Below are 57,671 nucleotides of genomic sequence, written 5' to 3'. Positions count from 1 at the left end.
GTGGAAACCACCGAACACACCGCCATAACCTGCCCGGAAAATAACAGCCCTGCCCCATACATCCATGCCTTGCCCCTCACCCGCAGTCTCCTTGCTCAAGCACTCACTGGCACACCAACGGCCCGATCAGGGGCACGTCCTGTTGCTGCTCATCGATAGCGAATGTCGCCTGGCAGGTGCGCCCCTCACTGAGGGTGACCTGCAAAGTATTGTGGGCGCTGAGGTTTTCCAGATAGACCAGCCCATCCCACCCCACCACCGCCTGGGTGTTGCTTTGCTCGTGCACCACCAGGCTGCCCAGCGGTAGCTCCTGATGCTGGCGATCCACCAGGGTGATACTGGCGGCGAGCACCCGGCGCAGCGGAAACTCCAACAGATAGCCGCTGCCCCGGCGTACCGACACGTGCTGCTCCACATTGGGGCTCTGCACGTTCGCCGGCAGGTTCAACGGGTCAATTTCATATTTGCCGCGGTAATACGCGCTGCTCCATGGCACCAGCAAATGACCGTTGCGGTCGGTCTGGCCCACCAGCTGGTTTTCGTAGCGCACTGGAATCCCGGCGAACCCCTGGGTACTCACCACCACAAACGCGTCATTGATACGGTTGGCAGCAAAGGTTTCGCCGCCCATCCACACCAGCGAGCCGCTGGCATCCGCCCAGCGCGTTTGGGCGTCACTGCTGCCGTACACGCCGGCCTGCAACTGCACTGACTGCAAGCGCCAGGTCAGGTCGGCCTGCCGATAGCTTGGCGCATCGCCCTGGGCATAGCCGAGGTTGTAGCCCACGCCGCCTTCGCTGGGCACCGCGCGGCTGTAGTTGATGCGCTGGCGACTGGCGCCGTCCTTGCTGCGCTCGGTGCTCAAGGCCAGGCTGCCGTTGAGGTCGAACGGGATCACCAGTTGCGCCTGCATGGCCCAGTTGCTGTCGCCGATTTCGCGGTTGGCCGACAGGTAGAAGCTGGTGTTGCGCCACAGCGGTTTGCTCCAGCTGAGGTTGAGCAGGCGCGTGCGCGAATCGTCTGCCGCCTGCACGTCGAAATACCCCAGGCCCAGGCTGCCGAAACGTTGAAGGTTGAGGCTCAGCGTCACCTGCTCGCTGCGCTTGCTGAGGCTGGCGTAAGGGGTGTCGACCAGGGTCAGGTCGGCGTAGTCATCGCGCCGTTCAACGCGCTGGTACATCAGGCTGTAGCGCGTGCTGTTGTACTGGTAGCCGAGGCTGAGTTGCTGGCCGCTGCGGCTGTCGAACTGGCTCTGGCTGAGGGCGGTATTGAGCACGCCGAAGTTGCCCAGGCGCAGGTTGGCGCCAAGCCCGCCGAGGGTCAGGTCGCTGGATGCTTCGGCATGGCTTTCCAGGGTCAGGCTGTCGCAATAGCCATAGCGAAAGGTGCCACTGGTTATGCCCGGCCCGTAACCGAAATCGCGCAGGGTGTAGTCACGGCGCAAGGTACCGGCAGCCACGGAAAAATCCGTCAAGCCTTGTTGCAGCAAGGTGCTGGTAACGTAGAACGGCACCGTGGTCGACACCTGGCGCCCGAGGGCGTCGGTGGTCACCACGACAGCCTCCCCGGCGCCGTTGATAAATGGCACGTTGGTCAGGGTATAAGGCCCGGGTTTCAGCTGCGCGGTGTCGGATTTATAGCCGTTGATAAACAGGTCCACCGACGAGGGCACCGCCGCCTCACCGGCGAACTGCGGCAAAGGGTAAGTGACCAGGTCCGGGCGCACGGCAAAGTCCCGGGACACTTGCACCCCGCCCAGACGCACCGAGCTGCTCCAGGGCAGCGAGCCGCTGATCACGTCGCCCGCCTCGTAGGTGAGCAGGCGCTCATCATCGGAAAATCGCCAGGTGGTGTCGTAGCGCCGGTAACCGTTGCCGAGGGTACTGTCGGTGATGCCATCAGCCAGGGCCTGGCGCACCTGCCCGGTGTTGGACAAGGTGCCCCAGGTGTCGAACAGCCGCACTTCGTTCCAGGCGGCGAGGTAGCTGCCGCCGTCATCGGTGTCGTTGAAATACACGTCATAGTTGAGCAAGGCGCCGAAGCTGCTCATGGCCTGGGTGCGCGGATAGGTATTGCGATTGCCGATAAACTGCGCCTGCAACCAGGATGGCGGTACATCCAGCAATAGGCGCTGGCCATTGCTGTCGTAGTCGCTGTGCAGCCCAGGCACCTGGTCCAGGGCCACGCTGCCGACAGGCTCGCCGGGCAATTTCATACCCACGTCCTGCAACGCGCTGGCGGGCACAAACAACTGGCCGGCGCGCTGGTCGACCGCAATGACGCGGCCGGTGTCCATCTGGTTGACCACCAGTTCCAGAAACAGCTGTGCATCGGCGACTGCCTCCATGCTGCCCGGCGGCGGCGGCAAGTCGCCTGCCATCGCAGCGCCCCACAGCCCGCTTGCCACTGCCACCGACGGCCATAAACCCCGAGCCCAACCACGACTCACCATGGCGTTGTGTCCTTCAATGGACATCTCCATCCTGTTAAAACCCGGGCGTATGCCCGTAGCGCTAGCTGACGGTTATCGCTTGGGCGCCAGGCTTTCAAATTGCGGCGCACCGTTGACCCTGACCTGCAACGGCTGGTCGGCCGATACGGCATCCGGCACCGGCCAGCGCATACTCGCGCCCGGCAGCACATAGCCGAGCAAACCTTCTACCAGCGGCCGGGTCTGCCCGCCTTGTTTGAACGACGCATCGGTGAGCCGCGCATGCACGGCGCCCTGGTTGCGCACCTCGATGTAACTGCGCCCGCCTACGTTGACCTTTTGCCAGCTCAAGTCCGGCTTGCCGGCACCCTTGGGGTCGCGTTGACGTGTGGCGTCGTCCTTGCTCCACAACCCGGCGCCGTAGGCAAACAAGGGCACCGAATAGCGCATCTGGAAGCGAATCGCTGCCGCTGTGTTCTTGCCTTCCGGCGGCGCCGGCACCTGCAGCGCCGAGGGGATTTCATCGATGATGATGCGATAGGCCAGCTCCTGTCCCGGCGGTACTTCGCGGGTTCGGGTCAGGCGCACCAGTTGCTTCTGGCCGGGCTCGATTTTGGCCACCGGCGGGCTGCCGATCACGTCGCGCTGGTTTTGGTACTGCTCGTCGAAACCGTTCTGGCTCCAGGCAAATACGCGGATCTGCAGGTTGGCCGTTTCCGTGCCACGGTTCTCCAACCACAGCGCGCTGGCCTGTTGATCGGCCTCCAGCACCGGGTCGATGGGCCAGATCAGCACCGAACTGGCCGCCTGCACCAGCCCTGCGCCACACAAAAGCCCCAAGGCAATACCCGCGGCCCACCACCGCCGGGAAGTTGAATGCATAAATCCACTCCTCAATACCGTTAGCCCTACCACGACAGCTGCACCTGCAGCGTGTCGCTGTACGTCCCCCCAGGCTGATTGCCGGGTAATACCACCCGCCCGTAAATCGGCAGGCTGATGTTGTTGGCATCGCTGTAAGTCACGCTGACGCTCTGGCTGACGCCCAGGCTCTGGCTGAACGCCGCGTCGCGAAACAGTTGATAGGCCACCCGCGCGCTGCCGCTGTTGAGCTGCAAATTGCGCCCGGCGCTGTTGTAAAGGCCGCCATCCACACTCATGGTCAGCGCCACCCCCGGAGTGCATTGCAAGGTCACACCGCCAGTAAGGGCTGCCGTGACCGTACCGGTGGCCAATGCCGAATAGCTGCCATAGGCCAACGCGCCGTAGTTGGAGCCGCCGCCCACGATCAGGCAACCGGGAGTAATGGTCGCGCTGACCTGGAAGCTCTGGCTGGTCGCTGCCGACAACGGCAACGGCAGCGCCAATCCACAGGCCACCCCCAGCCTGAGCCACAAGGTCAGAACGTCAGCTCCACGGCCACGGTATCGGTGTAAGTACCTGCCGGCAGGCCCGCCTTGCCCACCGCGCGACCGTAGAGGTTGACGGTTTGTGCCACGCCGGTACTGGTGGCGAGCGTCACCACGCCATCGATCGCCAACAGCGCGGAACGCCCGCTGTCAGTGTAGAAATCGTAAGGCACGAAGTTACCCGCCCCATCGGCCAGCGCACGGGTGCCCCCCGGCGAGGCGCCATCATGGGCGCCGGCACGCACCGTCACCGTTGGCGTGGTACCGGCTGAACACAGAATCGACAGCGCCCCGCCGGTGCCGGTGCCGCCCAGCAACTGGGCGTCGGCATTGGTAAACAGGCTGTTGGTGGTGCCGAAGTTCAAACTACCGAAATTCAGCCCGGTAGCCGCCCCGGAGCCGTTGACCTGGCAACTGGCGATCAAGGTCAGGCTCGAACTGATCTGCCCGGTAACCGTGGTCGCCGCATTCAGGCTGGAGGCCAGCGCCAGGCCCAAGGCACACACGCCCATTCGCGATACGAGTACATGCATGATATCCATCCTCATGGTTTACCAATCCAGAGTCACCGTCAGGGTGTCTGTGTAGATGCCGGCCGGTAGGGCCCTGGTATTCGCCACCACGGAGCCGAATACCGGGATGGGTACCTGCGCGCCCTGGGTCACGACGAAATTGCGTTGCTGGCCGATGCGGTAGGCACTCTGGCCCAGCGCATCGGCCGATAGCCGATAGGGAATGGTCTGGCGCCCGTTGCTCAAGCGGCGCGTGGTGCCGTCGCCATGGGCGCCACCGTCGATGGTCACGGTAAAACTGCTGACCAACGACGGGTTGCAGGAGACCGACAGCGGCGCTTTATCGCCATCGGAAATGGTCGCGCCCAAGGTGTCGTTCCAGGTCGGTCCCTGGCTGCCGAAATCCAACAGCGCAGTGCCACCGTCCGGCGTCACTGGCGCGCGTTCCACGCCTTTGCTGACTTCGCAACTGGCGGTAATCACCAACCGCGCATGAATCTGCCCGTTGACCACAGCCGCCTGCGCGTCCTCGGCCAGCAACAGCAGGCCGCCCAAGGCCGCGACGGCCAGATAGCGGCTTACCATGTGACCGTGACCTTGAGCAGGTCGGAATAACGCCCCACCGCAGGGATGTCTTTGAGCGGTTCAATGCGGCCATACAACGGCAGATCAACCGAGCCGGTGTCCGGTACGCGGCCGCTGACCGGCACGTCCACCGGCAAGGGGATCAACCGGGCTGCGTCGGCATAAATGCGATAAGGAATGGGCTTGCTTGAGGGCATCGCATTACTGAGGTAACGCACTTCGCCCACGCCACCGTGCAGGCCGCCGTCAACGCGCATTTGGTAAGGCGTGTCGGGGTTGCACTCCAGGCGCGGCTGGCGCTGGCTGATCAGGGCCGCACTCAGGGGGCCGGCCGGGTCATCCAGACGCGGGCCGCTGCCGAAATCCAATACGCCAAGTTGCTCGATGCCCGCATTGCGAGTGGTGCCCACCAACTGGCAACCCCGCTGCACGTCGATACGCACCTCCACCTGGAGTTGCGCAGCAGAAGCCGTGTTGCAGAGCATCGCGCCCATGACAGCCAATACCGCCAATCCCTTCACTGCCCCAATTCCTTATACAGGGGTAACAACCTTGTATGAGGTTAGCCAGTTAACGCGAAAGTGCCAGTTTGCAAGGCTCGGCGCCCTTCACTGTTGGTCAAATGGCATCAAGCGTCCTACAGTAAGCGACCACCGCAATACAGAGTGATTATTCTTGGCCGTGCTTGCCCTGTTCCAGCGCCTGCTGGGTAAAAAAACCGACGTCTGGGGTGCCTCGCCCATTCCTGCCTATTTTCAGAAAAAGGCCGAACAACAGGGCTACACCCTCAGTGACGGCCAAATCCGGGCGATTACCGCCCTGAATCGGCAGGCCCAGCACCTGCTTAATGGCCAGGCCACGCGCAGCCTGTACCTGCACGGCCCGGTAGGTCGCGGCAAGAGCTGGCTGCTGGATGGGTTTTTCCAGGCGCTGCCCATCGCCGAGAAGCAACGCGTGCATTTCCACGACTTCTTTGCCCGGCTGCACCAGGGCATGTTTGTGCACCGCGAGCATGAGGATGCCTTGGGTGTCACTCTGGATCAGTTGCTCGCTGATTGCCGTGTGCTGTGTTTTGACGAGTTCCATGTGCACGATATCGGCGATGCAATGCTCATCAGCCGCTTGTTCAAGGCCCTGTTCCAACGCGGCGTGCTGGTATTGGTAACGTCCAACTACCCGCCCGAAGGGTTGCTGCCCAACCCGCTGTATCACGAACGATTCAAACCGGTGATCGACCTGATCGCCGCACGCATGGACGTGCTGGAAGTCAGCGCGCCCCAGGACTTTCGCAGCCTGCCCCAGGCCCACGCCCAACAACGTTTCACCCGCGGCCACTATGTGTGGCCGGGTACACCGGCGCAGCGGGAAAGCCTGGGTGTGCCTGCCACCAATGGCCCGGCGCAAACCCTGACGGTTGGCAATCGGCAGTTGCTGTGCCGAGACCATCAGGCACGGACCATCCTGTTCACCTTCAATGACCTGTGTGAACAGCTCACCGCCGTGATGGATTACCTGCTGCTGTGCCAGGACTTCGACCACTGGATCATCGACGGCCTGCCGCAGTTGGCCGAATGCCCTATCGCCGTGCAACAGCGTTTTATCAACCTGGTGGACGTGCTCTACGATCAGGACAAACACCTGACCCTCATGGGTCACCAGCCGCTGGATAAAGCCCTGGAAGGCCAGGCCATCGACCTCGCCCGCACCGCCAGCCGCTTGCAGCAGTTGCACATGCTCTGCCCGCAAACCGCACCCGAGCCGCTATCATGAGCGCCTTTTACGCCCCCTTCCGAGTGCCGCGCTGTTCATGAATACCCTCGCCCAACTCAAGGCCGGCCAATTAGCCGGCGCCAAGCGCCTGGACCTGGCCTGCGGGCTGACCGAGTTCCCCCGGGAAATCTTCGACCTGGCCGACTCCCTGGAAATCCTCAATCTCACCGGCAATGCCTTGAGTAGCCTGCCCGAGGACCTGCACCGCCTGACACACCTGCGTGTGCTGTTTTGTTCGGACAACGCGTTTACCGAGCTGCCGACGTGCCTGGGGCAGTGCGCGAAGTTGAGCATGATCGGCTTCAAGGCCAACCAGATCGGCCATGTGCCCGCCGCCGCCCTGCCGCCGCAGTTGCGCTGGCTGATCCTCACCAACAACTGCATCAGCCAATTGCCGGAAGAACTGGGTCAGCGCCCGTTGCTGCAAAAGTTGATGCTGGCCGGTAACCAACTGACGCAATTGCCGCAAAGCCTGGCCCACTGCCAAAACCTGGAACTGATCCGCATCGCCTCCAACCGCTTGACCCACCTGCCGCAGTGGCTGCTGAAGCTGCCAAGCCTGACCTGGCTGGCCTACGCCGGCAACCCGGTGGAAATGGCCGTGACAGTGACGGGCGAAGATGGGACGCCGAACATTCCCTGGTCTGAACTGGAACTGGGAGAAGTATTGGGCGAAGGCGCTTCCGGGATCATTCACAAAGCAATCTGGAAACCCCAGGCGCTGCCGGTCGCGGTCAAGCTATACAAAGGCACCATCACCAGCGACGGGTCACCGCTGCATGAAATGCAAGCCTGCATTGCCGCCGGGCTGCATCCCAACCTGATCAAGGTGCAAGGCCGTGTCATCGGGCACCCGCAACATCAGGCAGCATTGGTCATGAGCCTGATCGACCCGAGCTACCGCAACCTCGCGGCGCTGCCTAGCCTGGCGTCCTGCACCCGGGACATCTACGAAGCCGATACCCGTTTCAGCCTCGACGTGGCGCTGCGCATGGCACGAGGCATCGCTTCGGTGGCGGCGCACTTGCACCGTCAGGGGATTACCCACGGTGACCTGTATGGCCACAACATCCTGTGGAATGCGACGGGTGATTGTTTGCTCGGAGACTTCGGCGCGGCGTCATTCCATGCCACGGCCGACACCTTGGAAACCAGGGCGTTGCAGCGTATTGAAGTGCGCGCGTTCGGGGTGTTGCTGGGGGAGTTGTTGGATCGGGGTGAAGGGGCAGTAAATGAGGATCTGGTTGAACTGCAAAAAAGCTGTTGCCAGCCCGATGTGTTGGCGCGGCCAAGCTTTGAAGAAATCGACGGCGTACTGAGCGCTATCTAACACCGCTGGAACAATGTGGGAGGGGGCAAGCCCCCTCCCACTATGCAGTGATGACTAACCAGCCAGGCCGACAAACATATCCTGCACATCATCATGGTTATCCAGGCCTTCCAGGAACGCCTCGACTTCGGCCATCTGCTCATCGGTCAAACCACTGACCGGGTTCTTCGACAGGTAACCCAGCTTGGCCGACAGCACGGTGAAACCCTGCTCAGGCAAAGCTTTCTGCACGGCATCCAGGTCGGTGGTTTCGGTGATGAACAGGGTGGTGCCCTCTTCTTCACCGTCTTCAAAATCCTGGGCGCCAGCTTCGATGGCGGCCATTTCCGGATCAGCATCAGGGGTGTCCGGCGATGCTTCAATCAGGCCGACGTGGTTGAAATCCCACGCCACCGAACCGGAAGCGCCCAGCTGGCCCTTGCGGAACGCCACGCGGATTTCCGCCACGGTGCGGTTGATGTTGTCGGTTACGCACTCAACGATCAGGGGCACCTGGTGCGGGGCAAACCCTTCGTAGGTCACACGGTGGTACTGCACGGTTTCACCGAGCAGACCGGCGCCCTTCTTGATCGCACGATCCAGGGTTTCCTTGGGCATCGAGGCTTTCTTGGCCTGCTCCACCACCAGGCGCAGGTGCGCGTTGGTCGCGGTATCGGCGCCGTTGCGGGCGGCGATGGTGATCTCTTTCACCAGCTTGCCGAAAATCTTGCCCTTGGCATTGGCTGCCGCTTCTTTATGTTTGACTTTCCACTGTGCGCCCATGACTCACTCTCTACTTTCCATGGCGCCGAAACGTCTACTGGCCGGCGCTTTGGGGGCAGAGTTTATAGCGCAAGAACACGCTAATCCACCAAAAAACCGGCCAGGTGCCTCAGGTGCGCAGGGGTTTGATGGTGGCACTGCGATCCGGTATGAAGTCCCCCACCTGCGCCAGAACAGCCGGCCTGGCGTTCCAGTAGGGCATCAATACCAGTGAAGAAAACAGCGCCGCGCCGGCAAACACGATAAACACCGTTACGGTATCGAAGTAGCCCGGCAGCAAACCGCCCAGGATCGCGCCCACCGAACCGCAACCATTCACAAACCCTGCCGCCGTGGCGCCGGCTTTGGCAGTGCCGAAGTCAATGGCAGCGGTGCTGCTGATCATCGAGTCCGGACCGTACAGAGTCAGGCCCATGACAAACAGCAAGGCCATCACCAGCACCACACTGCCGGTGTGCAGCGCGCCCATGAACAACGCCAGGGCCACGGTCAACGCCAGCAGGCTCAGCACACAGGCCGGCATACGCCGGGCGCCGAACAGTTTGTCGGAAGCCAGGCCGATCAGTACCGGCCCGAGCAAACCGGCCAGCTCAAACGCGGTGGGCACGATGGCCGCGCCGACCTTGCCCACCGACGGCATCTGTTCGTAGACGATTACCGGGCCCCACAGCAAAATCGCGTAGCGCGCCGGCTTGAGCAGGAAATACGCCAGCCCCAGCGTCAACACCGTGCGGTTGCGCAAGATAGCGCGCAACGGTTCAAGCACACTGATGCGCTGTTCGGCGGCTCTGTTCTCGGCACTCATGACCGGCTCGGGCTCCACCGCTGGCAAACCCACATCCTGGGGGGTATTGCGCTGGAACATAAAGAACAGCACGGCCACCACCGCCACCACCGCAGCACTGGAGATAAACGCCGCGTGCCAACTACCGATCAGGGTGTAGGCCCACCAGCCGGCGAACGGTGAAGCCACCAAGCCGCCAAAGGCATAGCACGAGCTCCACAGCCCCAACACCCGCCCACGCTGCTGGGCCGGAAAGAAACTACCGAGGTTCTTGCACAACCCCGACCAGCCGGTGGACTGCGCCAACCCCTGGATCAACATGCAGGTGACAAAGATCGGCAAGGTCGCAAACGTGCCCATCACCAGCGCGGCGGCGGCGGAAACCAGCAAGCCGCCAAGCACCACCACCCGTGGCCCGAAGCGGTCGGCGAGCATGCCCCAGGTGAACTGGCCCACGGCGTACGCGGCGAGATACAAGCCATCGAGGTTGGCCATCATCATTTTATCGAGGGGGAAGCTTGGGTCGTCGCCGATCCCCAGTTTTGCCACCGAGAAGGCTTTGCGGGTGAAATAGAACGCGGCGTACGCCAGCCAGGTGATGGCGAAAATCTGCACGCGCCAACGCTTGATGCTACCCATAGGGATATTCATGGTGGTTCTGACCTCAGGTGTGAGTGTGCCGGCAGAATCGAAAGAAAACGCCTGTTTTTTTTATGGTTGAGCACTGCAATGCCGGGCCTTGGAGGGCGCGGTATTGGTCAGATGAACGCGGTGTGCCTGCGCCCATGGCCGTCGAGGTTGTAGGACTCAACCTACGGCGGCTGAGGTGCATCAAAGCAATGGCTGACTAATAGGTAAAATCGATTTATCGTATTTCAAATATAAGCTCAGCTTGTAAGAGGACGTGCCATGTCGGTTTCCCATGCCCAACTCAAAGCCTTCCATGCGGTGGCCGTGCACGGCAGTTTTACCGGCGCCGCCGAGCGCCTGTTCCTGACCCAGCCCGCGATTTCCGACCAGGTGCGCAAACTCGAAGAGCGCTTCGGCGTGTTGCTGTTTCACCGCAACAAACGTTCGGTACGCCTGACCGACCTGGGCGAACGCCTGCTGGGCATTACTCAGCGCCTGTTTGTGATCGAGGCGCAAGCCGAAGAATTGCTGCAAGACTCCCGCGCCCTGCTCACTGGCACCCTCACCCTGGCGGTGGATGCGCCCGTACATGTACTGCCACAGATTGCCCGCTTCTGCCGGCTGTACCCGGGAATCAGCGTGAAGATCGAAACCGGCAACACCGATGAGTCGTTGTTGCGCCTGTACAACTACCAGGCCGACCTGGCGCTGTTGGGTCGCGATGTCGACGATGCGCGCCTGCTGTCGCTGCCATTGCCCGACGATCAACTGCTGGCGTTTGTCGCCTGCAACCATCCCTGGGCCGGGCGCGAATCCATCTGCCTGGCCGACCTGGATGACACGCCCTTGGTGCTGCGGGAAATCGGCTCAGTGACCCGTCAGACCCTGGAGCAGGAAATGCGCCAGGCCGGCCTGCGCATTCGCCCGGCGATTCAAGTTGAAGGCCGCGAAGCCGCGCGTGAAGCAGTGGTGGTGGGCATTGGCGTGGGCGTGGTGTCGGCGGCAGAGTTCGGCGCCGACGCTCGGGTGTACGCCATGCCGATCCGCGACTGCACTCAGCGCATGAAGGAAACCCTCGTCTGCCTGAAAGAACAGAGCTCACGTCGCGTGGTGGCGAGCTTTTTGGAGATCGTGCGTGACAGCCTTCACGCCAACTCGAAAAAAGCCTGAATCAAGCGCAGCGAACGGCGCCGCTCCATGCAGCCGAGCGTATGCCGGTTCAGCAGGCCATCGCCCAGGATCGGCACAGCGTGTACCCGCGGGTCCGGGCTGACCTCCATCGACGACACCACCCCTACCCCCAGTTCGGCCGCGACGGCTTCGGTCACGGCTTCACGGCTGTCCAGTTCCAGCAGCACCTTGGGCTGCACATTCGCCGCCATGCACGCGTCGTCGAACGTGCGCCGGGTAATGGAACTGGGTTCACGCAGCACCATGATCACCTCATGCAGCTGCGCCAGTTCAATCCCGTCGGGCTGCTTTGCCCACGGATGCGCTTTCGGCACCAGGGCGCAAATCCGTGACTCGTCCAGAGGTTGCAGGTGCAAGCCATTGCGCGGCTCCACCTCGGTGAGCACTGCCACATCGGCATGTTCGGACAGCAGCGCCGCCAGGGTTTCCTGGGCATTGCCCAGGCGCAGGTTCACGGTAATGCCCGGGTAGCGCGAACGCAGGCTGGCGATCATCGGCATCACCAGGTGCGGACCATCCGCCGCCACCTCCAGACGCCCAGTGAGCAACTGACGGTTGGCCTCCAGCATGGTCTGCGCCTCATCCACCAAACCGAAGATCGCCCGGGTGATGGCCGCCAGGCGTGCGCCCTCTTCGGTCAACTCCACCCGGCGGGCGGTACGGCGCAACAGCGCAATCTGGTAATGCTCTTCAAGCGCCTTGATATGCCCGGTTACCGCCGGCTGGCTGATGAACAGCCGCGCCGCAGCACGGGTAAAACTGCCCTCGCGGGCCACGGCATCGAATGCACGCAGTTGAAACAGGTTCATAGCTATCGGCCTCACTGATAGCTCGCATAACAACAAACAATTTGATTGATAACAAGCCAAACTGCAATTTAGGCGCCGTAGCTTCAACCCCGACCCTTGCGAGGATTTGAGATGACCACTGCCGCGCCGATCCTGTTGACCCCTGGCCCCCTGACCACTTCGACCCGCACCCGTCAGGCGATGATGGTGGATTGGGGGTCATGGGATGATCGCTTCAACCAGCTCACCGCCAGCGTCTGCACGCAGCTGCTGGCGATCCTCAATGCTGCCGACAGCCACCATTGCGTGCCGTTGCAGGGCAGCGGCACCTTCGCCGTCGAAGCCGCCATCGGCACGCTGGTCCCGCGCAATGGCAAGGTGTTGGTGCTGATCAACGGCGCCTACGGCAAGCGCCTGGCGAAGATTTGCGAAGTGCTCGGTCGCTCGTTCAGCACCTTTGAAACCGCTGAGGACGAGCCCACCACCGCTGCCGATGTAGATCGCCTACTGCAGGCTGACGCGGCAATCACCCACGTCGCGTTGATCCATTGCGAAACCAGTACCGGCATTCTCAACCCGCTGGCGGAGATCGCCCAGGTCGTCAAACGCCACGACAAGCGCCTGATCATCGATGCCATGAGTTCTTTCGGCGCGCTGCCGATCGATGCTCGCGAAGTGCCGTTCGAGGCGCTGATCGCCGCCTCGGGCAAATGCCTGGAAGGCGTACCGGGCATGGGCTTTGTCTTTGCCGAAAAAGCTGCGCTGGCCGCCTCCCAGGGCAACTGCCATTCCCTGGCAATGGACCTGTTCGACCAGCACACCTATATGGCCAAGACCGGACAATGGCGTTTCACCCCACCGACCCACGTCGTCGCGGCCCTGCATGAAGCGTTGCTGCAATACGCCGAAGAAGGCGGCCTGCCCGCCCGTCATCAACGCTACGCCGACAACTGTCAGGCACTGCTGGACGGCATGGCTGCGCTGGGCCTGCGCAGTTTCCTGCCGGCGGCGATCCAGGCGCCGATCATCGTCACCTTCCACGCACCAAAAGACCCGCGCTACCAGTTCAAGGACTTCTACGAACGGGTCAAGGCCAAGGGTTTCATCCTTTACCCCGGCAAGCTGACCCAGGTGGAAACCTTTCGCGTGGGCTGCATCGGCCATGTCGATGCGGCCGGTATGCAGGCGGCGCTCAAGGCTATCGCCGACGTGCTGCAAGAAATGGAAGTGCTGGACATTTGACTGCCCCCATTACCCACAGGACCTGAACCATGAACTATCAAAACCCCAACACCCTCCAGGCCGTTATCCTCGACTGGGCCGGCACCGTGGTCGACTTCGGCTCCTTTGCCCCCACGCAGATCTTTGTCGAGGCGTTTGCCGAGTTCGACGTGCAAGTCTCTATCGAAGAAGCCCGTGGCCCGATGGGCATGGGCAAGTGGGACCATATCCGCACTCTCTGCGACCAGCCGCAAGTTGCCGAGCGCTACCGCAAGGCCTTCGGCCGCACACCGACCGATGATGACGTGACCGCCATCTACCAGCGTTTCATGCCGCTGCAAATCGAGAAGATCGCCGAACATTCAGCCCTGATCCCCGGCGCCCTCGACACCCTGGCCGGCGTGCGTGCCCAAGGTATCAAGATCGGCTCCTGCTCCGGCTATCCCAAGCAGGTGATGGACAAAGTCGTCGCCCTGGCCGCCACCAACGGCTATGTCGCCGACCACGTGGTCGCGACCGATGAAGTCCCCAACGGCCGCCCTTGGCCGGCCCAGGCCCTGGCCAACGTGATCGCCCTGGGCATTGATGATGTGGCCGCGTGCGTGAAGGTCGACGACACCGTGCCGGGTATTCTCGAAGGCCGTCGTGCCGGGATGTGGACCGTAGCGCTGACCTGTTCGGGCAATGCCCTGGGCCTGACCTACGAGCAATTTCGCGCCCTGGACAGCGCCACACTGGCCAGCGAGCGTCAGCGCATCGAAACGATGTTCCAAGGCTCGCGCCCGCACTACCTGATCGACACTATCAACGACCTGCCGAATGTCATCGCCGACATCAACGCACGCCTGGCACGCGGGGAAATGCCGCAAAGTTACTGACCAGGATCAAGGCAACGGCATTGGCAACGAGCGAAGCGCTCAAAACGGGCATACAGTTAACGTACTCCGTCGCTAAAGAGCGGAGGTATGCCCTGATGAGTGAGGAAAAAAGCAATGCCGTGGAAAAATTCCGATACGCGCTACAGCACCATGTCGATTGCGCTGCACTGGTTGATGGTAGTGCTGCTGGCGGTGGTCTACGCCTGCATTGAGTTACGCGGGCAATTCCCCAAAGGCAGCGGTGCGCGCACGCTGATTGTCGAAATGCACTTTATGTTCGGACTTACCGTGTTTGTGCTGGTGTGGCTGCGCCTGTTCGCACGCAGCCTGGGGGTGGCGCCGAAGATCGTGCCGGCACCGCCGCCATGGCAGAGCCGGCTGGCGAAGCTGATGCATGGGGCGCTGTATGCGTTGATGATCGGGTTGCCGATTGCCGGTTGGTTGATCGTCAGTGCCAAGGGGCATTCGGTGATGTTCTATGGGATGGAGTTACCGCCGCTGATTGCAGAAAACAAGGCGTTGGCCGAGGAGATTGAAGGCTGGCACGTGCTGTTCGCCCAGATCGGTTACTGGCTGATCGGGCTGCATGCGCTGGCGGGGATCTTTCACCATTATGTGATGCGCGATAACACTGCCTTGCGAATGATGCCGGGCGGGCACAATCCCACCCGTTGACACCTACAGGAAACCTCGGCGGCCTTGCAGGCCGCCAGTGTGGATGAAGATCAGCCGGGTGCCGGGGGCAAAGCGTCCGGCCTCGATCTGTTGCTTCAATGCCAGCAGCGCCTTGCCGGTGTAGAGCGGCTCCAGTGGCACACCGCAGGCCCGTTCGGTGCGCTCGATAAAGTCGAGCAGCAGCGGATCGACCTTGGCAAAGCCGCCACGGCAGGCGTCCAGCAACTCATAACCGGTCTGCACAATCGCACTCACATTCTGCGCCACGCCATGATCATCCGGCACAGCCATTGCGCCGTACACCGGATGCGCGCCGGCCTCCGCCAGCACCAACCCGGCCAGGGTAGTACCGGTGCCCGCCGCCAGCCACCATGCGTCGTAATCCGTCCAACCGAGGTGGCTCAACTGCGCCCGCGCCTGCTCCACCAACACCCCACAGCCCAGCGCACCCTCCAGACCACCACCGCCTTCGGGTATCGGATAAAGGTCGGGATACTGCTCGCGCCAGGGCAGCCAGAAACCCGGCTCATGCCGCGCCCGATAACCGCCGTAGCCCAGCCAATGCAGTTGCATGCCGAAGGTCTTGAGGTCGAGCACCGTGGGAGTGTCTTGGGGATGGCCGCGCAACAGGCCGACCGTGGGAAAATCAAAGCGCTTGCCCGCCGCTGCCAGTGCGTGCAGATGGTTGGAGTGAGCCCCGCCAAGGCTGATAACCCCTTGGGCGCCGGTAGCGCGGGCCTGAGCCAAGTGTTCGGTAAGCTTGAACCACTTGTTGCCGCTGATCAGCGGGTCGATGCGGTCCAGGCGCAGCACGGCCAGCTCGATGCCGTTCAGCCAAACAAGCTGCACAGGTTCAAGGGGCGCATAAGGCAGCCAATCGAAAGGGCCCATCGGCAGGTATCTGAATGAGAAAGGGGCGGCAAGTCTAACACCGCCCCTGTTGTCGCCTTACAACTCGGCCGCCAGGCGCGAGCCCTGATTGATGGCGCGCTTGGCGTCCAGCTCGGCCGCCACATCGGCGCCGCCGATCAGGTGCACGTTCTGGCCGGCAGCGACCAGGCCGTCATGCAGTTCGCGCAGCGGGTCCTGGCCGGCGCAGATGACAATGTTGTCCACCGCCAGCACCTGCGGTTCACCCTCGGCGCCGATGCGGATATGCAAGCCTGCGTCATCGATCTTCAAGTACTCGACGCTGTTGAGCATCTGCACCTGTTTGTTCTTCAGGCCGGTACGGTGAATCCAGCCGGTGGTCTTGCCCAGGCCGTCGCCAACCTTGGAAGCCTTGCGTTGCAGCAGGAACACCTCGCGGGCCGGCGCATGGCGCTCGGGCTTGATCCCGGCCACCCCGCCACGTGCTTCCAGTTGGGTATCGATGCCCCACTCTTTCCAGAACGCCTCGCGATCCAGGCTGGTAGACACGCCTTGGTGTACGAGGAATTCCGATACATCGAAACCGATGCCGCCGGCACCGATAACCGCCACACGCTTGCCCACCGGCTTGCGCTCCAGGATCACATCCAGGTAACTCAACACCTTGGCGTTCTCGACGCCCGGGATCGCCGGGGTGCGCGGCGCGATACCGGTGGCCAGGATCACCTCGTCATAACCACCTGCCACCAGCTGCTCGACGCCCACACGAGTGTTGAGGCACAGCTCTACGTGAGTGGTCTGCAATTTGCGTTTGAAGTAACGCAGGGTTTCGAAAAACTCTTCCTTACCCGGCACACGCTTGGCGATATTGAACTGGCCGCCAATCTCGCTGGCGGAATCGAACAAGGTCACCTGATGCCCACGCTCAGCGGCAACAGTGGCAGCGGCCAGACCGGCAGGGCCGGCGCCGACCACCGCGATTTTCTTGATCTGCTTGACGGGAAGGTAATTGAGTTCGGTTTCATAGCAGGCGCGCGGGTTGACCAAACAGGTGGTCAGCTTGCCGCCGAAGGTGTGGTCCAGGCACGCCTGGTTGCAGCCGATGCAGGTGTTGATTTCATCGGCGCGCCCAGCGGCGGCCTTGTTGACGAACTCCGGGTCGGCCAGAAACGGGCGCGCCATCGAGACCATGTCGGCATCGCCCTCGGCCAGGATCTGCTCGGCGATTTCCGGGGTGTTGACGCGGTTGGTGGTGATCAGCGGAATCTGCACCGCACCGCGCAATTTGGCGGTGACTTTGCTGAAGGCGCCACGCGGGACCTTGGTGGCAATGGTAGGGATACGCGCTTCGTGCCAGCCGATACCGGTGTTGATGATCGTCGCGCCAGCCTGCTCGATAGCCTTGGCCAACTGCACGATTTCCTTCCAGACGCTGCCGCCTTCCACCAGATCAAGCATCGACAGGCGGAAGATAATGATGAAGTTCGGGCCGACGGCCTCGCGCACGCGACGCACGATCTCCACCGCCAGGCGCATACGGTTTTCAAAGCTGCCGCCCCAACGGTCGGTGCGATGGTTGGTCTGGGCGGCGAGGAACTGGTTAATGAAGTAGCCCTCCGAACCCATGATCTCCACACCGTCGTATTCGGCGGCCTGGGCCAGCAACGAGCAGGTGACGAAATCCTGAATCTGCTTCTCGATGCCCTCCTCATCCAATTCCTTGGGCTTGAACGGGTTGATCGGCGCCTGGATCGCACTCGGCGCCACCTGCTTGGGGCTGTAGGCATAACGCCCGGCGTGAAGGATCTGCATGCAGATCTTGCCGCCCGCCTCGTGCACCGCCTGGGTGACGATCTTGTGCTTGCGCGCCTCTTCTTCAGTGGTCAGCTTGGCTGCCCCGGCGTATACCCCGCCTTCATCATTCGGACCAATGCCGCCGGTGACCATCAGGCCCACGCCGCCACGGGCGCGCTCGGCAAAGTAGGCTGCCATGCGCTCGAAACCGCCGGGCTTTTCTTCCAGGCCGGTGTGCATCGAGCCCATCAGGGTACGGTTGCGCAAGGTGGTAAAACCCAGGTCCAACGGGGCCAGCAGGTGCGGGTAGGCAGCAGCGGTCATGGTACAGCTCCACAACGGATCATCACGGGACGTGGCGCACTCGAACGGTGTGCCATCGGTTTATGTCCCACAGACTAAGAGGCGGTGGACCACGGCTCAATGACTGAAACTGACAAGTTATTGATCCAAATGCACAGCGCCCCTTGGCAAGCCGCGCCATGGGCCCTACCCTAGTCGCGAACCCTGCACCTGGTCTGTTGTCTGTTGCCCCATGCGTAAACTTCTAGCGTTCACCGTCACCATGGCCCTGGTTGCCGCCCTCGCCGCGTATCTGGTCTGGACCCAGGAGCGCCCCGTGGCGCATTACCTGTCGGACCTGCGTATCACCCTCGCCGTCAATGAGGGCGAACCAGCCGACCGTGGCAATCTGCTCGGCATTCAGCCAGAGCTGTTCCCTGCCGACTACCAAAGCCTGGAACGCCTGCATTTGAAGCTGTCGAGCTACCTGCAAAAAGCGCGCGACCAAGGCCTGATCAACGCCAAGACCATCGTGGTGCTGCCCGAACATATCGGCACCTGGCTGATGCTCAAGGGCGAAAAAAACGAGCTGTACCAGGCCACGCATTTGAAGGATGCGATGAACTGGCTGTCGATCAGCAACCCACTGCAGTTTGCGAAAGCCTGGATCAGCGCCACCGGCGACAACCGCATGGATGACGCCTACCTGCGCATGAAGGCCCCTGCCATGGCGCGCGACTATCAAGTGGTGTTCGGCGGGCTGGCAAAAGAATTTGGCGTAACCCTGGTGGCCGGTTCCATCGCCCTGCCCAACCCGAGCGTGATCCAGGGGCAGTTGGAAGTCGGCCATGGCGCGCTGTACAACGCCAGCGTGGTGTTTGCCGCCGACGGTTTGCCACTGGGCCAACCGCAGCGTCAGCTCTACCCGATCTACGATGAGCGTGGCTTTATCGAGCCAGGCGATGAGAATGTCGTCAGCGTGGTGGATACGCCTGCCGGGCGCCTGGGCACCCTGGTCGGCAGCGACAGCTGGTACCCGGACAACTATCGCAAGCTCAACGAGCAAGGTGCGCAACTGATCGCAGTACCGGCCTTCGTCACTGGCCGCGACACCTGGGACCGTCCATGGCGCGGCTTCAAGAGCGTGTCGACGCCTTCCGAGGTCAGCCTCAAACCCGAAGAAACCAGCGAAGGCGCCGCCTGGCGCCGCCTCACCCTGATCAGCCAGCAGCCTGTCAGCCAGGCAATGGCGGGCATGAGCGTGTTTTTACGTGGGCAGTTCTGGGACCTGGGCAGCGCCGGCCAGAGTTTTCTGAGCAGCAACGGGCAAGTGTTCGCCGACGGCGATGCCCGTGGCGCGCGCCTGCTGAATATCTGGCTGTAGCCCTTGAAGCCGGTGCGCCTGGGGGATCTGTCGGTGGGCTTCGTGCACACCCTGGCCGATGCCATCCACAGCCACGGCCTGGACCCGCAACCGCTGTTGCTGCAATACGGCCTGGACCCGGCACGCCTGGCTGAAGCCGGCGCACGCCTGTCGATCCCGCGCTATATGCGCCTGGGCCACGCGGCCATCCAACTGACCGGCGACCCGGGCCTGGGCCTGCGCATGGGCCAACTCAGCCGCTTGAGCCAGGCCGGCCTGGCCGGTGTCACCGCCGCCCAGGCCCCCAATGTGCGCGAAGCGGCGCGCACGCTCACACGCTTTGAAGCGCTGTACGGCTCCAACTATCGCGGGCAATCGAGCTTTCATGAAGATGCCGAAGGCGCCTGGCTGCGGTTCTACTCCATCAGCCCCTACAACGCCTATAACCGCTTTGTGGTGGACTCGATCATCGCCGGTTGGCTGCAACAATTATCCAGCCTGGCGCAACAGCCGGTGCAGGCACAACGGATAGAAATCGAATTCGACGCGCCGGACTATCACGAACACTACAACAGGCTGGGAAGCGGCCTGGTGCACTTCGGCGCCGATGCCAATCAACTGCGTCTGAGCCAACCCACCTTGGCGCTGCGCAACCCACAGCACTGCCCAAGCACCTGGCACCTGCTGCTGCAGCTGTGTGAAAGGGAGTTGGAGCAGCTGACTCGCACCCGCAGCCTGCGCGAGCGCATCACGCGGTTGCTCGGGCCGATGCTCAATGGCGGCCGGGAACCCGACCTGGAAGAGGTGGCGGCACGCTTGAAACTGCCGACCTGGACACTGCGGCGCAAACTGGCCGAGGAAGGCACACAGTTTCGCGCAATTCTCAACGACACCCGCCGCGACCTGGCCATGACCTATATTCGCGATACCGAGCTGGCATTTGGCGAGATCGCCTACTTGCTTGGCTTTGCTTCAGCCCAAGCCTTCCAGCGGGCCTTCAGGCGCTGGAATAACCAGACCCCAGGGGAATTTCGCCGCAGTCAGCGGCATTCCGCCTGAAGTCAGCGTTACAGCTCGGTGGCATCGTCGACCGGATCCAGCGGGTCCAACTCGAATGCCTGATACTCCAGCAGTTCTTCCTGGTAATCGTCCATGGTGGACTCCTTCTTCAAATGAAAGCGGTGGCAGGTAAATGACCTGCGAACCCAGCCTAAAGTGCCGTCATGACGAAAAAATGTCGACGTTGTGACATTCCTGCGCTTGAAAAGTTAAACGCGACAGGCGCCGGATAATTTAATCCCATGACTTGAAGTGCGATTGCAATCATTGCAAATGCAATCATATTTCCAGTAGGGTACGAGTATCCGTTGGAAGGAGCTTGGACCCATGCCTGCCTCTATCGCGCATTCTGCGCAGAGCTGCATCGATGCACTCAGCACCGCCGTTTGCCCGGGCAACTCGCCGCTGTATACGGTGATGAGCATGGCCAATACTCTGGAATCCAGCCGGCACGCCTGGGTGATCCGTGGCCAGTCATGCAGCCGCCGCGTGGGCAACTGGCCTATCTGGTTTGCGCGCAATCGCGGCGAAAAACCCCTGCTCTATCTGCACAGCGCAGTGTCGTCTGCACAGTTGTGCGCACTGTCGGAGCAGACCGCCCAACGTGGCATCTTGTGCAATGACATCGAGAACCAGCCTTCCCCGTGGCCCAAGGGCACGCACCCGTCATTGCCAGTATGGCTGGCGGCTCATCCACGCTGCACACCCTACGATCCCGCCTCGGGAGACGAAGCTCGAGCGATTGTGCTGGCAGGACTACGCACGCTGTACGTCGACGGCCAGCCAGGTTTTTATTATCTGGCGCTGCATGACCAGGATGCCCACACGACACTGTCTGCCCAGGACCGAGAGGATGCCCACAAAGGCATGTATCCGATCCGGCGTGGCCAAGCAGCCGATGTGCGCCTGCTCGGGGCTGGCCGGGCGCTGGAAGAGGTGATGTACGCCGCAGAGTTGCTGGAACAGGACTGGAATATTACGGCGCAGGTGTGGAGCAGCCCCAGCTACACACGATTGGCCCGTGAGGCGGCGACCGCGGAGCGCTGGAACCGCTTGCACCCCTTGGCCCCCAGGCGCAGCTGCCATTTACGTGATTGCCTGGCAGGCAGTAGCGCACCCGTCATTGCCGTCACCGGTTATCCGCAGGTGATTGTCGATCAATTAGCCGCGCATGTAGATGCACGATTTATCGCCTTGGGCGCAGGCTCGATGCAGGCCTCTGCGCCGAGCCGCTATTGGATTGTGGCGTCAGCGTTAAGAGCGCTGGCCGATGAAGGGCGTACCGAGGTGCAGCAGGTGGAAAACGCACTGCAGCGCTATCACCTGAAGTGAGGGGGAATGCAATTGCGCAAGCAAGGTCCCCCGCACTGAGTCTGTTTTCGAACCTACGATTTACGTCGGCTGCGCACTTGCACACCCGCATCCATCGCCAAGCCCGCCGTGCGCTCCAGGGCATCGGCAAATGCCTGGCGCTGCTCGGGTTCGATTTGCGAAATGAACAGCTCGTCCACGGTGCTTTCGTAGATCTTCCACATGCTCTTGCGCAGCGCTCGACCCGTGTCCGTGATCGAGGCAAACGCCGCACGACCGTCGCCATCGGAGCGGGAACGCACTACCAGGCCGTCCTTTTCCAGGCGGTCCACCAGGCGCGTGAGGTTATAGCGCTCAATGGCCAGCACATCGGCCAGTTCGTGCATACGCCGGGTGCCGCCGGGCCCGCTTTCCAGGCCCCACAACGCATCGTACCAAGCGTACGGCGGCAGGCCCGCCGCAGCCAGGCGCCGCTCGATTTCACGGATGACCGTCCTGTGAGCCCTGACAAAACGGAACCATACATCCGGCTCTTTCGACGACATGCAACACCATCCGGGTAATTTCAAGAAGGTTGCAATAGTAGCTCATCCCGCGCTAGATTCTGGCATGTCGTTGCAATTGCAACTACATTTTGCATCACTCCCGCGAGGAGCTCGCTGCTTGAATCCGCCTACCCTGGAGCCTCACATGAACCCGAATGACCCAGTAAGACTCGACGATGATCCGCAGGAAACCCGCGAATGGCTGGACTCCATCGAATCGGTGCTGTCCACCGAGGGCCGTCCCCGCGCTCATTACCTGATCGATCAGTTGCTGGATTTCGACGTTGCACGGCATGGCGACTTCTACGGGCGGGTGACCACCCCCTACGTCAATACCATCCCGGTTGAGCGCCAGTTGCCCTACCCCGGTAACCAGGCCATCGAGCGGCGCACCAATGCGTTCATCCGCTGGAATGCCATGGCGATGGTATTGCGCGCAGGCAAACACTCAGGCGTGGGTGGGCATATCGCCACCTATGCGTCAGCCGCCGTGCTGTATGACGTAGGCTTCGATCATTTTTTCCGTGGCCGAACCGACACATTCGACGGCGACCTGGTGTACATCCAGGGCCATTCCTCACCAGGCATTTATGGCCGTGCCTACCTGGAGGGCCGTATCAGCGAAGCGCAGTTGGATAACTTTCGGCGCGAGGCCGGTGGCGAGGGTTTGTCTTCCTACCCTCACCCACGGTTGATGCCGGACTTCTGGCAATTCCCTACGGTCTCCATGGGCCTGGGGCCGATCACCGCCGCGTATCAGGCGCGTTTTATGCGGTACCTGGAGTTTCGAGACCTCAAGCAGCATCAGGGCCGCAAGGTTTGGGCATTCCTCGGCGATGGCGAAATGGACCAGCCCGAATCCCTGGCGGCCATCTCCCTGGCGGGCCGCGAAAAACTCGACAACCTGATCTTCGTGGTCAACTGCAACCTGCAACGCCTGGATGGTCCGGTGCGCGGCAATGCCAAGGTGATCCAGGAGTTCGAGAGCCTGTACCGTGCCGCCGGCTGGAATGTGATCAAGGTGATCTGGGGCGGCGGCTGGGACGCGCTGCTGGAAAAGGACCAGAGCGGCCTGCTGCGCCAACGCATGATGGAATGCGTGGATGGCGACTACCAGAATTACAAATCCCAGAATGGCGCTTATGTGCGTGAACACTTCTTTGGCAAATACCCGCAGTTGCTGGTGCTGGTTGCGGACATGTCCGACGACGACATCTGGAAACTCTCACGGGGCGGGCATGACCCGGACAAGGTCTACAACGCCTACGCCGCCGCCGTGCGCCACAAGGGCCAGCCCACGGTGATACTGGCCAAGACGGTCAAGGGCTTCGGCATGGGTGAAGCTGGCGAAGGCCAAAACATCAACCATCAGCTGAAGAAGATGGGGGCCGAAGCGGTAAAAGCTTTCCGCGACCGCTTCGGCCTGGAGGTCGACGATGACCGGCTCGAAGAAATCCCCTACCTCAAACCCGCCGTCGACAGCGAAGAGGCCCACTACTTTGCCGCACGACGGCAGGCGCTGGGAGGCTATGTGCCAGCGCGCCACACGAGCGTTGCGCCGCTGCAAATCCCCGAGCTGAGCGTCTTCGCCACCCAACTCAAAGACACCGGTGAGCGCGCCATCTCCACCACCATGGCCTTTGTGCGCATCCTCGGCACGCTGCTCAAGGACCCGCATTTGGGCAAGCTGATCGTGCCTATTGTGCCGGATGAGTCGCGCACCTTTGGCATGGAAAGCCTGTTCCGCCAGATCGGTATCCACTCAGCCGTCGGCCAGCTCTATACCCCACAGGACGCCGGGCAATTGAGCTACTACAAAGAAAGCAAAGACGGACAGATCATGCAGGAAGGGCTGAATGAATCCGGCGCCATTTCTTCCTGGATTGCGGCAAGCACGTCCTATAGCAACCATGGCCTGATGACCGTGCCGTTCTATATTTTCTACTCGATGTTCGGCTTCCAGCGCGTCGGCGACCTGGCCTGGGCGGCGGGCGATGCGCGAGCGCGGGGCTTCCTGCTGGGCGCCACGGCCGGACGCACCACGCTGATGGGGGAAGGCTTGCAGCACGACGACGGACACAGCCATATCCTGGCGTCGGTGATTCCCTGCTGCGTGGCCTATGACCCGACTTTTGCCTACGAACTGGCGGTGATTATTCGCGAGGGTATGCGGCGCATGTATGTCGAACAGGAGGACATCTATTACTACATCACCCTGCTCAACGAAAACTATCCGCACCCGGCGATGCCGGAAGGCGTTGAAGAAGGCATTCTCAAGGGCATGTATCCGCTGAGCAGCCACCCGCAGGCAAAGGTGCAGCTCATGGGCAGCGGTTCAATCTTGCGCGAAGTGATCGCCGCAGCCGAGTTGCTCGCCAAGGATTTCGCCGTGCACAGCGATGTCTGGAGCGTCACCAGCCTGACCGAATTGCGCCGTGATGGGCACGCCGCCGAGCGCTGGAACCTCCTGCACCCGCAAAGCGAGCCGCGCCAAAGCTACGTCGAAACCTGCCTTGCCGGGAGAACCGGCGCTGTGGTGGTGGCCACGGACTACATGAAGTTGTTCGCCGACCAGATTCGCCCCTTCGTGCATAACCGCCGTTTTGTCGCACTGGGTACCGACGGTTTCGGGCAATCGGACACCCGCGAGACATTGCGCGAGTTCTTCGAGGTAGACCGGCACTTTATCGCTTTAGCAGCCTTGAAGGCGTTGGCTGATGACGGTGTGATTGGTCGTGACAACGTCGCCCTGGCCATCAGCCGCTACGGCATCAACGTCGACAAGGCCGATCCCGTAGCCATCTGAGTTACTGCGCAGGCGCTGGCAAGGGCGGTATTGCCTCTGTCGGCGCAGGCAGGCTGGGATTGGTCGGCGCCGGCGCGGGCTCGGTTGCTGGCATCGAGGCAGGCGCAGGTTCCGGGGTCGGTGCGATCGGCGCAGCCTCAGGTGGCGGTGCCAGGGGTTGCGAAGCGGCAGGCGCTACAGGTGCCTCCTTCGGCGCCTCGACCTTCTCGGCTACCGGAGCGGCCTTGGGTTCAGGCACACCCAGGTCAGCCTTGGGCTGCTCGGGTATATGCTCGGCCTGCTTGACCTCCTGCGGCAGGAACACATCCACCAGCGCAAAGTAACGCTCGTAGAACTTCGGCGCCGAGACGGTCTCGCTCGCGACCTTCACCATCGAGTCGTCAGTGGAGCCGATCGGCATCGACACCGAACCCAATACACCCACGCCGAGGCTGGCGGAGTTGTTGACCTTCTTCAGCGCATAGCGATCCTGCAAGGCGTTGGCAAACATCGTCGAGTGATTGCTGCCTTTGCCATCAGCAGCGCACACCACGTTGAAACTGATCTGCAGATGGGTCTCGCCGGTCTGCTGGAAACTCTTGTTGCCCGCCACCAGCTTAGGATCGCTGCTGGTAATGATGTAACCCTGGCTCAGCAGGGCACGACGCGCCGCTTCACACGCCGCTACATCGCTGACCGGGTAATCGCGGGAAAACGTACCGGAATCGTCGAAATTCTCATGTTCATAGATAGCGGTCTTGGGTGAGGAGCAGCCCGCGGCGCCCGCCAGCACCAGCGCCAACCCGAGGCTACGCAAGTGAAATGATGTCGACATTGAAAATCCTGTGGAAAACGGTCCGGACGGTATTGTGCAACAGAACGCGGCCTTGAAGCGCGCATTCCTGTCGGTTAAACATCTCAGCCTTGTGAAGCCGCGTCAGTAGGAAAAAGCCCGGCACACATATGGTCGATAAACACGCGCAATTTGGCCGAGGCATGGCGACTGGCCGGCCACAGCAACCAGAAACTGCCGCGGTGTTCGAGGTGTTCATCCAGCACGCGCTGCAAAGCCCCTTGCGCAACCGCCTCGTTGACCATGTAGTCCGGCAGACACGCAATACCGAGACCTTCCTGAGCCACATGCTTGAGAGACTCAATGGTGCTGCTGACCAGCGGCGCACGCAAGCTCGGCTCCGCCGCGCCCGGCACCAGTCGCAGCGGCCAGGGCTCGAGTTTGCCGGAGGCGCAGAATTTATGCCGAAGGCAGGCGTGATGACTCAAGTCCTGGGGCAGGAGTGGCGTGCCGTATTGGTCGAAATAGCCGGGCGTACCGACAAGTACCAATTGGTAATGCCCCAGATGGCGCGCCATCAAGCGCGAGTCTTCCGGCTTGCCGGTGCGGATCACCGCGTCGAAGCCTTCATCGATGACATCCACCATACGGTCGGAAAAATCCACGTCCAACTCGATATCCGGATAGGCGCGCATAAAGCCACTGATCACCGGCATCAACAACCCGCGCACTTGGGGCACACTGATACGCAGTTTGCCCCGCGGAGTGGCACTGGCCTCGCTCAACTCCAGCTCAGCCGCTTCCACTTCCGCCAGGATACGCCGCGAGCGTTCCAGCAACAGCGCGCCCTCACTGGTCAGGGTGATACTGCGGGTACTTCGATGAAACAGCCTGACGCCCAGGCGCTCCTCCATGCGTGCGATGCTTTTGCCTACCGCTGAGGATGACACGCCCAATACCCGCCCGGCGGTGGTGAAGCTACGCGTTTGCGCGACCTGTACGAATACCGAGAGCCCGCTCAGACTGTCCATGCTGATGCCTTGGTCGATTGCGGACAAAAATGTCCGATAAGTTCGGCACCTTAGCCTGTTTTTCCGCGCATCGCAGCCCCCTACCCTGCCTCCTTGCCCCTTCAAGGAGACTCCCATGAACAACAACACTTCAGTGACCGCTACGGCGCCCGTGCATGAACCCTTGCCATTGGCAGGGTTGCTGGCCCTGGCCTCGGCCGGCTTTATCACCATCCTCACCGAGGCCATGCCCGCCGGGCTGCTGCCGCAAATGAGCGCCGGGCTGGAAGTGTCACAGGCGCTGGTCGGGCAGTTGGTGACGCTCTACGCCCTGGGCTCATTGCTCGCGGCCATCCCGCTGACCTTGCTGACCCGTGGCTGGCGTCGCAGGCCTCTGCTGTTGATCGCCATAGGCGGCTTTGCCTTGGTCAACAGTGTCACCGCGTTTTCCAACCACTACGGCGTGACCTTGATCGCTCGCTTCTTTGCGGGTGTATTCGCCGGGCTGCTGTGGGCGCTGTTGGCAGGCTACGCCAGCCGCATGGTTGCCCCTCATCTGCAGGGCCGGGCGATCGCCGTGGCCATGCTCGGTGCGCCGCTGGCCTTGTCCCTCGGCGTACCTGCTGGCACCCTGCTTGGCACGCTGGTCGGTTGGCGCAGCAGCTTTGCCATCATGACCGGCCTGACCCTGTTACTGCTGGTGTGGGCGCGCTGGCAATTGCCGGATTTTGCCGGAGAAGCAGCCAGCAAACGTCTGGACTTGAATCGCGTGCTGGCCATGCCGGGAATCCGCCCAGTGCTGTGGGTGACCTTCACCTATGTGTTGGCTCATAACATCCTCTACACCTACATCGCTCCCTTGCTGGTGCCCGCCGGCATCGGCAGCGAGATCGACCAGGTATTACTGGTGTTCGGCTTGATGGCGTTGGTAAGCATCTGGTTGGTGGGCATATGGATTGATCAACACCTGCGGTTGCTGACGCTGATCAGTTGCGCGACGTTCGCCGCAGCTGCCCTGCTCCTGGGTTTCTGGATCAGCTCTGCGATCTGCATCTACATCAGCGTGGCGGCCTGGGGCCTGGCTTTCGGAGGCCTACCGGCCCTGCTGCAAACCGCACTCGCGAAGTCGGCCGGCAACTCGGCTGATGCCGCGCAATCCATGCTGGTCACCGCATGGAACCTTGGCATTGCCGGGGGTGGGTTGGCTGGCGGCTTGATGCTCCAACACTGGGGCGTCATCGCATTTCCATGGGCCGTGCTGGGGTTGATAGCGCTGGCGCTGGGTGCAATGACGGGCAAGGCCTGGCACGGCCGATGACAAGTTTGTTTACAACTTATTCCTCAACTTCCTATCATCGCCTCTGGGTGCGTTGCTGCATAAGGCGCGGCGCAGGTTAAAAGCCAAGCATTGGTCGGGCCGCCAATGGAGATTTGTCGTGCCTGATAAACACCCTGCCATCCCCCGCCCTCAGCGCCTGACTGAGGGCGCGCTGTCTGCCCTTGAGCGTTTTTCCCATATCGAAGCCGTGAGCGGTATCGTCCTGCTGTTGGCAGCGATCGTGGCGCTGATCTGGGCCAACAGCCCCGCCGCAGCGACCTACGAGCACTTCTGGAATACGCCTGTTACCCTGGGACTTGGCGATTACAGCGTGTCGCGCTCCCTGCACTTTCTGGTCAATGACGGGCTGATGACCATCTTCTTTCTGGTAGTCGGCGCCGAGATCCGTCAGGAAATCAAAGATGGCGCCCTGGCCAACCTGAAACTGGCCACGCTGCCCTTGGGCGCTGCGCTGGGCGGTGTGCTGATGCCTGCACTCATCTACACCCTGCTCAACCACGGCACCGTCGCCGCCAGTGGCTGGGCGGTACCCACCGCGACCGACATCGCGTTTGCTGTGGGCGTGCTGGCGCTGCTGGGCAAGTCGATTCCCAGTGGCGTGCGTATCCTGTTGCTGGCCCTGGCGATCATCGATGACATCGTGGCGATCCTGATCATCGCGATCTTCTTCACTGCCAGTCTCGATTACATGGGCTTGGTGATTGCCGCAGGCGGGCTGGCGCTGGTGCTGGTGTTCCAACGCATGGGCATCGGCAAGGCCGCGATCTATCTGTTACCTGGCGCGATTGTATGGTTCGGGCTGCTCAAGACCGGCGTGCACCCGACCCTCGCCGGGGTGATCCTGGGCTTGATGACGCCGGTCAACTCCAAGCCCACCACGGAGCGCCCGCTGGAGACCATTGAACGCACGTTCAACGAGCTGATGGAGCGCTTCTCGCATTCGGCAGAAGGCCCCCAACAGGTCGCCCAGCCCCTCAAGCAACTGCGCCAAGCCCAGCGGGAGATATTGCCGCCGGTGCAACGGGTGCAATCGGCACTGCATCCGTGGGTGGCATTCGGCGTGATGCCGCTTTTCGCCCTGGCCAATGCTGGCGTGAGCCTGCACGGCTTCAACCTGGATGATCCGATGGCTCACGGGGTGTTCATGGGGGTCATCTTTGCGCTGGTACTCGGCAAACCCCTGGGCGTGATGCTGGCGAGCCTGATGCTGGTCAAGCTCAATATCTGCAAGCTGCCGGACGGTGTGACCTGGACAGGCGTCGGCCTGGTTGGCCTGCTGGCCGGGATCGGGTTCACCATGTCGATCTTTATCTCCTCTCTGGCCTTCTCGGACCCTGCCTTGCTCTCGGCCGCCAAGCTCAGTGTATTGGCCGCTTCGACCCTGGCAGCGGTGATCGGCCTGACCTGGGGCAAGCTCAAGTTTTCAGGCAAGCACCCATAAGGCGAGTTAAGCACCCACTTTATCAAAGGCAAAAAAAGACCCCGGCCTTTTCAGGACGGGGTCTTTTTTATTCAAGCCGACATCAGTACTTCTTGATGTCTGCCTGGGTTTCCAGCTGCTTGCGGAACGCCGCGAAGTCCTGCTGGCCGATACGGGAAGCGAGGAAGCGGCGGTATTGCGCCTTTTCTTCGTCCGTAGGGGCAGCCGCTTCGTTGACGCCGTTCAAGCGCACAATCACCAGGCTGCCATCACGCAGCGTCACCGTGGTGAAGGTAGGCTTGTCCTTGGCCGCAGGCTTGGGCATGCGGAACAGGGCTTGCAGCACGGCTGGGTCGATGGATTCCTGACCGCGGGTCGCCGCTTCAGTCACCTTCCAGGCCTGACCGTCAATCGGCTGGTCCAGCGCGGTTTTGCCGTCACGCAGGCTGGCGATCAACTCGTCTGCATGGGCTTTGGCGGCAGCGCTCGCACGCTCCTTGGTCATCTGGGTGCGAATCGCCGCAGCAACGCTCTCAAGCGGCAGTTGAGCCGGCTTGAGATGCTCTTTGGCACGCAACACGATGATGGTTTCCGGGTCCAGCTCGATGGCGCTGCTGTTGGCACCTTCATCCAGCACTTCCGGGCTGAATGCCGCAGTCACCACGGCACGGTTGGCTGCAACGCCTTCGCCACCTTCACGGCCAAACGGCGCCGAGGTGTGGACGGTCAGCTTCAGGTCAGATGCCGGCTGGGCCAGGTCGGACGCTTCGAATGCCGCATCTTCCAATTGCTTGGTCGCTTCGACAAACCGCTGTTCAACCTGTTGGGTCTTGAGCTCGCGGGTCAGCTTGTCTTTCAGGCTGGCAAACGATGGCACCTCAGGTGCTTCAACGCCCAGCAACTTGATCAAGTGCCAACCGAAGGCACTGCGCACCGGCGCCGATACCTGGTCTTGCTTCAAGCCGTACAGGGCCGTTTCGAAGTTCGGATCGTAGACGCCAGGGCCGGCAAAGCCCAGGTCACCGCCATTGTTGGCCGAACCTGGATCCTGGGAGAACTCCTTGGCCAGGGCTTCGAACTTCTCGCCTTTGGCCAGGCGTGCCTGGACTTCTTCGATCTTGGCCTTGGCTTGCGCCTCGGTGACCTTATCGTTGACTTCGATCAGGATGTGCGCGGCACGACGCTGTTCAGCGAGGTTGGCGGTTTCCTTCTCGTAGGCAGCCTGCAGTTCATCGTCCTTGACGGTGACCTGGTCGAAGAAGGAGGACTTCTTCAATTCCAGATAGTCGATGACCACCTGGTCCGGGGTCATGAACTCTTTGGCGTGCTGGTCGTAGTAAGCCTTGACCTCATCATCGGTGAGCTTCACCGCTGCCGGGTCTGCCTTGATGTTGACGGTGGCGAAATCGCGGGTCTGTTTTTCCAGACGGGCGAATGCCAGCACCTCGGCATCGGTGACGAAACCGCTGCCGGCGATACCTGCGCGAACCTGGCCGATCAGCATTTCCTGGGTCAGCATCTGACGGAATTGCATACGGCTATAGCCCAGTTGACGGATCACCTGATCAAAACGTTCGGCATTGAACTTGCCATCCACCTGGAATTCCGGCGTCTGCAGGATCACCTGGTCCAAAGCGGCTTCCGAAAAGCCGAACTTGGCATCAGCAGCGCCTTGCAGCAGCAGCTTGCGGTCGATCAGGCCCTTGAGGGCCGCGTCGCGCAGCAGTTTTTCGTCCAGCAGCGAAGCATCGAAATCCTTGCCCAGCTGTTGCATCAGCTGGCGACGTTGCATGTCGACAGCCTGGCTCAGTTCGGTCTGGGTGATCTGTTCACCGTTGACCTTGGCCACGTCCTGCGCGTTATTACCCGAAGCCTGGAAAATGGCTTCGATACCGGTGAACGCCATCAATGCGACGATGATCCCGATAATGGTCTTGGCAATCCAGCCTTGTGAATTGTCCCTGATATTTTGCAGCATGCGTCCCCCAGAAACGGTTGAACTTCAAAAATAGGCAACCGTGGAGCGTGGGTAGAGTCCGGATAGAAGAAAGGCGCATCCGAGGATGCGCCTTCTCGTAACTGGCGGAGCGGACGGGGGTTTGAACTCTCACCCCCGGCGTGGCGACCCGATGGATACGTGGGTCGCTACCGCTCCGCTGCCAGGTCGGACGTGCGTCCGACCCGGGTAAGCAAAGGCTTGATCGAAGCTTAGTTAACGGCTTCTTTCAGGGCTTTACCGGCTTTGAAACCTGGTTTCTTGGCAGCAGCGATTTGCAGTGCTTTGCCAGTCTGTGGGTTACGGCCAGTGCGAGCTGGGCGGTCAGTCACAGAGAAAGTACCGAAGCCTACCAGTACCACGGAGTCGCCGGCCTTCAGAGCGCCAGTGACGGATTCGATTACTGCGTCCAGCGCACGGCCAGCAGCAGCTTTCGGGATATCAGCGGATGCGGCGATAGCATCAATCAGTTCCGACTTGTTCACTCTAAGTCCCCTTATATATCTATTGAGTATGATTCTAAGTTTTTTGGTAAAAGCAAAAACCAGTGCTGGGTGGCCTACAGACACTTAAGAGCCGCTTTATAACAAGGGCTCTAAAAAGCTGTCAAGGAAGCCCCGAGGCTTTAACACATTAATGCGTGCTAATTCTTTCCTTGGAATCTGACTCGCGTTTTTCGTCCTTCGCGACTATCTCCGGAGCTACATCCGGCAAGGGTTCCGGCGCGTATTGCAGCGCAATTTGCAGGACCTCGTCAATCCATTTAACCGGTTTAATCTGAAGATCCTGCTTGATGTTGTCAGGAATTTCCTTCAAGTCGCGAACATTCTCTTCCGGAATGATCACCGTCTTGATTCCGCCCCGGTGAGCCGCCAGCAATTTCTCTTTCAGACCACCGATGGCCAATACCTGACCACGCAGGGTAATTTCCCCGGTCATTGCGACGTCAGCGCGCACAGGGATGCCAGTCAATGCCGACACCAGGGCCGTGCACATGCCTACGCCCGCGCTAGGGCCGTCTTTCGGGGTCGCCCCTTCCGGCATATGGATATGGGTGTCGTGCTTCTCATGGAAGTCCAGCGGGATGCCCAGGCTGCGGGCGCGACTGCGCACCACGGTCTGCGCGGCCGTGATGGATTCGACCATCACGTCACCCAGGGAGCCGGTCTTGATCAACTGGCCTTTGCCGGGAATCACCGCAGCTTCAATGGTGAGCAATTCGCCACCCACCTGAGTCCACGCCAGGCCAGTCACCTGCCCGACCTGGTCCTGCTGCTCGGCCAGGCCGTAGCGGAATTTCTTCACGCCCAGGAAGTGCTCCAGGGAGTCGGCAACTACCTTCACAGAGAAACGTTTTTCCAGTGCGTGTTCTTTCACCGCCTTGCGGCAGATCTTCGCGATCTGGCGCTCAAGGCCCCGTACACCGGCCTCGCGGGTGTAGTAACGCACGATGTCGCGGATCGCCTCGACCTCAAACTCGATCTCGCCCTTCTTCAGGCCGTTGGCCGAAATCTGCTTGGGTGCGAGGTATTTGACGGCGATATTGATCTTCTCGTCTTCGGTGTAACCCGGCAGACGAATCACCTCCATCCGGTCCAGCAAGGCTGGCGGAATGTTCATGGAGTTGGAGGTGCACAGGAACATTACGTCAGACAAGTCGTAGTCGACTTCCAGGTAATGGTCGTTGAAGTTGTGATTCTGCTCCGGATCGAGCACCTCAAGCAGCGCGGAGGCAGGATCGCCACGCATATCGCTGCCCATTTTGTCGATTTCATCGAGCAGGAACAGCGGGTTGCGCACGCCCACTTTTGTCATCTTTTGAATCAATCTTCCTGGCATCGAACCGATGTAGGTACGGCGATGACCACGGATTTCCGCCTCGTCACGCACACCACCCAGGGCCATGCGCACAAACTTGCGGTTGGTGGCACTGGCAATCGACTCGGCCAGGGAGGTTTTACCCACACCCGGAGGGCCAACCAGGCACAACACCGGACCACGAATCTTTTTCACGCGCTTTTGCACGGCAAGGTATTCGAGGATGCGCTCTTTGACTTCCTCAAGACCATAGTGGTCGGCATCGAGGATTTCTTCAGCGCGAGCCAGATCCAGGCGTACCTTGGTCTGGGCCTTCCACGGCACCTGCACCAGCCAATCGATGTAGGAACGCACCACGGTGGCTTCGGCCGACATTGGCGACATCTGCTTGAGCTTGTTCAGCTCCGCGGTAGCCTTGGTCAAGGCATCTTTGGGCAGGCCAGCGGCATCAATGCGCTTTTTCAGCTCTTCGATTTCGTTGTGGCCTTCCTCGCCGTCGCCGAGCTCCTTCTGAATAGCCTTCATCTGCTCATTCAGGTAGTACTCGCGCTGGCTGCGCTCCATTTGCTTCTTCACCCGACCGCGGATGCGCTTTTCTACCTGCAACAGGTCGATTTCGCCGTCCAGCAGCGCCAACACATGCTCGACACGGGCCGACAGGTCGATGATTTCGAGGATGTCCTGCTTCTGCTCGATTTTCAGCGCCATGTGCGCGGCCATGGTATCAACCAGGCGGCTTGGTTCATCAATGCTGCTGAGGGAAGACAGCACTTCAGCCGGGACTTTCTTGCCCAACTGCACATACTGCTCGAACTGCGAGAGCAGGCTGCGCACAAACACTTCGGATTCGCGCTCGGCAGCTTCGACTTCTTCGATCAGTGCCACTTCGGCGCGCAGGTGCCCGTCCACTTCCATGAAACGCTCTACGGCACCGCGCTGCTCGCCTTCCACCAGCACCTTGACGGTGCCATCAGGCAGCTTGAGCAATTGCAGCACAGTGGCAATGGTGCCGACGCGATACAGGGCATCTTCACCCGGATCATCATCAGCAGGATTCTTCTGGGCCAACAGCAGGATCTGCTTGTCGCCCGTCATCGCAGCCTCGAGGGCTTCGATAGACTTCTCGCGCCCCACGAACAGCGGGATAACCATGTGCGGATAGACGACGACATCACGCAACGGCAGGAGAGGCAATTCGATGGTTGTCTTCATGATTTCGCCTCTATGACAGTTGATAAGTAAGCATGAAACCAAGATGGGGGTTACATGCAAAAAAAACAAGCTCAATGCCAGTAGTTAAACGCATGAATACACGCGAATTTAACCACCGCACCAAGAAAACGCCCCAAAAAACAAGGGGCCCCTAAAGGCCCCTTGCTTGTACCGCAACTGCTGAACGCTTACGCGTCTGGCGCAGCCTTGGCCGTCGGCTCACTGTTTTCGTAGATATACAGTGGCTTGGACTTGCCTTCGATAACGCTTTCGTCGATCACCACTTTGCTCACCTCAGACTGCGAGGGGATTTCGTACATGGTGTCGAGCAACACGCCTTCGAGGATCGAACGCAGGCCACGTGCACCCGTCTTGCGCTCCAGTGCCCGCTTGGCCACCGATTTGAGCGCGTCGGTACGGAACTCGAGGTCCACGCCTTCCATCTCGAACAACTTGGCGTATTGCTTGGTCAGGGCGTTCTTAGGCTCGGTGAGGATCTGAATCAAAGCCGCCTCATCCAATTCGTCCAATGTCGCCAGGACCGGCAAGCGGCCGACGAATTCCGGGATCAGACCAAACTTGACCAGATCGTCAGGCTCGACTTCACGCAGGGACTCGCCCACCTTCTTGCCTTCTTCCTTGCTGCGCACTTCCGCACTGAAACCAATGCCGCCACGGGTGGAGCGCTGCTGGATAACCTTCTCCAGGCCGGAGAATGCGCCACCACAAATGAACAGGATGTTGCGCGTATCAACCTGAAGGAATTCCTGCTGCGGGTGCTTGCGGCCGCCTTGTGGCGGTACGGAAGCAACCGTGCCTTCGATCAGTTTCAACAGTGCCTGCTGCACGCCTTCACCGGAAACGTCCCGAGTGATCGACGGGTTGTCGGACTTGCGCGAAATCTTGTCGATTTCATCGATGTAGACAATACCCATCTGGGCCTTCTCTACGTCGTAGTCGCACTTCTGCAGCAGTTTCTGAATGATGTTCTCGACATCTTCGCCCACATAGCCAGCCTCGGTGAGGGTGGTGGCGTCGGCAATGGTGAACGGAACGTTCAGCAGGCGAGCGAGGGTTTCCGCAAGCAAGGTTTTACCCGAGCCTGTAGGACCGATCAGCAGGATGTTGCTCTTGCCGAGTTCGACCTCGTCGCCTTTCTTGTCACGCTGGTTCAGGCGCTTGTAGTGGTTGTACACCGCTACGGCCAGAACCTTCTTTGCACGCTCCTGGCCAATAACGTATTGGTCCAGGATGCCGCTGATTTCTTTAGGCGATGGGAGTTTGTGCGCACTGCTCTCGGCCTGGGCTTCCTGCACCTCCTCGCGGATGATGTCATTGCACAGGTCGACGCATTCGTCGCAGATAAACACCGAGGGGCCGGCAATCAATTTGCGTACTTCATGCTGGCTTTTGCCACAGAAGGAGCAATAGAGCAGCTTGCCGTTGTCCTCGCCGTTGCGGGTGTCAGTCATTCGTTCGATCCAAATCCGATAGGCTTGCAACACAAGATGAAGGCTTATGCGGGCTTTTTCAAGCCCGCAAGTGGTCGGACATGCCGACCAGCCCTATTTTGAGCGGCTTATATTAAGCGGGGCGCTTTTCGATCACTGCGTCGATCAACCCGTATTCACGGGCGGCTTCTGCGCTCATGAAATTGTCACGGTTGGTATCGCGCTCGATTTCTTCCAGTGTGTGCCCGCTGTGCTTGGCCATCAGCGTGTTCAGACGCTCACGAATGAAGAGGATTTCCTTGGCATGGATTTCAATGTCCGATGCCTGGCCCTGGAAACCGCCCAGTGGCTGGTGAATCATCACGCGTGAGTTCGGCAGGCAGAAACGCTTGCCTTCGGCACCCGCCGTCAGCAGGAACGCGCCCATGCTGCAAGCCTGGCCGATGCAGGTAGTCGACACGTTTGGCTTGATGAATTGCATGGTGTCGTAGATCGACATCCCTGCGGTCACCGAACCACCTGGCGAGTTGATGTAGAGATGGATGTCCTTGTCCGGGTTTTCCGCTTCAAGGAACAGCAATTGCGCACAGATCAGGTTAGCCATGTAGTCCTCTACCGGGCCAACCAGAAAGATCACTCGCTCCTTGAGCAGGCGCGAGTAGATGTCGTAGGCGCGTTCGCCACGAGCGGACTGCTCGACAACCATCGGGACCAGGCCGCCGGCGGCCTGGATATCAGAGTTCTGCTGAATATAGGAATTACGGAACATGCTCTGCAGTTACTCCCAAATAGTCATGTCTTGAAAACGCATAAGCCAGCGCGAGGCTGGCTTATGGTTGAATTTCCAACGAGTTGGACAATCAGTCGGCTTGTGCTGCTTCCGCCGGTTTGACTGCTTCTTCGTAAGAGACCGCTTTATCGGTCACCTTAGCCTTCTGCAGAACAGTATCCACAACTTGTTCTTCAAGCACAACCGAACGTACTTCGTTCAGCTGCTGGTCATTCTTGTAGTACCAAGCCACGACCTGCTCAGGCTCCTGGTAGGCCGAAGCCATTTCCTGGATCATTTCGCGAACGCGGTCTTCGTCAGGCTTGAGGTCGAACTGCTTGACCACTTCAGCCACGATCAGGCCCAGCACAACGCGGCGCTTGGCTTGCTCTTCGAACAGCTCGGCTGGCAGTTGGTCAGGCTTGATGTTGCCACCAAACTGCTGAACAGCTTGTACGCGCAGGCGATCCACTTCGTTGGACAGCAGGGCCTTTGGCACTTCGATCGGGTTGGCGGCCAGCAGACCGTCCATGACCTGGTTCTTGACCTTGGACTTGATGGCCTGGCGCAGTTCACGCTCCATGTTCTTGCGAACTTCGGTGCGGAAACCTTCGATGCCGGTTTCCTTGATACCGAATTGAGCGAAGAACTCTTCGTTCAGCTCTGGCAGCTTAGGCTCGGAAACGCTGTTGACGGTAACGGTGAACTCGGCAGCTTTGCCGGCCAGGTCCAGGTTCTGGTAGTCCGCTGGAAATTCCAGGTTCAGAACGCGCTCTTCGCCGGATTTGGCGCCAACCAGACCGTCTTCGAAGCCAGGGATCATGCGGTTGGAACCCAGCACCAGCTGAGTGCCCTTGGCGGAGCCGCCAGCGAACACTTCGCCGTCAACCTTGCCAACGAAATCGATGTTCAACTGGTCTTCGTTCTGGGCAGCACGCTCGGCCACTTCAAAACGGGTGTTCTGCTTGCGCAGGATTTCCAGCATGTTGTCCAGGTCCGAATCAGCCACTTCGGCGCTCAGACGCTCGATTTCGATACCTTCGAAACCAGCCACTTCGAATTCCGGGAACACTTCGAATACGGCAACGTATTCCAGGTCCTTGCCAGCTTCCAGGGACTTGGGTTCGATCGAAGGCGAGCCAGCCGGGTTCAGCTTTTGCTCGACAACGGCTTCGTAGAAGGAAGCCTGGATCACGTCACCTACAGCTTCCTGGCGCGCATCGGCACCAAAACGACGCTTGATTTCGCTCATCGGCACTTTGCCTGGACGGAAACCAGCGATCTTGGCCTTCTGGGCAGTCTGCTGCAGACGCTTGTTGACCGCAGTCTCGATACGCTCTGCCGGCACGGTGATGCTCAGGCGGCGCTCGAGAGCAGTAGTATTTTCAACAGAAACTTGCATGGATATTCCTCGTTGCACAGACGTTAGCCGGCCATTTCCGACCCCAATCAAGGGCATGCATTCTAGTGGGTCAAACTCAAGAAGTCACCCTACTGAAAATACAGCGGAAAACAGCCGGCAATTTATCGGTACGAAGGCACGGATGCACCTCGCCCCGGTGACAAATACAGCCAACTGCGCCAGGGCTCTGCGCCGCCTCTTCTATATAGAAGAAACCAGTCATTTCCCTGACGCCCGACCCCGCGCACAGGGCCTGCGGGCAGCGCGGCATCATCGAGACACACAAATACGATGAAACACCCCACCCTTTCGACCTTGCACCTGCAGCTGCCGGATATACGAACCGCTAAAACCAAAAAAGGCGCCAGACTGTTAAATCTGGCGCCTTTCGAATATGGGGTGGACGAAGGGGATCGAACCCTCGACAACGGGAGTCACAATCCCGTGCTCTACCAACTGAGCTACGCCCACCATATTGCGTTAACAAAGAAACCAAACTACTTCTTTGTTGAGCCCTGCCCCGCCTGGCGGCACAGCAAAGCTTTAATTGGTGCGGATGAAGAGACTCGAACTCTTACGCCTCGCGGCGCTGGAACCTAAATCCAGTGTGTCTACCAATTCCACCACATCCGCGCTTGAAGCTCTTAAAGCAAAGGCGCCAGACGATTAATCTGGCGCCTTTCAAAATATGGGGTGGACGAAGGGGATCGAACCCTCGACAACGGGAGTCACAATCCCGTGCTCTACCAACTGAGCTACGCCCACCATATAGCGCTACTTGTGCCAAAGCTGCCTAATGGCGCACCCGGCAGGACTCGAACCTGCGACCATCCGCTTAGAAGGCGGATGCTCTATCCAGCTGAGCTACGGGCGCCTGATTAATCTGTACTCTTGGAGGATTACAAACTAAGTGTTTCCAGCCTTGCAGGACAACAATTCTGCTCGACCTTCTAACCAGTGCTAGGCTGTGCCCGACAAGTGCGACGAATAGTATAGAGCGTCCTGATACCCGTCAAATCTTTTTTAAAAAAAACTGATTTTATTTAAGGGCTTAGGGCAATTTGCAGACCAAGCGCCTTTGCCCTCGCGCCCTGGCGTGCGAGAATGCGCGCACTTTTCTTCCCCCTCTCGATGGTTAATCACGCGTAATGACTGCACAACTTATCGACGGCAAATCAATCGCCGCCAGCCTGCGCCAGCAGATCGCCAAACGCGTCACCGAGCGTCGCCAGCAAGGCCTGCGCACGCCTGGCCTCGCGGTGATCCTGGTCGGCAGCGATCCTGCCTCTCAGGTTTATGTCTCGCACAAGCGTAAAGACTGTGAAGAGGTCGGCTTTATTTCCAAAGCCTACGACTTGCCTTCTGACACCACTCAACAGGCCCTGACCGACCTGATTGACCGCCTCAACGATGATCCGGAAATGGACGGCATCCTGCTGCAGCTGCCGCTGCCCGAGCACCTGGACGCCTCCAAGTTGCTGGAACGCATCCGCCCGGACAAAGACGTCGACGGTTTCCACCCTTATAACGTCGGCCGCCTGGCCCAACGTATCCCGCTGCTGCGCCCATGCACACCCAAAGGCATCATGACCTTGCTGGAAAGCACCGGGGTCGATCTCTATGGTCTGGACGCAGTCGTGGTAGGCGCATCCAATATCGTCGGTCGCCCGATGGCCATGGAGCTGCTGCTGGCCGGCTGCACCGTGACCGTCACCCACCGCTTCACCAAGGACCTGGCTGGCCACGTTGGCCGCGCCGACCTGGTGGTGGTCGCTGCTGGCAAGCCGGGGTTGGTCAAAGGTGAATGGATCAAGGAAGGCGCCATCGTCATCGACGTGGGCATCAACCGCCAGGATGACGGCAAGCTGGTCGGCGACGTCGTCTACGACACTGCCCTGCCCCGCGCCGGCTGGATCACGCCAGTGCCAGGTGGTGTCGGACCGATGACCCGCGCCTGCCTGTTGGAAAATACCTTGTACGCAGCAGAAACCCTGCACGGTTAATAACCAAGCGTAATGAAAAAGCCCTGCCTTAGTGCGGGGCTTTTTATTGCCTGAGAAAAAACTGTTTTTTCTTAGTTTTTAAGCACTTTCATCCGGTTCTGGAAGAACATTCGACAGTTTCTGATCCATACTCCTAGAATGTAACGTCATTTTTCATAAAGCCCGTTCCCGAACGGTATTTCCTTACTTTTTAGCGAGTTCATCCGCGTGAAAATTCGTCTCTCTATTGTCGGCCTGTTTTTCGCTTTGACAGGCACCTTCGCCCACGCCGCCGAATCCACCCTGGCCCCGCGTGACGCCTCCAAACTGCAAATCGCCTCCGGCAGCGCCATGCTGGTGGACTTGCAAACCAACAAAGTCATTTATTCCAGCAATCCCGACGTGGTGGTCCCCATCGCTTCAGTGAGCAAACTGATGACCGGCCTGATCGTGCTGGAAGCCAAGCAGAACATGGATGAGTACATCGACATCAACATCACCGACACGCCAGAGATGAAAGGCGTGTTCTCCCGGGTAAAAATCGGCAGCCAGATGCCGCGCAAGGAAATGCTGCTGATTGCGCTGATGTCCTCGGAAAACCGCGCCGCGGCGAGCCTGGCCCACCACTATCCGGGTGGCTATGCGGCATTCATTGCGGCGATGAACGCCAAGGCCAAGTCCCTGGGGATGACCAGCACCCACTATGTGGAGCCTACCGGCCTGTCGATCCATAACGTCTCGACCGCTCGCGACCTGAGCAAGCTGCTGGCGTACGCGCGTAAATTCCCGATGCTGAGCCAGTTGAGCACCACCAAGGAAAAGACCGTGGCGTTCCGCAAGCCCAACTACACCTTGGGTTTCTCCAACACCGACCACCTGATCAACCGCGCCAACTGGGACATTAAGCTGACCAAGACCGGCTTCACTAACCAGGCGGGGCATTGCCTGGTGCTGGTCACAAGCATGGGCAACCGCCCGGTTTCGCTGGTGATCCTGGATGCCTTTGGCAAGTTCACCCACTTTGCCGATGCCAGCCGTATTCGCAGCTGGGTTGAGACCGGCAAAGGCGGCGCGGTGCCGGACGTTGCGTTGCGCTACAAGGCTGACAAGAATCTGAAGAACCGGGGGAATGCGGTAGAAGTTCGCCGCTAACTAACCACCATCTTATTGAAATAAGCAGGCCCAATGTGGGAGGGGGCTTGCTCCCGATGGCGGTGTGCCAGGCTATAAAACTTATCCTGATCAACCGCTATCGGGAGCAAGCCCCCTCCCACATTTTTATTTGCGTTCTGCCAACACTTTGAGCGCTTGGGCCGCTGCCCCTTCCTGCCCCGCCTGGCCTGTTGCATTCGCCGCATCACGCCAGCGCTGCGCATCCACATTGGCCGGTAATTGGCTCGGCCGCTGGGTGAGGATAGCCCAGTGCCCCGCGCTCTTCCACGCCGACTCGAAGTCGCTGAATTCCATAATCAATCGGCGCTCGTTTCCAGAGCGCAACAACACCGTGCTCTTCTGCTGGTTGAACCCCACCACCACGACATAACGCGCTCCGGACCAGAAGCTGGAATTGATTCGCGCCATCACCGGGTAACCCGCCGCCACCTGCGCCAGCACCGCGGTCAGCTTGGCGTCCAGTGGGTACACCATCAGCCCGTATTCGCGCGCCAGCACCTGCATGTTGCGTTCGAGGTTCGCCTCAGCACCCGGCAGGCGCAGCGGCTTGTCCAGCAACCCCGGTGTCATGACAATGCCTTGTTGCGACAGCATACTGGCAAGTGCCGTAGGACCGCTCTGATAAGCCTCGCTGCGAAAGGTCGGCACGCCGTTGAGTTCAACGCGCTCCGGCAGGCCGGACAGCTTCGACGGTTGGCTGGAACAAGCCGTTAACCCCAGGGCACAAGCCAGCAAGATGGATGTTTTAAGGTTCGAGCGTAAGCGCAATGTTTTACTCTCTTGATCAACGGGCGGTGAGGGCCCTGATCATAGGATGCTCTTGAGCGCGGGTATAGCCTGGCACATCAGTAAAGCACCCGCGATAGAGCAAACAAGTTGGACAGACACGACCATTGGTCAATAGCAGGCAACCGCCAGGTAGCTAGACTGTCCATTGAGAAGACTGTGTGTGCCCCAAGTGGGCGAAAGGAGGCCCGAATGAGCCTTGCGACGACAATTTTTCTGTTGATCTGTGGTTGGTTGGCAGTGGCCGCGGCCATGTTGTGGGGGGTCATGCGCGTGACTCGCCGGCATCATCACCCCCACGTCAAACCTGCCGCGCCCGCCAAGCCTCCCAAGGCGACGGCCCATCACGCCTAGCCAGGCATGCAATTGAAGTCTTGGGTGGCGGCGATTTCCTTGCCGTGCCCGTCCTTGAGGGATGCACGCACGGTGGTGCCCAGGCTCGACTCTTCCAGTGTGTAATGCTCACCCGCCTTGAAGTGTTTGTATTCCACCCGGCCCTGGCAGTCTTGCTGGTTGTCGTCGCCGGGTTCGTCTTCAAACAAGGTCACGTCCAGCCGATGGTCACCGGGGCTGACTTCAAAGTAGCGCCCGTCATCGACGCGTTTACCGTCCACCCGCTCGGCCATCAGGTCATTTGGCGCTTCCTCTTTCAGGCCGATCCAGGCTTGGCTCGGGTCGGCCTTGGGCAGCGGGCCGGCGCAGGCCGAGAGCAACACAACAACGCTCAGCATAGGTATCAACAACAGGGTTTTCAGTGACATGGCAGGGCTCCAAAGAACATCAAAAAAAGACGTATCCAATGGCTGGCAAGCTTGAAGAGCCGGCGTTTGCAGAACAAATGAATACAAATGAAACGATCTTCAGCCATTACCTAAATCTTCCTTCACCTGGCTGAAAGGTGCGTGTTAGGTGGGTCGGGCAAGACTGCCGGGGTTTGCAATCCTGCTCTTCTCGGAGACTCACGCATGCTCGGGCTGGTAAAGACCGCACTGCAAAAGCCGTACACGTTTATCGTGTTGGCCATATTCATCTGCATCATCGGGCCCATGGCGGCCCTGCGTACGCCCACTGATGTGTTTCCCGATATCGGCATACCCGTGGTCGCGGTGGTCTGGCAGTACAACGGCCTGTCCCCGGACGCCATGGCCGGGCGGGTGATCTACACCTATGAACGCTCCTTGAGCACCACCGTCAACGACATCGAACATATCGAATCGCAATCACTGCCCGGCATGGGTATCGTCAAGATCTTCTTCCAGCCCGGCGTCGATATCCGCACCGCCAACGCCCAGGTCACAGCGGTGTCGCAAACCGTGCTCAAGCAGATGCCACCGGGCATCACGCCGCCGCTGATCCTCAACTACAGCGCCTCCACGGTGCCGATCCTGCAAATGGCGTTCTCCAGCCCGAGCCTTTCGGAAGCCAGGATCCGCGACCTGGTGCAGAACAACATCCGCCTGCCCCTGAGCGCGCTGCCCGGCCTGGCCATGCCCACGCCGATGGGCGGCAAGCAGCGTCAGATCACCCTCGACCTCGACCCCCAGGCCCTGGCTGCCAAGGGCTTGTCGGCCCAGGACGTCGGCAATGCCCTGGCTTTGCAGAACCAGATCATCCCGGTGGGCACCGCCAAGCTGGGTTCCAACGAATACACGATCCTGCTCAACAACAGCCCCAAGGCCATTGATGAACTCAATGACCTGCCGATCAAAACAGTCGACGGCGCAATCATCACCATCGGCCAGGTCGCCCATGTGCGCGACGGTTCGCCGCCACAAACCAACATCGTGCGCGTCGACGGCCATCGCGCGGTGCTGATGCCGGCGTTGAAGAACGGCAGCATCTCTACCCTGTCGATCATCGACGGCATCCGCCAGATGCTGCCACGCATCAACGAAACCCTGCCGCCTTCACTGAAAACCTCACTGCTGGGTGATGCCTCGGTGTTCGTCAAGCAATCGGTGGGCAGCGTAGCCCAGGAAGGCATCATTGCCGCGCTGCTCACCAGTGCGATGATCCTGTTGTTTCTCGGCAGTTGGCGCTCGACCTTGATCATCGCCGCGTCGATTCCGCTGGCGGTGCTCTCGGCCATCGCGCTGCTGGCGGTCAGCGGGCAAACCCTCAACGTGATGACTCTCGGCGGGCTGGCGTTGGCGGTGGGGATTCTGGTGGACGACGCCACAGTGACCATCGAAAACATCAACTGGCACCTGGAACAAGGCAAGGCGGTGAACACTGCGATCCTCGACGGTGCCGCGCAAATCGTCGGCCCGGCGTTTGTCTCGCTGCTGTGCATCTGCATCGTGTTTGTGCCGATGTTTTTGCTGCAAGGCATCGCCGGTTATCTGTTCCGGCCAATGGCGCTGGCGGTGATCTTTGCCATGGCCAGTTCGTTCATCCTCTCGCGCACCCTGGTGCCGACGCTGGCGATGTTCCTGCTCAAGCCGCATACGCCGGAGCAAGGCGTGGGGCATCATCCCGAAGATCAATTCATCAACCATCATGAGGGTGAGCAACACGCGAAACCGCGCAATGCGTTGCTGCAATCGGTGCTGAATTTCCAACAGGGCTTTGAGCGTCACTTCTCCAATATCCGTGACACTTACCATGGCTTGCTGACGTTGGCGCTGGGGGCGCGAAAGCGCTTCATTGTCGGCTTCCTGGCCTGCGTAATCGCCTCATTCGCGTTGCTGCCGAGCCTGGGCCAGGACTTTTTCCCGGCCACCGATGCCGGTGCCCTCGCGCTGCATGTGCGCTTGCCGCTGGGCACGCGAATCGAGGAAAGCGCCGCTGCGTTCGATCGCATCGAAGCACGCATTCGCGAGGTCATCCCCGCCGACGAACTCGACACCATCGTCGACAATATCGGCATCCCGCTCAGCGGTATCGACATGGCCTACAGCAGCAGCGGCACCATCGGCCCTCAGGATGGCGATATCCAGGTCACCCTGAATAAGCACCACGCCCCCACCGCCGACTACGTGAAAAAACTGCGTGAAGCCCTGCCGCAAAGTTTCCCCGGCAGCCACTTTGCGTTCCTGCCGGCAGACATCAGCAGCCAGATTCTCAACTTCGGCGCGCCGGCCCCGCTGGATGTGAAAATCTCCGGGCGTAGCGATGCAGAAAACCGCGCTTACGCCGTAGAACTCGAACGACGCTTGCAACACGTACCAGGCATTGCAGACCTGCGTATCCAGCAGTCCACTGGTTACCCCTCCTTGCAGGTCAATGTCGACCGCCTGCGCGCCAACGGCTTGGGTATTACCGAAAAAGACGTCACCAACAGCATGGTCGCCTCCCTGGCCGGCAGCTCCCAGGTGGCACCGACCTTCTGGCTCAACCCGGCCAATGGCGTGTCCTATTCCATCGTCGCCGCCACCCCGCAGTACCGTCTCGACAGCCTGCCATCACTGGAGGCCCTACCGGTGACCGGTGCCAATGGCCAATCGCAAATCCTCGGGGGCGTGGCGACCATCTCCCGCGTACAAAGCCCGGCGGTGGTCACCCACTACAACATCGAACCGACCCTGGACCTGTATGCCAACGTACAAGGTCGCGACCTGGGCGGCGTGGCCCGTGATGTGCAAAAAGTGCTGGACGACACTGCATCCATGCGTCCCAAAGGCGCGACCATCAGCCTGCACGGGCAAATCGATGCGCTGCATGAGGCGTTCAGTGGTTTGAGCTTGGGGCTGCTCGGCGCCGTGGTGCTGATCTACTTGCTGATCGTGGTCAACTTCCAGTCCTGGGCCGACCCCTTTGTGATCATCACGGCGTTACCGGCCGCACTGGCGGGGATCGTGTGGATGCTGTTCCTCAGCGGCACCTCGTTATCGGTCCCGGCGCTCACCGGCGCCATCTTGTGCATGGGCGTGGCCACCGCCAACTCGATCCTGGTGGTGAGCTTCTGCCGTGAACGCCTGGCCGAACATGGCGACGCGTTGAAAGCCGCCATGGAGGCCGGTTACACGCGCTTTCGCCCAGTGTGCATGACCGCCCTGGCAATGATCATCGGCATGTTGCCCCTGGCGCTGTCCGAGGAGCAAAACGCGCCGCTGGGCCGCGCCGTTATCGGCGGTTTGATCTTCGCCACCATCGCCACTCTGTTGTTTGTACCCGTGGTCTTCAGCCTGGTCCACGGCCGTCACCCTACTCGCGCAATTGCTGGAGAAACGCCCCATGTCGTCTGATCACAAACCCTCGCGCAAGCGTCTGATGCTGATGGGTGTCGGCGGCCTGACCCTCGCTGCCCTGTTGGTCGCCAGCGGCTTGCACGCCCGCACGCTGCACGAACGTTCAGTCGCTGCCTGGACCGAAACGGCGGCCATTCCCCAAGTGATGGTGTTGCAACCCCAACAGAACACTGCCGGCGATACGCTGCGCTTGCCGGCGCACCTGGAAGCCTGGAGCACAGCGCCGATCCATGCGCGGGTCAGCGGCTATCTGAAAGACTGGAAAGTGGATATGGGCACGCAGGTCAAGGCCGGGCAAATCCTCGCCGAAATCGACAGCCCTGACCTCGACCAGCAACTGGCGCAGACTCACGCTCGGCTGATTCAGGAACAGGCCAATGCACGTCTGGCAGCCACCACTGCCACGCGCTGGCAACACCTGTTGGCGAGCCATTCGGTGTCGCGTCAGGAAGCCGATGAAAAAACCTCGAACGCCGCCGCGACCACAGCCAATGCCGAGGCTGGCGCAGCGGACTACGCTCGCTTGTCAGCATTGGAGGGCTACAAAACCCTGCGTGCGCCATTCGCTGGCACCATCACTGCGCGGCATACCGATATCGGTCAGTTGATCAAGGCCGATACCGACAGCGACCTGGCGCTGTTCACCCTGGCCGACACCCACCAACTGCGCCTGTATGTGCCGGTGCCGCAGAACTACGCGGCAGTAATCCATCCGGGCTTGCAAGCCGAGTTGACCGTGCCTGAGCACCCAGCCGAACACTTCAAGGCGCGCCTGATCGGTGACTCCACCGCCATCGACCGCCGCTCCGGCACCCTGCTCGCCCAGTTCGTCGTCGACAACCCCAGCGGTGAATTGCTACCGGGCGACTACGCCGAAGCCAGCCTGCCGATTCCGGCCGACACTCACGGCGTGAGCATCCCGGCCAGCGCCTTGATCTTCCGCGCCCAGGGTACGCAAGTGGCAGTGTTGGATGGGCAGAATCATGTGCACCTGCGAGACATCCACATCGGTCTGGACCTGGGCGAGCGCCTGGTGATCGACCAGGGTTTGAAAGCCACCGACCACATCATCGACAACCCGCCCGATGCCCTGCGCGAAGGCGACCCGGTGCAACTGGCCGACGCCGCCGGAGGTGCCCATGCGCCCAAGGCTTAAACCGCTCGCGGCGTTGATACTGCTGGCGTTGCAGGGTTGCTCAATGGCACCGACCTATACCGCGCCATCGATTGACCTGCCCGCCCACTACCGCGAACAGACCAGCGACGGCCCATGGCACAGCGCGCAACCGTCCGATCAGTTGGTGACCCAGTGGTGGCAACTCTATAACGATCCAACGTTGAACAAGCTGCAGCAGCAATTGCTCAACAGCAACCCGGACCTGGCCGCGGCACTGGCGCACTTCGATGCCTCCCAGGCGTATGCCAGCCAGTTGCACGCCGGGCTGTTCCCGCAAATCAGGGCCAGCGCACAGCCGCAGCGCCAACGGCAATCGGACGCGAGACCGTTGCGCGGCACAACGCAGCCGTCGGTGTACAACAGCAACATTGCCGGGTTTTCGTTGAGCTACGACCTGGACCTGTGGGGCAAGATCCGCAATCAGGTCGCGGCCGGCGACGCTCAGGCGCAAGCGTCAGGCGATGACTTGGCGGTGGCTCGCCTGAGCCTGCAACGGCAGTTGACGACGTTATATGTGCAACTCAATGGCCTGGATGCACAGAGCCGAATACTCGACAGCTCGCTGGAGGATTTCAGCCAGGCGCTGCAACTGACGCGCAGTCGCTACGAAGGCCAGATTGCCTCGGAACTGGACCTGACCCGCGCACAAAATCAACTGGCCGAGGCCAAGGCGCAACTGGATGAAGTGCGTGGGCAACGCAACCTGACCGAGCATGCAATCGGCGAGTTGGTGGGCGTGGCGGCCAGTGATTTTTCATTGCCGCCCAGCCCGCAGTTGATGGCCTTGCCAAGGATTCCATCGCAGTTGCCAAGCCACTTGCTGCAACGTCGCCCGGACATTGCCGCGGCTGAACGCAGGGTGTTTGCGGCCAACGCAAATATCGGCGTAGCCAAGGCAGCGTGGTATCCGGATTTCAGCCTGACCGGGTTGATAGGCGGGCAGACGCAAGGCGTCGGGAATCTGCTGTCAGCTGGCAATCGATATTGGGCGTTGGGGCCGTTGGTGAGCCTGCCGATCTTTGATGGCGGGCGGTTGAGTGCCAATGAGCGCCAGGCCAAGGCCGAGTTTGAAGAGGCGTCGGCGCAATACCGTAGCCATGTGTTGCAAGCCGTACGAGAGGTAGAGGACAACCTGGGGCAACTGAGGGACTTGCAGCAGCAAGCCCAGGATGAACAGGCGGCGGCGCAGGCGGCGCAACATACCCAGGCGTTGGCGATGAACAGCTATCAGGCGGGGGCGGTGAGTTATCTGGATGTGGTCACCGCACAAACGGCGGCGCTACAGGCGCAGCGCACATTGCAGGCCGTACAGACGCGGCAGCTGGTGGCAAGTGTGGGGCTTTTGACCGCACTCGGCGGTGGCTGGCAACCTGGCGCCTGACGTCAATACCGCAATCGGGAGCAAGCCCCCTCCCACACTTGTCCTGCGCCAGACACAACCTGTATGAACATGCCCCCTCTGTGGGAGGAGCTGCCCACCTTCCCACACTGGTTCCGCGCCAGACACACTATGTATGAACACCGCGGCCCCCTGTGGGAGGGGGTTTGCTCCCGATTGCGTCCGCCCGGACACATCCTGCCATAAGCCTGCCCGTCAGTTATTGGCACTGCAATCTAGCCTCTCCAAGCACAACACGAGAGGGCCATGGAATGGCAGATCTACCCGCGTCACACCGCCTGCGCATCGGGCGCTTCAGTGAACCGAACCGCGTCTACCTGATCACCACTAATACGCATGAACGCATTCGCCTATTCAGCGACTTTCATCTCGGGCGCCTGGTGGTCTGGCAGTTTCGGCTCGCTCAGTACCAAGGGCTGGTGAATTCTCTGGCATGGGTGATCATGCCCGACCACTTTCACTGGATTTTCGAACTGAAAAAAGGCTCGCTGGCGGACTTGATGTGCCAGGTAAAATCCAAAAGCACACGCACCGTGAATGGTGCTAGCGGACGCAACGGGCGGCTGTGGCAGGAGAGCTTCCATGATCGGGTGCTGCGCAAGGAAGATGACCTGATCAAAATGGCCAGGTATGTGGTGGCTAACCCATTGCGAGCGGGCTTGGTCGAGCGAATTGGCGACTACCCCCTGTGGGATGCCATCTGGGTGTAACTTCAAAAAAAGTCCAAATGTGGGAGGGGGCTTGCTCCCGATAGCGGCGGGTCAGCGACGGACAAATTGACTGACACACCGTCATCGGGAGCAAGCCCCCTCCCACATTTTCAACCGCTGGCGATAGCTGCTGAAGCTGCCACCATGGCGCGCAACAACACCGCACACCCCGCCGCCAGATCATCCGGCGCGGCATTTTCGATTTCGTTATGGCTGATGCCACCTTCACACGGCACGAAGATCATCCCCGCCGGACCAAGCTCGGCGACGAAGATTGCGTCGTGCCCTGCCCCGCTGACAATGTCCATATTCGACAGGCCCAACCCATTGGCCGCATCGCGCACGGCGTCGACGCAGCCTTTGTCGAAGTACAGCGGCGGGAAGTCGGCGGTGGGTTCCATCTCGTAACTCAGCCCATGTTTGGCACAAGTGTCCTCAATCACCTGGCGCACCTGGGCAATCATCGAGTCCAGCCGTGCTGGCTCTAAATGACGGAAATCCAGGGTCATGCGTACCTCCCCCGGAATCACGTTGCGCGACCCTGGATACGCTTGCAGGCAACCCACCGTGCCACAGGCGTGCGGCTGATGCCCCAGCGCCGCCGCATTCACCGCCGCCACCACCACCGCTGCGCCCACCAGGGCATCCTTGCGCAGGTGCATCGGCGTCGGGCCGGCGTGCGCCTCGACACCGCGCAGTTTGAGGTCGAACCACTTTTGTCCGAGGGCGCCGAGTACAACGCCGATGGTTTTCTTTTCATCCTCAAGAATCGGCCCTTGCTCGATGTGCGCCTCGAAATAGGCGCCAACCTTATGCCCACTCTCGGGGCGGGTCCCGGCATAGCCGATGGCATTCAACGCATCGCCGACGCTGACGCCGTCCGCATCGACCTTGGCCAGGGTATCGGCCAGGCTGAATTTTTCGGCGAACACGCCGGAGCCCATCATGCACGGTGGAAACCGCGAACCTTCCTCGTTGGTCCACACCACCACTTCCAACGGCGCCTCGGTTTCAATCTTGAGGTCGTTAAGGGTGCGCAACACTTCCACCCCCGCCAGTACACCGAAGCAACCGTCGAACTTGCCGCCGGTAGGCTGGGTATCGATATGGCTGCCGGTCATCACCGGCGGCAGGTCCGCGTTGCGCCCTGGACGGCGGGCGAAGATATTGCCGATACCGTCGATGCTTACGGTACAGCCGGCTTCTTCGCACCACTGCACGAAGAGATCGCGGGCCTTGCGGTCAAGGTCGGTAAGGGCCAGGCGACACACCCCGCCCTTGGGGGTGGCGCCGAGCTTGGCCAGGTCCATCAGCGACTGCCACAGGCGGTCGCGGTTGATGTGCTGATGGGTCGATTGCAGAACGTCGAGGGCAGCGTTCATGGGGATCTCCTCAGGCTGTATTTCTTATGATTGGAACAGGTGGCACGCAGTCCAATGTGGGAGGGGGCTTGCTCCCGATAGCAGTGGCCGAGTTGATATGTGCATGACTGATACACCGCCATCGGGGGCAAGCCCCCTCCCACATTGACCGCGTTCACAAGGATGATTTGGCTGCGACCGGGTTGATACCGCGCTTGGCATTGAGCCCGTAATACAACACCCCGCCCAACGCCGAACCGGTAAACCAGCCATAGCTGTAGAACCAACTGAACGCATCGCTGCCCAGCGACAACAGGGTCAGCACCACCGGCACGCCAAAGGCGATGAAACCACTCCAGTTCCACGCCGGGTACACGTCATCACGGTAAAGTCCTGCCAGGTCCAGTTGCTGTTTGCGGGTGATGAAGTAGTCCACCACCATGATCCCGGCAATCGGGCCCAGCAGGCTCGAATAGCCGAGCAACCAATTGGAGTAAACGGTCTCCAGGCTGACATCGGAAACGATCAACCCAAGCTTTTTCAGCAGCTCATGGGCCATCAGCGCCAGCCCTACCAGCCCGGTCAGGATCACCGCGGTGGTGCGGTTGATCAGCTTGGGCGCGATGTTCTGGAAGTCGTTGGTGGGCGAAACGATGTTCGCCGCCGTGTTGGTGGACAAGGTGGCGACGATGATCAGCGCCATCGCCACGGCCACCCACACCGGGCTCTGGATATGGCCGATCAGGGTCACCGGGTCGGAGACGCTGACGCCCACCAGTTTCACCGAGGCGGCGGTCATGATCACGCCGAGGGCGGCGAACAGGAACATGGTCAGCGGCAGGCCGAAGATCTGCCCGAGGATCTGGTCTTTCTGGCTCTTGGCGTAGCGGCTGAAGTCGGGAATGTTCAGCGACAAGGTGGCCCAGAAGCCTACCATCGCGGTCAGACCCGCCATGAAATAGCCGGTGAGGCTTGCGCCTTCAGGGCGTTTGGGTGGGATCGCCATCAGCTCGCTGAGGGACACATTCGGCATCGCCCACACCAGCAGGCCGATACCTACCGCCACCAACAACGGCGCCGACAGGGTTTCCAGGCGCTTGATCGACTCGGCACCGCGCAACACCACCCACAGGTTCAGGCACCAGAAAATCATGAAGCCGATCACTTCACCGGTACCACCCAGCGACTTCCAACCCTCGAAAATCGAACCGAGAAACAGGTGAATCGCCAACCCGCCAAACATCGTCTGGATCCCGAACCAGCCACAGGCCACCAACGCGCGAATCAGGCACGGCACGTTGGAACCGAGAATGCCGAATGACGAGCGCAACAGCACCGGAAACGGGATGCCGTACTTGGTGCCGGGAAATGCGTTGAGCGTCAGCGGGATCAACACCACGATATTGGCCAGCAGGATCGCTATCAGCGCCTCGCCCACCGACAAGCCGAAATACGCGGTGAGTACCCCGCCGAGGGTGTAGGTCGGCACGCAAATCGACATACCGACCCACAATGCGGTGATGTGCCATTTGTTCCAGGTGCGCTCATGCACCTTGGTGGGTGCCATGTCATGGTTGTAGCGAGGGCTGTCGAGGACGTCGGGGCCGGCGTCGAGTTCGTACAGGCCGTTGCGCTCGATGACTTGCGATCTGTTCTGTTGCATGGCCGCTCCACGGTTTTTTTAAAATTATTTTTGCTCACCTGCACGCTGTGTACAGGAGGCCGGAGTACCGCATAAACAACATGACATCTCGGGCCCCGACCAATTGCCTTTGCACTCAATTACCGTGCCGACAACGGCTGCTGAACCCGCACCACTTATATAACATGCTGATGTTTATCAGCTTTCCGAGTGAGCCTGGGTTACTTGCCGCGCTATTGGGGCCAGCCATTGCGCAAGTTGCCAGAACCGTCAGGTCTCAATCTGGTGCAACACAATTATTTTTATTTTTCAGTGCCGTCAAGAGGCATATCTCAAGCGCCTGATTTGCAATAAGAAATGTTGCTCAAAAACAGAAGCTGTCAAGTGCGTCAAAATGGTGAGCGCTCGCTACATTTTGGTGATTTTGTTATTTTTATCTTTTAATTCAGTCACTTAATTTAATTATAAGCTTAAGAAAAATCTTCTTGCTCAATCGAAAAACTCGGGCTAGTTTCTATTCCTGTCACCGATGACAGGAATTAATCCTCCATCGACCGGCAGTATTACAACACTTAGAACTGGCATAAGCCGGTCAAGCCTGTGAGGAACTCGACATGTCGCTGTTGATCCGTGGCGCAACCGTTATTACCCATGATGAAAGTTACCGCGCCGATGTGTTATGCGCAGGCGGTCTAATTCGGGCCATTGGCACCGATCTGGATATTCCCGCCGGCACTGAAATACTCGATGGCAGCGGCCAATACTTGATGCCGGGCGGCATCGATCCCCACACCCATATGCAACTGCCCTTCATGGGCACCGTGGCCAGCGAAGACTTTTTCAGTGGTACGGCCGCAGGCTTGGCCGGTGGTACCACGTCGATCATCGACTTTGTGATTCCCAACCCGCAGCAATCGTTGATGGAAGCCTTCCACCAGTGGCGCGGCTGGGCAGAAAAGTCCGCATCCGACTATGGCTTCCATGTAGCGATCACCTGGTGGAGCGAGCAGGTACGCGAGGAAATGGCCGAACTGGTCAGCCATCACGGCATCAACAGCTTCAAGCATTTCATGGCTTACAAGAACGCAATCATGGCCGCCGACGATACCTTGGTAGCCAGCTTCGAACGCTGCCTGGAGCTGGGCGCGGTGCCTACCGTTCATGCGGAAAACGGCGAGCTGGTGTATCACCTGCAACGCAAGCTGATGGCCCAGGGCATCACCGGACCGGAAGCCCATCCGCTGTCGCGCCCATCCCAGGTGGAAGGCGAAGCGGCCAGCCGCGCAATACGAATTGCCGAGACCATCGGCACGCCGCTGTACCTGGTGCATGTGTCAACCAAAGAGGCGCTGGATGAAATCACCTACGCTCGGGGCAAGGGCCAGGCGGTGTACGGTGAAGTACTCGCCGGCCACTTGCTGCTGGACGACAGCGTCTACCAGCACCCGGATTGGCAGACCGCCGCCGGCTATGTCATGAGCCCACCGTTCCGTCCGCGCGGGCATCAGGAGGCCCTGTGGCACGGCCTGCAATCGGGCAACCTGCACACCACCGCGACTGACCACTGCTGCTTCTGCGCCGAGCAAAAAGCCGCCGGGCGTGACGACTTCAGCAAGATCCCCAACGGCACCGCCGGTATCGAAGACCGCATGGCGCTGCTGTGGCACGAAGGCGTCAACACGGGGCGCCTGTCGATGCAGGCGTTCGTTGCGCTGACCTCCACCAACACGGCGAAAATCTTCAACCTCTACCCCCGTAAAGGCGCGATTCGCGTCGGGGCGGATGCCGACCTGGTGCTCTGGGACCCTGAAGGCACGCGAACCATTTCGGCCAAGACCCACCACCAGCAGGTCGACTTCAACATCTTCGAAGGCAAGACCGTGCGCGGCGTGCCGAGCCACACCATCAGCCAGGGCAAGCTGGTCTGGGCCGATGGCGACCTGCGCGCAGAACGGGGTGCCGGGCGCTATGTGGAGCGGCCGGCGTATCCGTCGGTGTTCGAGCAGTTGAGCAAGCGGGCAGCGCTTTCCAAACCAGTGGCTGTGAACCGCTGAACCCGCTATCGGGAGCAAGCCCCCTCCCACAGTGGAACGCATTCCAATGTGGGAGGGGCGGTGCGACGATTCGACTTGCTCCCGATGAGGCCCGAACAATCAACACAAAAACCAATGCCCATCAGAGGCAGCACCTCAATAACCGTGAGGCCAATACCGTGATCCAGACCCTGACCCACCTTCCCCACCCCCGCGATGACGCGGCCACCCTCGCCAGCCAGTTCAGCGACCTGGCACCGCCGCTCAACGCCCGGCAAGCGCATCTGGAAGCCTCGCGCTGCCTGTACTGTTACGACGCACCGTGCGTGAACGCATGCCCCAGCGAGATCGACATCCCGTCGTTCATCCGCAATATCCACACCGAGAACGTGCAAGGCGCTGCGCAGAAAATCCTCTCGGCCAACATCCTCGGCGGCAGTTGCGCTCGGGTTTGCCCCACGGAGATCCTGTGCCAGCAAGCCTGCGTGCGTAACAACGCCCAAGAATGCGCGCCGGTGCTGATCGGTTTGTTACAACGCTACGCCATCGACAACGCGCACTTCAGCGAACACCCGTTCCAGCGCGCCGCGCCCACCGGTAAGCGCATCGCCGTGGTCGGCGCCGGGCCGGCGGGGTTGGCCTGCGCCCACCGCGCCGCGTTGCACGGCCATGACGTGGTGGTTTTCGAAGCGCAGGAGAAAGCCGGCGGCCTGAATGAATACGGGATCGCCAAGTACAAGCTGGTGGATGATTTTGCTCAGAAAGAACTGGATTTCCTTCTGCAAGTAGGCGGCATCGAAATCCGCCATGGCCAGCGCCTGGGCGACAATCTGACCTTGAGCGAACTGCATCAGCAATTCGATTCGGTGTTCCTCGGCCTCGGCCTGGCGGCCAGCAAACAGCTCGGCTTGGCCCACGAAGACGCCCCCGGCCTGCTCGCCGCCACCGACTACATCCGCGAGCTGCGCCAGGCCGATGACCTCACCCAACTGCCCCTGGCCGACCGCTGCATCGTGCTCGGCGCGGGCAATACCGCCATCGACATGGCCGTGCAAATGGCCCGCCTCGGTGCCCGCGAGGTAAACCTTGTGTACCGCCGTGGCCTGGCGGACATGGGCGCGACCCAACACGAACAAGACATTGCCAAGGCCAATCAAGTGCGGCTGCTGACCTGGGCCCAACCCGACGAAGTGTTGCTCGACGACCAGGGCCGCGTACGCGGTATGCGCCTGGCCCGCACCCACCTGGAAAATGGTCGCTTGCTACCGACGGGGGAAACCTTCGAACTGGCCGCCGATGCGATCTTCAAGGCCATCGGCCAAGGCTTTGACAACGACGCACTGCACGACCTGCTGGCCCAGCAACTGCACCGCGTGGGCGAGCGCATCTTTGTCGATGAACAGCTGCGTACCAGTATCCCCGGCGTGTATGCCGGCGGCGATTGCGTCAACCTTGGCCAGGACCTCACCGTGCAGGCCGTGCAACACGGCAAGCTGGCCGCCGAGGCCATGCACGCCCAACTCATGCTGAATGTGGAGGCTGCGTAATGGCCGATCTCTCGATTGTATTCGCCGGTATCAAAGCCCCCAATCCGTTCTGGCTGGCCTCCGCGCCGCCCACCGACAAAGCCTACAACGTGGTCCGTGCGTTCGAAGCCGGCTGGGGTGGCGTGGTGTGGAAAACCCTGGGCGAAGACCCGGCGGCGGTGAACGTGTCGTCACGCTACTCGGCGCATTTCGGGGCGAATCGTGAAGTGCTGGGCATCAACAATATCGAACTGATCACCGACCGCTCACTGGAGATCAACCTGCGGGAAATCACCCAGGTGAAAAAGGACTGGCCTGACCGTGCACTGATCGTATCGCTGATGGTGCCATGTGTTGAGGAGTCCTGGAAAAACATCCTGCCTCTGGTGGAGGCGACCGGCTGCGACGGCATCGAGTTGAATTTCGGCTGCCCCCACGGGATGCCCGAACGTGGCATGGGCGCAGCGGTCGGCCAGGTGCCGGAGTATGTGGAACAGGTGACGCGCTGGTGCAAGACATATTGCTCGCTACCGGTGATCGTCAAGCTCACGCCCAACATCACCGACATCCGCGTGGCGGCGCGGGCAGCGTATCGCGGCGGCGCGGACGCGGTGTCGTTGATCAACACCATCAATTCCATCACCAGCGTGGATCTGGAGCGCATGGTCGCCCTGCCGGTGGTCGGCACCCAGAGTACCCACGGCGGTTACTGCGGTTCGGCGGTCAAGCCGATCGCCCTGAACATGGTCGCCGAAATCGCTCGTGACCCGCAGACCCAGGGCTTGCCGATCTGCGGCATCGGCGGTATCGGCAACTGGCGCGATGCAGCGGAATTCGTCGCCCTGGGCTGTGGCGCAGTGCAGGTGTGCACGGCGGCGATGCTGCATGGCTTCAGGATTGTGGACGAGATGAAGGACGGCCTGTCGCGGTGGATGGACAGCCAGGGTTACACCAGCCTGCAGGACTTTTCCGGGCGGGCCGTGGGTAACACCACGGATTGGAAGTACCTGGATATCAACTACCAGGTGATCGCCAGGATCGATCAGGCGGCGTGTATCGGTTGTGGGCGTTGCCACATTGCCTGTGAGGACACTTCACACCAGGCAATCGCCAGTTTGAAACAGGCGGACGGCACGCATAAGTATGAAGTGATTGATGATGAGTGCGTGGGCTGCAACTTGTGCCAGATCACCTGCCCGGTGGCGGACTGCATCGAGATGGTGCCGATGGACACCGGCAAGCCATTTTTGAATTGGACGCAGGATCCGCGTAATCCGTATCGGGAAGCTGTGTAGCCTTTAGACCGCTATCGCAGGCAAGCCAGCTCCCACAGTTGACCGCATTTTGTCTGAAGGAATGCAGTCGAATGTGGGAGCTGGCTTGCCTGCGATGGGCATGGGTATCTACACAACTTCTGGTATGGCGCTGTCCCTGTGGGAGGGGCGGTGCGACGATTCGACTTGCTCCCGATGGCGGCCTTAGGGCCGACCAGGATGCCGGATCAAAC

The 57,671-nt window shown here is 60.6% G+C and carries 47 protein-coding genes and 4 tRNA genes (1 of these 51 cut by a window edge); 22 read left to right on the top strand and 29 right to left on the bottom strand.

Annotation, left to right across the window (positions count from 1 at the left end; translation table 11 throughout):
* The 7 genes from E4P01_RS17600 to E4P01_RS17570 all read right to left on the bottom strand — a co-directional run.
* Positions 1-62: the 5' end (the start) of a spore coat U domain-containing protein gene (locus E4P01_RS17600; RefSeq protein ID WP_216092176.1), read on the bottom strand. It extends 895 nt beyond the left edge of the window; only the first 62 of its 957 coding nucleotides appear in the window; it begins with the start codon at positions 60-62; the stop codon falls past the left edge of the window.
* Between the two features lie 41 nt (positions 63-103).
* The gene (locus E4P01_RS17595; protein ID WP_216092177.1) at positions 104-2,452 is read right to left on the bottom strand and encodes a fimbria/pilus outer membrane usher protein; all 2,349 of its coding nucleotides are present in this window, start codon (positions 2,450-2,452) and stop codon (positions 104-106) included.
* A 72-nt stretch (positions 2,453-2,524) separates the two neighbouring features.
* Positions 2,525-3,313: a molecular chaperone gene (locus E4P01_RS17590; RefSeq protein ID WP_216091735.1), complete on the bottom strand. Its 789-nt coding sequence runs from the start codon at positions 3,311-3,313 to the stop codon at positions 2,525-2,527.
* A gap of 26 nt (positions 3,314-3,339) precedes the next feature.
* Positions 3,340-3,828 carry a spore coat U domain-containing protein gene (locus E4P01_RS17585; RefSeq protein ID WP_032880552.1) on the bottom strand — a complete coding sequence of 163 codons (489 nt, stop codon included), beginning with the start codon at positions 3,826-3,828 and terminating at the stop codon, positions 3,340-3,342.
* 2 nt (positions 3,829-3,830) lie between these two features.
* Positions 3,831-4,373 (bottom strand): spore coat protein U domain-containing protein, encoded by a 543-nt coding sequence (locus tag E4P01_RS17580; RefSeq protein WP_032881297.1) that lies wholly within the window; start codon positions 4,371-4,373, stop codon positions 3,831-3,833.
* Between the two features lie 18 nt (positions 4,374-4,391).
* Positions 4,392-4,937 (bottom strand): spore coat protein U domain-containing protein, encoded by a 546-nt coding sequence (locus tag E4P01_RS17575; protein ID WP_216091736.1) that lies wholly within the window; start codon positions 4,935-4,937, stop codon positions 4,392-4,394.
* Positions 4,931-5,422 (bottom strand): spore coat U domain-containing protein, encoded by a 492-nt coding sequence (locus tag E4P01_RS17570; RefSeq protein WP_187432786.1) that lies wholly within the window; start codon positions 5,420-5,422, stop codon positions 4,931-4,933. The genes E4P01_RS17575 and E4P01_RS17570 overlap by 7 nt, the downstream gene beginning before the upstream one ends.
* Before the next feature lie 190 nt (positions 5,423-5,612).
* Between E4P01_RS17570 and zapE the strand changes: the two genes are divergently transcribed.
* Complete coding sequence (gene zapE, locus E4P01_RS17565; protein ID WP_216091737.1) at positions 5,613-6,707, top strand: cell division protein ZapE; 1,095 nt, start codon at positions 5,613-5,615, stop codon at positions 6,705-6,707.
* A 37-nt stretch (positions 6,708-6,744) separates the two neighbouring features.
* The gene (locus E4P01_RS17560; RefSeq protein WP_216091738.1) at positions 6,745-8,037 is read left to right on the top strand and encodes a protein kinase; all 1,293 of its coding nucleotides are present in this window, start codon (positions 6,745-6,747) and stop codon (positions 8,035-8,037) included.
* Positions 8,038-8,091: 54 nt separating this feature from the next.
* Here the strand turns inward: E4P01_RS17560 and E4P01_RS17555 are convergent, their stop codons facing one another.
* Together E4P01_RS17555 and E4P01_RS17550 are read right to left on the bottom strand one after the other, a co-directional pair.
* Positions 8,092-8,799, bottom strand: a complete 708-nt coding sequence (locus E4P01_RS17555) for a YebC/PmpR family DNA-binding transcriptional regulator (RefSeq protein WP_005789254.1) — start codon at positions 8,797-8,799, stop codon at positions 8,092-8,094.
* Between the two features lie 109 nt (positions 8,800-8,908).
* On the bottom strand, positions 8,909-10,234 hold the full coding sequence (locus E4P01_RS17550; protein WP_078821707.1) for an MFS transporter: 1,326 nt from the start codon (positions 10,232-10,234) through the stop codon (positions 8,909-8,911).
* A 258-nt stretch (positions 10,235-10,492) separates the two neighbouring features.
* Between E4P01_RS17550 and E4P01_RS17545 the strand changes: the two genes are divergently transcribed.
* Complete coding sequence (locus E4P01_RS17545) at positions 10,493-11,383, top strand: LysR substrate-binding domain-containing protein (RefSeq protein ID WP_103734459.1); 891 nt, start codon at positions 10,493-10,495, stop codon at positions 11,381-11,383.
* On the opposite strand, the gene E4P01_RS17540 is transcribed toward E4P01_RS17545, so the two are convergent.
* Positions 11,359-12,213: a LysR substrate-binding domain-containing protein gene (locus tag E4P01_RS17540; protein WP_078821709.1), complete on the bottom strand. Its 855-nt coding sequence runs from the start codon at positions 12,211-12,213 to the stop codon at positions 11,359-11,361. The genes E4P01_RS17545 and E4P01_RS17540 overlap by 25 nt on opposite strands.
* Before the next feature lie 111 nt (positions 12,214-12,324).
* Here E4P01_RS17540 and E4P01_RS17535 point away from each other — a divergent pair, with 111 nt between their 5' ends.
* The 3 genes from E4P01_RS17535 (at position 12,325) to E4P01_RS17525 (ending at position 14,966) form a co-directional block, all read left to right on the top strand.
* Positions 12,325-13,434 (top strand): 2-aminoethylphosphonate--pyruvate transaminase, encoded by a 1,110-nt coding sequence (locus E4P01_RS17535; RefSeq protein WP_216091739.1) that lies wholly within the window; start codon positions 12,325-12,327, stop codon positions 13,432-13,434.
* Positions 13,435-13,463: 29 nt separating this feature from the next.
* Positions 13,464-14,291: a phosphonoacetaldehyde hydrolase gene (phnX, locus tag E4P01_RS17530; RefSeq protein ID WP_216091740.1), complete on the top strand. Its 828-nt coding sequence runs from the start codon at positions 13,464-13,466 to the stop codon at positions 14,289-14,291.
* 114 nt (positions 14,292-14,405) lie between these two features.
* The gene (locus E4P01_RS17525; RefSeq protein WP_078821712.1) at positions 14,406-14,966 is read left to right on the top strand and encodes a cytochrome b; all 561 of its coding nucleotides are present in this window, start codon (positions 14,406-14,408) and stop codon (positions 14,964-14,966) included.
* 3 nt (positions 14,967-14,969) lie between these two features.
* On the opposite strand, the gene E4P01_RS17520 is transcribed toward E4P01_RS17525, so the two are convergent.
* Both E4P01_RS17520 and E4P01_RS17515 read right to left on the bottom strand, forming a co-directional pair.
* A complete protein-coding gene (locus E4P01_RS17520; RefSeq protein ID WP_216091741.1) occupies positions 14,970-15,857 on the bottom strand; it encodes a pyridoxal-phosphate dependent enzyme in 888 nt (295 codons plus the stop codon).
* A gap of 57 nt (positions 15,858-15,914) precedes the next feature.
* Positions 15,915-17,954, bottom strand: coding sequence for an NADPH-dependent 2,4-dienoyl-CoA reductase (locus E4P01_RS17515; protein WP_216091742.1), 2,040 nt, complete (start codon positions 17,952-17,954; stop codon positions 15,915-15,917).
* A gap of 211 nt (positions 17,955-18,165) precedes the next feature.
* Between E4P01_RS17515 and E4P01_RS17510 the strand changes: the two genes are divergently transcribed.
* The 3 genes from E4P01_RS17510 to E4P01_RS17500 all read left to right on the top strand — a co-directional run bounded on the left by E4P01_RS17510 (position 18,166) and on the right by E4P01_RS17500 (position 21,666).
* Positions 18,166-19,296: a carbon-nitrogen hydrolase family protein gene (locus tag E4P01_RS17510; protein ID WP_122733411.1), complete on the top strand. Its 1,131-nt coding sequence runs from the start codon at positions 18,166-18,168 to the stop codon at positions 19,294-19,296.
* 3 nt (positions 19,297-19,299) lie between these two features.
* Entirely contained in the window at positions 19,300-20,334 is a 1,035-nt protein-coding gene (locus tag E4P01_RS17505; RefSeq protein WP_078821716.1) for an AraC family transcriptional regulator, read from the top strand.
* 327 nt (positions 20,335-20,661) lie between these two features.
* Positions 20,662-21,666: a pyruvate dehydrogenase gene (locus E4P01_RS17500; protein ID WP_216091743.1), complete on the top strand. Its 1,005-nt coding sequence runs from the start codon at positions 20,662-20,664 to the stop codon at positions 21,664-21,666.
* Between the two features lie 53 nt (positions 21,667-21,719).
* Here E4P01_RS17500 and E4P01_RS17495 read toward each other — a convergent pair whose 3' ends face one another.
* Entirely contained in the window at positions 21,720-22,190 is a 471-nt protein-coding gene (locus E4P01_RS17495) for a MarR family transcriptional regulator (RefSeq protein ID WP_032880533.1), read from the bottom strand.
* Between the two features lie 145 nt (positions 22,191-22,335).
* Here E4P01_RS17495 and aceE point away from each other — a divergent pair, with 145 nt between their 5' ends.
* Positions 22,336-24,996, top strand: coding sequence for a pyruvate dehydrogenase (acetyl-transferring), homodimeric type (aceE, locus tag E4P01_RS17490; RefSeq protein WP_216091744.1), 2,661 nt, complete (start codon positions 22,336-22,338; stop codon positions 24,994-24,996).
* 1 nt (position 24,997) lies between these two features.
* Here the strand turns inward: aceE and E4P01_RS17485 are convergent, their stop codons facing one another.
* Both E4P01_RS17485 and E4P01_RS17480 read right to left on the bottom strand, forming a co-directional pair.
* Positions 24,998-25,810, bottom strand: coding sequence for a DUF2242 domain-containing protein (locus E4P01_RS17485; protein ID WP_216091745.1), 813 nt, complete (start codon positions 25,808-25,810; stop codon positions 24,998-25,000).
* Between the two features lie 83 nt (positions 25,811-25,893).
* A complete protein-coding gene (locus E4P01_RS17480; protein ID WP_216091746.1) occupies positions 25,894-26,799 on the bottom strand; it encodes a LysR family transcriptional regulator in 906 nt (301 codons plus the stop codon).
* A 115-nt stretch (positions 26,800-26,914) separates the two neighbouring features.
* Between E4P01_RS17480 and E4P01_RS17475 the strand changes: the two genes are divergently transcribed.
* Together E4P01_RS17475 and nhaA are read left to right on the top strand one after the other, a co-directional pair.
* Positions 26,915-28,096 (top strand): MFS transporter, encoded by a 1,182-nt coding sequence (locus E4P01_RS17475; protein ID WP_216091747.1) that lies wholly within the window; start codon positions 26,915-26,917, stop codon positions 28,094-28,096.
* Between the two features lie 118 nt (positions 28,097-28,214).
* Positions 28,215-29,558 (top strand): Na+/H+ antiporter NhaA, encoded by a 1,344-nt coding sequence (gene nhaA / locus E4P01_RS17470; protein WP_032880524.1) that lies wholly within the window; start codon positions 28,215-28,217, stop codon positions 29,556-29,558.
* 82 nt (positions 29,559-29,640) lie between these two features.
* Here the strand turns inward: nhaA and E4P01_RS17465 are convergent, their stop codons facing one another.
* From E4P01_RS17465 to E4P01_RS17420, 10 genes are all read right to left on the bottom strand, one after another.
* On the bottom strand, positions 29,641-31,515 hold the full coding sequence (locus E4P01_RS17465) for a SurA N-terminal domain-containing protein (protein WP_248130099.1): 1,875 nt from the start codon (positions 31,513-31,515) through the stop codon (positions 29,641-29,643).
* 230 nt (positions 31,516-31,745) lie between these two features.
* Positions 31,746-32,018 carry an HU family DNA-binding protein gene (locus E4P01_RS17460; RefSeq protein ID WP_003174819.1) on the bottom strand — a complete coding sequence of 91 codons (273 nt, stop codon included), beginning with the start codon at positions 32,016-32,018 and terminating at the stop codon, positions 31,746-31,748.
* Between the two features lie 148 nt (positions 32,019-32,166).
* Positions 32,167-34,563: an endopeptidase La gene (gene lon, locus E4P01_RS17455; RefSeq protein ID WP_032880520.1), complete on the bottom strand. Its 2,397-nt coding sequence runs from the start codon at positions 34,561-34,563 to the stop codon at positions 32,167-32,169.
* A 188-nt stretch (positions 34,564-34,751) separates the two neighbouring features.
* On the bottom strand, positions 34,752-36,035 hold the full coding sequence (gene clpX / locus E4P01_RS17450) for an ATP-dependent Clp protease ATP-binding subunit ClpX (protein ID WP_003238279.1): 1,284 nt from the start codon (positions 36,033-36,035) through the stop codon (positions 34,752-34,754).
* Between the two features lie 112 nt (positions 36,036-36,147).
* Positions 36,148-36,783, bottom strand: coding sequence for an ATP-dependent Clp endopeptidase proteolytic subunit ClpP (gene clpP / locus E4P01_RS17445; protein WP_005789297.1), 636 nt, complete (start codon positions 36,781-36,783; stop codon positions 36,148-36,150).
* A 91-nt stretch (positions 36,784-36,874) separates the two neighbouring features.
* Positions 36,875-38,185: a trigger factor gene (gene tig / locus E4P01_RS17440; protein ID WP_216091748.1), complete on the bottom strand. Its 1,311-nt coding sequence runs from the start codon at positions 38,183-38,185 to the stop codon at positions 36,875-36,877.
* 395 nt (positions 38,186-38,580) lie between these two features.
* Positions 38,581-38,656: transfer RNA gene (locus E4P01_RS17435), tRNA-His, on the bottom strand.
* A 77-nt stretch (positions 38,657-38,733) separates the two neighbouring features.
* A tRNA-Leu gene (locus E4P01_RS17430) sits at positions 38,734-38,818 on the bottom strand.
* A 56-nt stretch (positions 38,819-38,874) separates the two neighbouring features.
* Positions 38,875-38,950: transfer RNA gene (locus E4P01_RS17425), tRNA-His, on the bottom strand.
* A 32-nt stretch (positions 38,951-38,982) separates the two neighbouring features.
* Positions 38,983-39,059 (bottom strand) — tRNA-Arg (locus E4P01_RS17420).
* 274 nt (positions 39,060-39,333) lie between these two features.
* On the opposite strand from E4P01_RS17420, the gene folD reads away from it, so the two are divergent.
* Together folD and pbpG are read left to right on the top strand one after the other, a co-directional pair.
* The gene (gene folD / locus E4P01_RS17415; protein ID WP_005789300.1) at positions 39,334-40,188 is read left to right on the top strand and encodes a bifunctional methylenetetrahydrofolate dehydrogenase/methenyltetrahydrofolate cyclohydrolase FolD; all 855 of its coding nucleotides are present in this window, start codon (positions 39,334-39,336) and stop codon (positions 40,186-40,188) included.
* Between the two features lie 207 nt (positions 40,189-40,395).
* Positions 40,396-41,319, top strand: coding sequence for a D-alanyl-D-alanine endopeptidase (gene pbpG, locus E4P01_RS17410; protein WP_078821725.1), 924 nt, complete (start codon positions 40,396-40,398; stop codon positions 41,317-41,319).
* Positions 41,320-41,445: 126 nt separating this feature from the next.
* Here pbpG and E4P01_RS17405 read toward each other — a convergent pair whose 3' ends face one another.
* Positions 41,446-42,108, bottom strand: coding sequence for a peptidase C39 family protein (locus tag E4P01_RS17405; protein WP_032880515.1), 663 nt, complete (start codon positions 42,106-42,108; stop codon positions 41,446-41,448).
* A gap of 210 nt (positions 42,109-42,318) precedes the next feature.
* Between E4P01_RS17405 and E4P01_RS17400 the strand changes: the two genes are divergently transcribed.
* Positions 42,319-42,480, top strand: coding sequence for a hypothetical protein (locus tag E4P01_RS17400; RefSeq protein WP_005789305.1), 162 nt, complete (start codon positions 42,319-42,321; stop codon positions 42,478-42,480).
* On the opposite strand, the gene E4P01_RS17395 is transcribed toward E4P01_RS17400, so the two are convergent.
* Positions 42,477-42,887, bottom strand: a complete 411-nt coding sequence (locus tag E4P01_RS17395; RefSeq protein WP_005789306.1) for a hypothetical protein — start codon at positions 42,885-42,887, stop codon at positions 42,477-42,479. The genes E4P01_RS17400 and E4P01_RS17395 overlap by 4 nt on opposite strands.
* A gap of 204 nt (positions 42,888-43,091) precedes the next feature.
* On the opposite strand from E4P01_RS17395, the gene E4P01_RS17390 reads away from it, so the two are divergent.
* From E4P01_RS17390 to E4P01_RS17375, 4 genes are all read left to right on the top strand, one after another.
* Positions 43,092-46,313, top strand: a complete 3,222-nt coding sequence (locus E4P01_RS17390; protein ID WP_216091749.1) for an efflux RND transporter permease subunit — start codon at positions 43,092-43,094, stop codon at positions 46,311-46,313.
* Positions 46,303-47,472: an efflux RND transporter periplasmic adaptor subunit gene (locus E4P01_RS17385; protein WP_216091750.1), complete on the top strand. Its 1,170-nt coding sequence runs from the start codon at positions 46,303-46,305 to the stop codon at positions 47,470-47,472. The genes E4P01_RS17390 and E4P01_RS17385 overlap by 11 nt, the downstream gene beginning before the upstream one ends.
* Entirely contained in the window at positions 47,456-48,874 is a 1,419-nt protein-coding gene (locus E4P01_RS17380) for an efflux transporter outer membrane subunit (RefSeq protein WP_216091751.1), read from the top strand. The genes E4P01_RS17385 and E4P01_RS17380 overlap by 17 nt, the downstream gene beginning before the upstream one ends.
* Before the next feature lie 269 nt (positions 48,875-49,143).
* Positions 49,144-49,602 (top strand): transposase, encoded by a 459-nt coding sequence (locus E4P01_RS17375; protein ID WP_078821736.1) that lies wholly within the window; start codon positions 49,144-49,146, stop codon positions 49,600-49,602.
* A 110-nt stretch (positions 49,603-49,712) separates the two neighbouring features.
* On the opposite strand, the gene E4P01_RS17370 is transcribed toward E4P01_RS17375, so the two are convergent.
* Together E4P01_RS17370 and E4P01_RS17365 are read right to left on the bottom strand one after the other, a co-directional pair.
* Complete coding sequence (locus E4P01_RS17370; protein ID WP_216091752.1) at positions 49,713-50,984, bottom strand: Zn-dependent hydrolase; 1,272 nt, start codon at positions 50,982-50,984, stop codon at positions 49,713-49,715.
* A 154-nt stretch (positions 50,985-51,138) separates the two neighbouring features.
* Positions 51,139-52,626: an NCS1 family nucleobase:cation symporter-1 gene (locus E4P01_RS17365; protein WP_216091753.1), complete on the bottom strand. Its 1,488-nt coding sequence runs from the start codon at positions 52,624-52,626 to the stop codon at positions 51,139-51,141.
* A gap of 593 nt (positions 52,627-53,219) precedes the next feature.
* Between E4P01_RS17365 and hydA the strand changes: the two genes are divergently transcribed.
* The 3 genes from hydA (at position 53,220) to preA (ending at position 57,459) form a co-directional block, all read left to right on the top strand.
* The gene (gene hydA / locus E4P01_RS17360; RefSeq protein WP_005789316.1) at positions 53,220-54,659 is read left to right on the top strand and encodes a dihydropyrimidinase; all 1,440 of its coding nucleotides are present in this window, start codon (positions 53,220-53,222) and stop codon (positions 54,657-54,659) included.
* Positions 54,660-54,817: 158 nt separating this feature from the next.
* Positions 54,818-56,185, top strand: a complete 1,368-nt coding sequence (locus E4P01_RS17355; RefSeq protein WP_216091754.1) for an NAD(P)-dependent oxidoreductase — start codon at positions 54,818-54,820, stop codon at positions 56,183-56,185.
* Complete coding sequence (preA, locus tag E4P01_RS17350; protein ID WP_032880504.1) at positions 56,185-57,459, top strand: NAD-dependent dihydropyrimidine dehydrogenase subunit PreA; 1,275 nt, start codon at positions 56,185-56,187, stop codon at positions 57,457-57,459. The genes E4P01_RS17355 and preA overlap by 1 nt, the downstream gene beginning before the upstream one ends.
* Positions 57,460-57,671 lie beyond the last annotated feature (212 nt).

Source organism: Pseudomonas sp. NCIMB 10586 (assembly GCF_023127895.1).
In the GTDB taxonomy this organism is placed as follows: Bacteria; Pseudomonadota; Gammaproteobacteria; order Pseudomonadales; family Pseudomonadaceae; genus Aquipseudomonas; species Aquipseudomonas synxantha_A.
Note: the sequence above shows the minus strand (reverse complement) of the source record. Positions and strands in the feature narration are given on the sequence as shown.

Bases quoted from the DNA above. Each gene is read 5' to 3' on its own strand.
- lon (WP_032880520.1), bottom strand. From the start codon at position 34,563: ATGAAGACAACCATCGAATTGCCTCTCCTGCCGTTGCGTGATGTCGTC.
- E4P01_RS17545 (WP_103734459.1), top strand. From the start codon at position 10,493: ATGTCGGTTTCCCATGCCCAACTCAAAGCCTTCCATGCGGTGGCCGTG.
- E4P01_RS17495 (WP_032880533.1), bottom strand. From the start codon at position 22,190: ATGTCGTCGAAAGAGCCGGATGTATGGTTCCGTTTTGTCAGGGCTCAC.
- E4P01_RS17550 (WP_078821707.1), bottom strand. From the start codon at position 10,234: ATGAATATCCCTATGGGTAGCATCAAGCGTTGGCGCGTGCAGATTTTC.
- E4P01_RS17475 (WP_216091747.1), top strand. From the start codon at position 26,915: ATGAACAACAACACTTCAGTGACCGCTACGGCGCCCGTGCATGAACCC.
- E4P01_RS17370 (WP_216091752.1), bottom strand. From the start codon at position 50,984: ATGAACGCTGCCCTCGACGTTCTGCAATCGACCCATCAGCACATCAAC.
- E4P01_RS17520 (WP_216091741.1), bottom strand. From the start codon at position 15,857: ATGGGCCCTTTCGATTGGCTGCCTTATGCGCCCCTTGAACCTGTGCAG.
- E4P01_RS17380 (WP_216091751.1), top strand. From the start codon at position 47,456: ATGCGCCCAAGGCTTAAACCGCTCGCGGCGTTGATACTGCTGGCGTTG.
- E4P01_RS17485 (WP_216091745.1), bottom strand. From the start codon at position 25,810: ATGTCGACATCATTTCACTTGCGTAGCCTCGGGTTGGCGCTGGTGCTG.
- E4P01_RS17375 (WP_078821736.1), top strand. From the start codon at position 49,144: ATGGCAGATCTACCCGCGTCACACCGCCTGCGCATCGGGCGCTTCAGT.
- E4P01_RS17515 (WP_216091742.1), bottom strand. From the start codon at position 17,954: ATGACCGCTGCTGCCTACCCGCACCTGCTGGCCCCGTTGGACCTGGGT.
- clpP (WP_005789297.1), bottom strand. From the start codon at position 36,783: ATGTTCCGTAATTCCTATATTCAGCAGAACTCTGATATCCAGGCCGCC.
- E4P01_RS17480 (WP_216091746.1), bottom strand. From the start codon at position 26,799: ATGGACAGTCTGAGCGGGCTCTCGGTATTCGTACAGGTCGCGCAAACG.
- clpX (WP_003238279.1), bottom strand. From the start codon at position 36,035: ATGACTGACACCCGCAACGGCGAGGACAACGGCAAGCTGCTCTATTGC.
- E4P01_RS17575 (WP_216091736.1), bottom strand. From the start codon at position 4,937: ATGGTAAGCCGCTATCTGGCCGTCGCGGCCTTGGGCGGCCTGCTGTTG.
- E4P01_RS17510 (WP_122733411.1), top strand. From the start codon at position 18,166: ATGCGTAAACTTCTAGCGTTCACCGTCACCATGGCCCTGGTTGCCGCC.
- aceE (WP_216091744.1), top strand. From the start codon at position 22,336: ATGAACCCGAATGACCCAGTAAGACTCGACGATGATCCGCAGGAAACC.
- tig (WP_216091748.1), bottom strand. From the start codon at position 38,185: ATGCAAGTTTCTGTTGAAAATACTACTGCTCTCGAGCGCCGCCTGAGC.
- E4P01_RS17560 (WP_216091738.1), top strand. From the start codon at position 6,745: ATGAATACCCTCGCCCAACTCAAGGCCGGCCAATTAGCCGGCGCCAAG.
- E4P01_RS17570 (WP_187432786.1), bottom strand. From the start codon at position 5,422: ATGCTCTGCAACACGGCTTCTGCTGCGCAACTCCAGGTGGAGGTGCGT.
- E4P01_RS17580 (WP_032881297.1), bottom strand. From the start codon at position 4,373: ATGCATGTACTCGTATCGCGAATGGGCGTGTGTGCCTTGGGCCTGGCG.
- folD (WP_005789300.1), top strand. From the start codon at position 39,334: ATGACTGCACAACTTATCGACGGCAAATCAATCGCCGCCAGCCTGCGC.
- E4P01_RS17555 (WP_005789254.1), bottom strand. From the start codon at position 8,799: ATGGGCGCACAGTGGAAAGTCAAACATAAAGAAGCGGCAGCCAATGCC.
- E4P01_RS17395 (WP_005789306.1), bottom strand. From the start codon at position 42,887: ATGTCACTGAAAACCCTGTTGTTGATACCTATGCTGAGCGTTGTTGTG.
- E4P01_RS17525 (WP_078821712.1), top strand. From the start codon at position 14,406: ATGCCGTGGAAAAATTCCGATACGCGCTACAGCACCATGTCGATTGCG.
- E4P01_RS17385 (WP_216091750.1), top strand. From the start codon at position 46,303: ATGTCGTCTGATCACAAACCCTCGCGCAAGCGTCTGATGCTGATGGGT.
- phnX (WP_216091740.1), top strand. From the start codon at position 13,464: ATGAACTATCAAAACCCCAACACCCTCCAGGCCGTTATCCTCGACTGG.
- E4P01_RS17500 (WP_216091743.1), top strand. From the start codon at position 20,662: ATGCCTGCCTCTATCGCGCATTCTGCGCAGAGCTGCATCGATGCACTC.
- E4P01_RS17365 (WP_216091753.1), bottom strand. From the start codon at position 52,626: ATGCAACAGAACAGATCGCAAGTCATCGAGCGCAACGGCCTGTACGAA.
- E4P01_RS17595 (WP_216092177.1), bottom strand. From the start codon at position 2,452: ATGGTGAGTCGTGGTTGGGCTCGGGGTTTATGGCCGTCGGTGGCAGTG.
- E4P01_RS17535 (WP_216091739.1), top strand. From the start codon at position 12,325: ATGACCACTGCCGCGCCGATCCTGTTGACCCCTGGCCCCCTGACCACT.
- E4P01_RS17400 (WP_005789305.1), top strand. From the start codon at position 42,319: ATGAGCCTTGCGACGACAATTTTTCTGTTGATCTGTGGTTGGTTGGCA.
- E4P01_RS17390 (WP_216091749.1), top strand. From the start codon at position 43,092: ATGCTCGGGCTGGTAAAGACCGCACTGCAAAAGCCGTACACGTTTATC.
- E4P01_RS17540 (WP_078821709.1), bottom strand. From the start codon at position 12,213: ATGAACCTGTTTCAACTGCGTGCATTCGATGCCGTGGCCCGCGAGGGC.
- preA (WP_032880504.1), top strand. From the start codon at position 56,185: ATGGCCGATCTCTCGATTGTATTCGCCGGTATCAAAGCCCCCAATCCG.
- E4P01_RS17465 (WP_248130099.1), bottom strand. From the start codon at position 31,515: ATGCTGCAAAATATCAGGGACAATTCACAAGGCTGGATTGCCAAGACC.
- E4P01_RS17590 (WP_216091735.1), bottom strand. From the start codon at position 3,313: ATGCATTCAACTTCCCGGCGGTGGTGGGCCGCGGGTATTGCCTTGGGG.
- hydA (WP_005789316.1), top strand. From the start codon at position 53,220: ATGTCGCTGTTGATCCGTGGCGCAACCGTTATTACCCATGATGAAAGT.